Annotated in this window: 44 protein-coding genes, 1 tRNA gene and 1 riboswitch (1 of these 46 running past the window's edge); of the genes, 10 read left to right on the top strand and 35 right to left on the bottom strand. The window is 73.1% G+C overall.

Going from position 1 to position 41990, the window contains the following annotated elements; translation table 11 throughout:
* The 12 genes from ABD249_RS10530 to prmC all read right to left on the bottom strand — a co-directional run.
* Nucleotides 1-240: F0F1 ATP synthase subunit epsilon (locus ABD249_RS10530; RefSeq protein WP_344343297.1), on the bottom strand; the 240-nt coding region annotated here is incomplete at its 3' end.
* Nucleotides 240-1691, bottom strand: a complete 1452-nt coding sequence (atpD, locus tag ABD249_RS10525) for a F0F1 ATP synthase subunit beta (protein WP_344343295.1) — start codon at nucleotides 1689-1691, stop codon at nucleotides 240-242. The genes ABD249_RS10530 and atpD, both read right to left, overlap by 1 nt.
* Nucleotides 1692-1713: 22 nt before the next feature.
* Nucleotides 1714-2613 (bottom strand): F0F1 ATP synthase subunit gamma, encoded by a 900-nt coding sequence (locus ABD249_RS10520; RefSeq protein WP_344343293.1) that lies wholly within the window; start codon nucleotides 2611-2613, stop codon nucleotides 1714-1716.
* 5 nt (nucleotides 2614-2618) lie between these two features.
* A complete protein-coding gene (gene atpA, locus ABD249_RS10515) occupies nucleotides 2619-4247 on the bottom strand; it encodes a F0F1 ATP synthase subunit alpha (protein ID WP_344343291.1) in 1629 nt (542 codons plus the stop codon).
* Nucleotides 4248-4265: 18 nt separating this feature from the next.
* Nucleotides 4266-5048 (bottom strand): F0F1 ATP synthase subunit delta, encoded by a 783-nt coding sequence (locus ABD249_RS10510; RefSeq protein WP_344343289.1) that lies wholly within the window; start codon nucleotides 5046-5048, stop codon nucleotides 4266-4268.
* The gene (locus ABD249_RS10505; RefSeq protein WP_344343287.1) at nucleotides 5045-5602 is read right to left on the bottom strand and encodes a F0F1 ATP synthase subunit B; all 558 of its coding nucleotides are present in this window, start codon (nucleotides 5600-5602) and stop codon (nucleotides 5045-5047) included. Before ABD249_RS10505 ends, ABD249_RS10510 begins: the two co-directional genes overlap by 4 nt.
* Nucleotides 5603-5641: 39 nt before the next feature.
* Nucleotides 5642-5866 carry an ATP synthase F0 subunit C gene (gene atpE, locus ABD249_RS10500; RefSeq protein WP_344343285.1) on the bottom strand — a complete coding sequence of 75 codons (225 nt, stop codon included), beginning with the start codon at nucleotides 5864-5866 and terminating at the stop codon, nucleotides 5642-5644.
* A 52-nt stretch (nucleotides 5867-5918) separates the two neighbouring features.
* Nucleotides 5919-6656 carry a F0F1 ATP synthase subunit A gene (gene atpB / locus ABD249_RS10495; protein WP_344343283.1) on the bottom strand — a complete coding sequence of 246 codons (738 nt, stop codon included), beginning with the start codon at nucleotides 6654-6656 and terminating at the stop codon, nucleotides 5919-5921.
* Nucleotides 6657-6926: 270 nt separating this feature from the next.
* A complete protein-coding gene (locus ABD249_RS10490) occupies nucleotides 6927-7379 on the bottom strand; it encodes a Cg1360 family ATP-synthase-associated protein (protein ID WP_344343281.1) in 453 nt (150 codons plus the stop codon).
* Entirely contained in the window at nucleotides 7376-8569 is a 1194-nt protein-coding gene (locus ABD249_RS10485) for an MraY family glycosyltransferase (protein WP_344343279.1), read from the bottom strand. The genes ABD249_RS10490 and ABD249_RS10485 overlap by 4 nt, the downstream gene beginning before the upstream one ends.
* A complete protein-coding gene (locus ABD249_RS10480; protein ID WP_344343277.1) occupies nucleotides 8566-9243 on the bottom strand; it encodes an L-threonylcarbamoyladenylate synthase in 678 nt (225 codons plus the stop codon). The genes ABD249_RS10485 and ABD249_RS10480 overlap by 4 nt, the downstream gene beginning before the upstream one ends.
* Before the next feature lie 43 nt (nucleotides 9244-9286).
* On the bottom strand, nucleotides 9287-10183 hold the full coding sequence (prmC, locus tag ABD249_RS10475) for a peptide chain release factor N(5)-glutamine methyltransferase (protein ID WP_425546319.1): 897 nt from the start codon (nucleotides 10181-10183) through the stop codon (nucleotides 9287-9289).
* 69 nt (nucleotides 10184-10252) lie between these two features.
* On the opposite strand from prmC, the gene cysK reads away from it, so the two are divergent.
* Both cysK and cysE read left to right on the top strand, forming a co-directional pair.
* The gene (gene cysK, locus ABD249_RS10470) at nucleotides 10253-11182 is read left to right on the top strand and encodes a cysteine synthase A (protein WP_344343273.1); all 930 of its coding nucleotides are present in this window, start codon (nucleotides 10253-10255) and stop codon (nucleotides 11180-11182) included.
* Between the two features lie 7 nt (nucleotides 11183-11189).
* The gene (cysE, locus tag ABD249_RS10465) at nucleotides 11190-11720 is read left to right on the top strand and encodes a serine O-acetyltransferase (protein WP_344343271.1); all 531 of its coding nucleotides are present in this window, start codon (nucleotides 11190-11192) and stop codon (nucleotides 11718-11720) included.
* Between the two features lie 4 nt (nucleotides 11721-11724).
* Here the strand turns inward: cysE and ABD249_RS10460 are convergent, their stop codons facing one another.
* On the bottom strand, nucleotides 11725-12192 hold the full coding sequence (locus ABD249_RS10460; protein ID WP_344343269.1) for a P-loop nucleotide/nucleoside kinase family protein: 468 nt from the start codon (nucleotides 12190-12192) through the stop codon (nucleotides 11725-11727).
* A gap of 34 nt (nucleotides 12193-12226) precedes the next feature.
* On the opposite strand from ABD249_RS10460, the gene ABD249_RS10455 reads away from it, so the two are divergent.
* Entirely contained in the window at nucleotides 12227-12682 is a 456-nt protein-coding gene (locus ABD249_RS10455) for an SRPBCC family protein (RefSeq protein ID WP_344343267.1), read from the top strand.
* A gap of 43 nt (nucleotides 12683-12725) precedes the next feature.
* Here the strand turns inward: ABD249_RS10455 and ABD249_RS10450 are convergent, their stop codons facing one another.
* The 4 genes from ABD249_RS10450 to ABD249_RS10435 form a co-directional block, all read right to left on the bottom strand.
* Nucleotides 12726-13493 carry an SCO1664 family protein gene (locus ABD249_RS10450; protein WP_425546318.1) on the bottom strand — a complete coding sequence of 256 codons (768 nt, stop codon included), beginning with the start codon at nucleotides 13491-13493 and terminating at the stop codon, nucleotides 12726-12728.
* A complete protein-coding gene (locus ABD249_RS10445) occupies nucleotides 13490-14047 on the bottom strand; it encodes a DUF3090 domain-containing protein (protein WP_344343265.1) in 558 nt (185 codons plus the stop codon). Before ABD249_RS10445 ends, ABD249_RS10450 begins: the two co-directional genes overlap by 4 nt.
* Before the next feature lie 10 nt (nucleotides 14048-14057).
* Nucleotides 14058-14774, bottom strand: coding sequence for an MSMEG_4193 family putative phosphomutase (locus ABD249_RS10440; RefSeq protein WP_344343263.1), 717 nt, complete (start codon nucleotides 14772-14774; stop codon nucleotides 14058-14060).
* A 64-nt stretch (nucleotides 14775-14838) separates the two neighbouring features.
* Complete coding sequence (locus tag ABD249_RS10435; RefSeq protein ID WP_344343261.1) at nucleotides 14839-15597, bottom strand: IclR family transcriptional regulator; 759 nt, start codon at nucleotides 15595-15597, stop codon at nucleotides 14839-14841.
* A 118-nt stretch (nucleotides 15598-15715) separates the two neighbouring features.
* Here ABD249_RS10435 and ABD249_RS10430 point away from each other — a divergent pair, with 118 nt between their 5' ends.
* The 3 genes from ABD249_RS10430 to ABD249_RS10420 are packed head-to-tail and all read left to right on the top strand — an operon-like array spanning nucleotide 15716 to nucleotide 19345.
* Nucleotides 15716-17164: a GntP family permease gene (locus tag ABD249_RS10430; RefSeq protein ID WP_344343259.1), complete on the top strand. Its 1449-nt coding sequence runs from the start codon at nucleotides 15716-15718 to the stop codon at nucleotides 17162-17164.
* A 5-nt stretch (nucleotides 17165-17169) separates the two neighbouring features.
* Entirely contained in the window at nucleotides 17170-18405 is a 1236-nt protein-coding gene (locus ABD249_RS10425; RefSeq protein WP_344343257.1) for a CaiB/BaiF CoA transferase family protein, read from the top strand.
* A gap of 28 nt (nucleotides 18406-18433) precedes the next feature.
* Nucleotides 18434-19345, top strand: coding sequence for a beta/alpha barrel domain-containing protein (locus ABD249_RS10420; RefSeq protein ID WP_344343255.1), 912 nt, complete (start codon nucleotides 18434-18436; stop codon nucleotides 19343-19345).
* Nucleotides 19346-19711: 366 nt separating this feature from the next.
* Here ABD249_RS10420 and ABD249_RS10415 read toward each other — a convergent pair whose 3' ends face one another.
* The 16 genes from ABD249_RS10415 to argS form a co-directional block, all read right to left on the bottom strand.
* Complete coding sequence (locus ABD249_RS10415; RefSeq protein WP_344343253.1) at nucleotides 19712-20611, bottom strand: metallophosphoesterase; 900 nt, start codon at nucleotides 20609-20611, stop codon at nucleotides 19712-19714.
* Entirely contained in the window at nucleotides 20608-21603 is a 996-nt protein-coding gene (locus tag ABD249_RS10410) for a LacI family DNA-binding transcriptional regulator (protein ID WP_344343251.1), read from the bottom strand. The genes ABD249_RS10415 and ABD249_RS10410 overlap by 4 nt, the downstream gene beginning before the upstream one ends.
* A complete protein-coding gene (locus ABD249_RS10405) occupies nucleotides 21596-23383 on the bottom strand; it encodes an ABC transporter permease (protein ID WP_344343249.1) in 1788 nt (595 codons plus the stop codon). Before ABD249_RS10405 ends, ABD249_RS10410 begins: the two co-directional genes overlap by 8 nt.
* Nucleotides 23380-24378, bottom strand: a complete 999-nt coding sequence (locus ABD249_RS10400) for an ABC transporter ATP-binding protein (RefSeq protein ID WP_344343247.1) — start codon at nucleotides 24376-24378, stop codon at nucleotides 23380-23382. Before ABD249_RS10400 ends, ABD249_RS10405 begins: the two co-directional genes overlap by 4 nt.
* Nucleotides 24379-24486: 108 nt before the next feature.
* Nucleotides 24487-25539 (bottom strand): extracellular solute-binding protein, encoded by a 1053-nt coding sequence (locus ABD249_RS10395; protein WP_344343245.1) that lies wholly within the window; start codon nucleotides 25537-25539, stop codon nucleotides 24487-24489.
* A 210-nt stretch (nucleotides 25540-25749) separates the two neighbouring features.
* Nucleotides 25750-26097 (bottom strand): DMT family transporter, encoded by a 348-nt coding sequence (locus tag ABD249_RS10390; protein ID WP_344343243.1) that lies wholly within the window; start codon nucleotides 26095-26097, stop codon nucleotides 25750-25752.
* 2 nt (nucleotides 26098-26099) lie between these two features.
* Complete coding sequence (locus tag ABD249_RS10385; RefSeq protein WP_344343241.1) at nucleotides 26100-26414, bottom strand: DMT family transporter; 315 nt, start codon at nucleotides 26412-26414, stop codon at nucleotides 26100-26102.
* A 13-nt stretch (nucleotides 26415-26427) separates the two neighbouring features.
* A riboswitch (guanidine-III (ykkC-III) riboswitch) is annotated at nucleotides 26428-26491 on the bottom strand.
* Nucleotides 26492-26562: 71 nt separating this feature from the next.
* Complete coding sequence (locus ABD249_RS10380) at nucleotides 26563-27156, bottom strand: carboxymuconolactone decarboxylase family protein (protein ID WP_344343239.1); 594 nt, start codon at nucleotides 27154-27156, stop codon at nucleotides 26563-26565.
* A gap of 58 nt (nucleotides 27157-27214) precedes the next feature.
* Nucleotides 27215-28294 (bottom strand): peptide chain release factor 1, encoded by a 1080-nt coding sequence (gene prfA / locus ABD249_RS10375; protein WP_344343237.1) that lies wholly within the window; start codon nucleotides 28292-28294, stop codon nucleotides 27215-27217.
* A gap of 4 nt (nucleotides 28295-28298) precedes the next feature.
* A complete protein-coding gene (gene rho / locus ABD249_RS10370) occupies nucleotides 28299-30422 on the bottom strand; it encodes a transcription termination factor Rho (RefSeq protein ID WP_425546317.1) in 2124 nt (707 codons plus the stop codon).
* Between the two features lie 69 nt (nucleotides 30423-30491).
* Entirely contained in the window at nucleotides 30492-31412 is a 921-nt protein-coding gene (thrB, locus tag ABD249_RS10365) for a homoserine kinase (protein ID WP_344343233.1), read from the bottom strand.
* Nucleotides 31409-32479 carry a threonine synthase gene (gene thrC, locus ABD249_RS10360; RefSeq protein ID WP_344343231.1) on the bottom strand — a complete coding sequence of 357 codons (1071 nt, stop codon included), beginning with the start codon at nucleotides 32477-32479 and terminating at the stop codon, nucleotides 31409-31411. The genes thrB and thrC overlap by 4 nt, the downstream gene beginning before the upstream one ends.
* 17 nt (nucleotides 32480-32496) lie before the next feature.
* Complete coding sequence (locus ABD249_RS10355; RefSeq protein WP_344343229.1) at nucleotides 32497-33798, bottom strand: homoserine dehydrogenase; 1302 nt, start codon at nucleotides 33796-33798, stop codon at nucleotides 32497-32499.
* On the bottom strand, nucleotides 33795-35141 hold the full coding sequence (gene lysA, locus ABD249_RS10350; RefSeq protein WP_344343227.1) for a diaminopimelate decarboxylase: 1347 nt from the start codon (nucleotides 35139-35141) through the stop codon (nucleotides 33795-33797). The genes ABD249_RS10355 and lysA overlap by 4 nt, the downstream gene beginning before the upstream one ends.
* 168 nt (nucleotides 35142-35309) lie before the next feature.
* Entirely contained in the window at nucleotides 35310-36062 is a 753-nt protein-coding gene (locus ABD249_RS10345; protein ID WP_344343225.1) for an LmeA family phospholipid-binding protein, read from the bottom strand.
* 5 nt (nucleotides 36063-36067) lie between these two features.
* Complete coding sequence (argS, locus tag ABD249_RS10340) at nucleotides 36068-37717, bottom strand: arginine--tRNA ligase (RefSeq protein WP_344343223.1); 1650 nt, start codon at nucleotides 37715-37717, stop codon at nucleotides 36068-36070.
* A 22-nt stretch (nucleotides 37718-37739) separates the two neighbouring features.
* On the opposite strand from argS, the gene ABD249_RS10335 reads away from it, so the two are divergent.
* The gene (locus ABD249_RS10335; protein ID WP_344343221.1) at nucleotides 37740-38300 is read left to right on the top strand and encodes a hypothetical protein; all 561 of its coding nucleotides are present in this window, start codon (nucleotides 37740-37742) and stop codon (nucleotides 38298-38300) included.
* A 69-nt stretch (nucleotides 38301-38369) separates the two neighbouring features.
* Here the strand turns inward: ABD249_RS10335 and ABD249_RS10330 are convergent, their stop codons facing one another.
* Nucleotides 38370-39158 (bottom strand): transglutaminase-like domain-containing protein, encoded by a 789-nt coding sequence (locus ABD249_RS10330; protein ID WP_344343219.1) that lies wholly within the window; start codon nucleotides 39156-39158, stop codon nucleotides 38370-38372.
* A 76-nt stretch (nucleotides 39159-39234) separates the two neighbouring features.
* Here ABD249_RS10330 and ABD249_RS10325 point away from each other — a divergent pair.
* Nucleotides 39235-39310, top strand: a tRNA-Arg gene (locus tag ABD249_RS10325).
* A 59-nt stretch (nucleotides 39311-39369) separates the two neighbouring features.
* Here the strand turns inward: ABD249_RS10325 and ABD249_RS10320 are convergent.
* Nucleotides 39370-40617: an MFS transporter gene (locus tag ABD249_RS10320; RefSeq protein WP_344343217.1), complete on the bottom strand. Its 1248-nt coding sequence runs from the start codon at nucleotides 40615-40617 to the stop codon at nucleotides 39370-39372.
* Nucleotides 40618-40745: 128 nt separating this feature from the next.
* Here ABD249_RS10320 and ABD249_RS10315 point away from each other — a divergent pair, with 128 nt between their 5' ends.
* Nucleotides 40746-41450: a TetR/AcrR family transcriptional regulator gene (locus ABD249_RS10315; RefSeq protein WP_344343215.1), complete on the top strand. Its 705-nt coding sequence runs from the start codon at nucleotides 40746-40748 to the stop codon at nucleotides 41448-41450.
* A 2-nt stretch (nucleotides 41451-41452) separates the two neighbouring features.
* Nucleotides 41453-41990, top strand: the 5' portion of a protein-coding gene (locus ABD249_RS10310) for a DNA-3-methyladenine glycosylase (RefSeq protein WP_344343213.1). Its footprint extends 107 nt past the window's final position; only the first 538 of its 645 coding nucleotides appear in the window; the start codon lies at nucleotides 41453-41455; its stop codon lies off the right edge, out of view.

The raw sequence follows: 41990 nt of genomic DNA, 5'->3' as shown, positions 1-41990 counted from the left end.
CCTGGCGACGATCTCGACCCGGTCGTGGTCGACCGACAGGAAGCCGTCCTCGGCGTCGACGGCGATGACCGAGCCGTCGACGGGGGTGACGCGCACCTGGCCGGCGCCGAGCACCGCGAGCACGGGCTCATGCCCCGAGAGGATGCCGATCTCGCCCTCGACGGTGCGGGCGATGACCTGGCTCGCCTCGCCGGACCACACCTCGGCCTCGGCGGAGACGATGCTGACGGCGAGTGCCATCAGCCGTTCTCCTTCTGGATCTGCGCCCACTTCTCCTCGACGTCCGTGATGGGGCCGACGTTGAAGAACGCCTGCTCCGACACGTGGTCGAACTCGCCCTTGGCGATGGCGTCGAAGGACTCGATCGTGTCCTTCAGCGGCACCGTGGAGCCCTCGACGCCCGTGAACTTCTTCGCCATGTACGTGTTCTGCGAGAGGAACTGCTCGATGCGACGTGCACGCGACACGACGATCTTGTCCTCCTCGGAGAGCTCGTCGACGCCGAGGATCGCGATGATCTCCTGCAGCTCCTTGTTCTTCTGCAGGATCTGCTTGACCGTCGTCGCCACGCGGTAGTGGTCGTCGCCGATGTAGCGCGGGTCGAGGATGCGGCTCGTCGACGTGAGCGGGTCGACGGCCGGGTACAGGCCCTTCGACGCGATCGCGCGGCTCAGCTCCGTCGTCGCGTCGAGGTGCGCGAACGTCGTGGCCGGGGCCGGGTCGGTGTAGTCGTCGGCCGGCACGTAGATCGCCTGCAGCGAGGTGATCGAGTGGCCGCGCGTCGAGGTGATGCGCTCCTGGAGGAGACCCATCTCGTCGGCGAGGTTCGGCTGGTAGCCCACGGCGGAGGGCATGCGGCCCAGCAGCGTGGACACCTCGGAGCCGGCCTGCGTGAAGCGGAAGATGTTGTCGATGAAGAGCAGCACGTCCTGCTTCTGCACGTCGCGGAAGTACTCCGCCATCGTCAGCGCCGAGAGGGCCACGCGCAGACGCGTCCCCGGGGGCTCGTCCATCTGGCCGAAGACGAGGGCGGTCTTGTCGAAGACGCCCGCCTCCTCCATCTCGTGGATGAGGTCGTTGCCCTCGCGCGTGCGCTCGCCGACGCCGGCGAACACGGACACGCCACCGTGGTCCTGCGCGACGCGCTGGATCATCTCCTGGATGAGGACGGTCTTGCCGACGCCCGCACCGCCGAACAGGCCGATCTTGCCGCCCTGCACGTAGGGGGTGAGGAGGTCGATGACCTTGATGCCGGTCTCGAACAGCTGCGTCTTCGACTCGAGCTGGTCGAACGCGGGGGCCTTGCGGTGGATGGGCCACCGCTCGCTGACCTCGAGCGTCTCGCCGTCGGGCAGGTTGAGCGCCTCGCCGATGACGTTGAAGACCTTGCCCTTGGTGATGTCGCCGACGGGCACCGTGATCGGCTCGCCGGTGTCGCGCACCTCCTGGCCGCGGACGAGGCCGTCCGTCGGCTTGAGGGCGATGGCGCGCACGAGGTCGTCGCCGAGGTGCTGCGCGACCTCGAGCGTGATGGTCGTCGTCTCGGTGCCCTCGCCGAACGAGACGTCGGTCTTGAGCGCGCTGTAGATGCCGGGGATGGCGTCGTGGGGGAACTCGATGTCGACGACCGGGCCCGTGACGCGGGCGATGCGGCCGACGGCTGCCTGCGTGGCTGCTTCCGTGATGGTCATGCTCTCAGTTGCCTTTCGTGGCTTACTTCGCCGAGCCGAGGGCGTCCGCGCCGCCCACGATCTCGGAGATCTGCTGCGTGATCTCGGCCTGACGCGCGTTGTTGCGGAGGCGCGTGTAGTCGGTGATGAGCGTGTCCGCGTTGTCGGACGCCGACTTCATCGCCTTCTGCGTCGCTGCCTGCTTCGAGGCGGCGGACTGCAGGAGGGCGTTGAAGATGCGGCTCTCGACGTAGACGGGCAGGAGCGCGTCGAGCACGCGGCCCGGCTCGGGCTCGAACTCGTAGAGCGGCAGGTGCTCGCCGTCCGTCGCGTCCTCGGCTGCGTCGACGATCTCGAGGGGCAGCAGACGGACGGTCTGCGGCTCCTGCGTCATCATGCTGACGAAGCGGTTGTAGACGACGTGGATCTCGTCGACGCCACCGTCTGCCGAGCCCGTGACGTAGGACGCGATGACGGCGTCCGCGATCTCCTTGGCGAGGCTCGCCGAGGGCACGTCGGTGTCGCCCGTCCAGTCGCGCACCGCTGCACGGCGACGGAACTGGAAGTACTGCACCGCCTTGCGCCCGACGAGGTAGTGGTCGACCTCCTTGCCCTGGCCCTCGAGCTGCGCACGCAGCTCGCCGGCCTCGCGGAGGATCTGCGAGTTGAACGCACCGGCGAGGCCGCGGTCGCTCGTGAGGACCACGATCGCGCTGCGGCGGATCTCGTCGCGCTCGAGCGTGAGGTCGTGGACCTCGTTCGAGTGCGTCGCGACCGCGCTCACGGCACGCGTGATCGCGCGTGCGTACGGCGAGGAGGACTCGACCCGCGCCAGCGCCTTCTGGATGCGCGACGCGGCGATGAGCTCCATCGCCTTCGTGATCTTCTTGGTCGTCTGCGCAGACTTGATCTTCTGCGTGTAGACCCTGAGCTGGGCTCCCATGAGGCTTAGCGCTTGCCCTTCACGATCTGCGCCTGGTTGACGTCGTCGAGCGGCATCTCCTCAGGCGAGTCCGCGACGATCGAGTCCGACTCGTCGGCGACGAAGCCGGCGGCGAACGCGTCGACCTCGCTCTCGAGGGTCTGCAGCGTCGCGTCGTCGAGGACGTTGGTGTCGCGCAGCGTGTCGAGCACGGTCGAGTTGCGACGCAGGTGGTCGAGCAGCTCGGACTCGAAGCGCAGCACCTCGCTGACGGGGACCGAGTCCATCTTGCCGTTCGTGCCCGCCCAGATCGAGACGACCTGCTCCTCGACCGGGTAGGGCGAGTACTGCGGCTGCTTCAGCAGCTCGGTGAGGCGAGCGCCTCGCGCGAGCTGACGACGCGACGCGGCGTCGAGGTCGGACGCGAACATCGCAAAGGCCTCGAGCGAGCGGTACTGCGCGAGCTCGAGCTTCAGCGTGCCGGAGACCTTCTTGATCGACTTCACCTGCGCGTCGCCACCGACGCGCGACACCGAGATGCCCACGTCGACCGCGGGACGCTGGTTGGCGTTGAAGAGGTCGGACTGCAGGAAGATCTGGCCGTCGGTGATCGAGATCACGTTGGTCGGGATGTACGCCGAGACGTCGTTGGCCTTCGTCTCGATGATGGGCAGGCCCGTCATCGAGCCGGCGCCGAGGGCGTCGGAGAGCTTGGCGCAACGCTCGAGCAGACGGGAGTGCAGGTAGAACACGTCGCCCGGGTAGGCCTCGCGACCCGGCGGGCGGCGCAGCAGCAGCGACACGGCGCGGTAGGCCTCCGCCTGCTTCGACAGGTCGTCGAAGATGATCAGGACGTGCTTGCCCTCGTACATCCAGTGCTGGCCGATGGCCGAGCCCGTGTACGGCGCGAGGTACTTGAAGCCTGCGGGGTCGGATGCCGGAGCGGCGACGATCGTCGTGTACTCCATGGCGCCGGCGTCCTCGAGGGCGCCCTTGACCGATGCGATCGTCGAGCCCTTCTGGCCGACGGCGACGTAGATGCAGCGGACCTGCTTCGAGACGTCGCCCGACTCCCAGTTGGCCTTCTGGTTGATGATCGTGTCGATCGCGATGGCCGTCTTGCCGGTCTGGCGGTCGCCGATGATGAGCTGACGCTGGCCGCGGCCGACGGGGATCATGGCGTCGATCGCCTTGATGCCGGTCTGCATGGGCTCGTGGACCGACTTGCGGTCCATGACGCCCGCCGCCTGCAGCTCGAGCGCACGACGACCGGTCGAGGCGATGTCGCCCAGGCCGTCGATCGGGGCGCCCAGCGGGTCGACGACGCGACCGAGGTAGCCGTCGCCGATGGGGACCGAGAGGACCTCGCCGGTGCGGGTGACCTCGAGGCCCTCGACGATGCCGCCGAACTCGCCGAGCACGACGACGCCGATCTCGGTCTCGTCGAGGTTCTGCGCGAGGCCCAGCGTGCCGTCCGCGAAGCGGACGAGCTCGTTGGCCATGACGCCCGGGAGGCCCTCGACGTGCGCGATGCCGTCGGCGGCGTCCGTGACGCGACCGACCTCGCTCGTCGACGAGGCCTTGGCCTCGTACGAGGCCACGAAGTCGCTCAGCGCACCCTTGATTGCTTCGGGGCTGATGGTGATCTCTGCCATTGCTTCTCCTCGTGTGACCTAGGCCAGCCGGAGCCGGAGGTCGGTGAACTTCGAGCGGATCGTGCCGTCGATGACGTCGTCCGCGACCGCGACCCGGAGGCCGCCGATGATCTGGGGGTCGATGACCTGCTGGACCTGCAGGCGTCGTCCGTAGCGCTGCGCGAGCCCTGCCTCGAGCCTGCGCAGCTGGGCCTCGGGGAGGGCGACGGCCGTCGTGACCGTCGCGATGCCGGAGCCGGCCGCGTCGGCCACGATGTCGGCGGCCTGTCGCAGCAGCGCGCCGATGCGTCGGCCGCGCGGGCTGCGCACGAGGTGGTCGAGGATCACGAGCGTCGCGTCCGAGACCTTGCCGGCGAGCAGTCGCTCGACGACGACGGCCTTGTCGCCCGACTCGCCCAGCAGGCCGCCGAGCGCGAGCTCGAGGCCCGCGTCGTGCTCGACGATCTCGCCGAAGCCGTGGATCTCGCTCGCGACGTCGGCATCGGTGGCGCCGGCGGCGATGCGGATGCCCGCCTCCTCGAGGCCTGCGAGCAGGTCGCGGCCCGACGACCAGCGCTGGCTCGCCGCGACGACGAGCAGGCGCTGCGCCTCCGGGCCGAGCTGCGCGAAGACGCTGCGCAGCAGCGTCGCGCGGTCGTCGCCCGAGCCGTTGGGGTCGACGAGCGCCGCGAGCAGCTGCGGCGAGCGCTCGATGGCGCGCGCCGCCTGCAGCAGCTCGCGGGCGTCGGAGACGCCGACGCCCGACGACGCCTGCGCGGCGGCCGTCAGGGCGCCGAGCGCCTCACGCGTGGCAGACCTCACCGTCGACCAGCCTCCTCGGCCTCGAGGTCCGCGAGGAAGCGGTCCACGATGCCGGCGGCGCGCTGCTCGTCGAGCGTCTCGCCGACGACCTTCTCCGAGAGGTCGAGCGCGAGCACGCCGACCTCCTGGCGCAGCGACTGCACGGCGGCCTGGCGCTCGGCCTCGATCTGCGCACGTGCGGTGACGCCCACGCGGTCCGCCTCGTCCTGCGCCGACGCCTTGAGCTCGGCGAGGATCTGCGCGCCCTCGGCGCGTGCCTTCTCGCGGATCTGCGACGCCTCGGCGCGAGCCTCGGCGAGGATCGCCGCGTTCTCCTCGACGGACGCCTTGGCCTTGGCCTCGGCGGCCTCGGCGCGCTCGAGCGCGCCTTCGATCGCATCGCGACGCGCATCGAGGGCCGCGTTCAGCTTCGGGACGAGCCAGAAGAAGAACGCCAGGACGATCGCGAAGACGACCGCGCTCCAGACGATGTCGTAGATCGCGGGGATCAGCGGGTTCGGCGGACTGGCCTCACCGTGTTCATCCGCCATCACGACGGGGAATGCGAGCTGCATCCCGACTCCTTTACTCGAGTACCGCTAGGCGGTGGGCGATCAGGCCGGGGCGACGAACGGGATGAAGCCCGTTGCGATGGCGATGAACGCCAGTGCCTCGGTGAAGGCGATGCCGAGGAACATGAGGCCCGTCAGGCGGCCCTGGAGCTCGGGCTGGCGGGCGACCGACTCGATCGTCTTGCCGACGATGATGCCCACGCCGATGGCCGAGCCGATCGAGGCGAGGCCGAATGCGATCGGGGCGAGGTAGCCGACGATGTTCACGGGTGATTCCTTTCGTGGGGGTGTGCTGTACGACCTGGGGAGGTCGGACGGATCAGTGCTCGTCCGCCAGCGCGAGCTGGATGTAGACGGCAGCGAGGTAGGTGAAGACGTACGCCTGCAGGACCGCGACCAGGATCTCGAACAGCGTGAACGCGAGGCCGAAGGCCAGCGTGCCGATGCCGAGGAGTCCGAGCAGGTCGCCGTAGGCGAGGAGGGAGAAGAAGAAGAAGTGCGTCGCCGCGAAGCACAGCACCAGCAGCAGGTGGCCGGCGACCATGTTCATGAGGAGTCGCAGGGCGAGCGTCACCGGGCGCAGGATGAACGTCGAGAGGAACTCGATCGGCGTCACGATGATGTAGATCGGGATCGGCACGCCCGGCGGGAAGAGCGAGTTCTTGAGGAACGCGCCCGGGTGCTTCTTGAGCCCCGCGTAGATGAAGAGCACGAACGCCACGAGCGCGAGCACGAGCGGCATGCCGATCACGGAGGTGCCCGCGATGTTCAACCCAGGGACGATGCCCGTGATGTTCATCGCGAGGATGCCGAAGAACATGGCCATGAGCACCGGCATGAACCGGCGGCCGTCCTTCTCGCCGAGGGTGTCGACGATGACGTTCTGGCGGACGAATCCGAGCAGGAACTCGGCACCGGCCTGGAACCGCGTCGGCACGACGCGCATGTTGCGCACCGCGAGCCAGAGGATGAGCATCATGACCGCGACCGCGAGGAAGCGGATGAGCATGATGCGGTTGAGGCCGAAGATCGGCTCCTCCGCGCCGGACAGCCCCACGGCCGTCGGGTCCGTCAGGAGGAAGACCTCCGGGAAGAACTCGGTCAGGCTCGGGGGATGGAACGGCTCAGGCTCCGGAGCGGCGGCGGAAAGGGCCAGCAGGGGAAGCGCGCTCAGCGGTGTCTCCGTCGGTCACGGCGCAACACGGCGCCAAGGTCGTCGTCGTATGATCCGATCCCTGACCGGTCCCTCTGCGCTTCGCGACCTCGCGGGCGCAGAGCATGGGGGATCAACCTGGGGGATCGCTTGAAGCCTAGCAGAGGGTGCGGCTCAGCGTCGCGCGGGGCGCCCCTGGGTCTCCTCCTCGGCGGGCTCGTCGACCGTCGGCTGCTTGGAGCGGCCGATGACGAGCACGTCGACGACGAGGGATCCGAGGACCGCCGCGAGCATCGTGCCGAAGACGACCCCGCCCGAGAGCCAGGTCTGGTCGCGCAGCACCATGATGAGCACGAAGAAGACGAGGAACTTCAGGAGCATGCCGCCCAGCAGCACGCCGAAGAAGCCCGGGTGCAGCAGCTCGCCCTTCGAGACGGCGAAGCCGACGATGACGCTCACCGCCGTGAGGGAGCAGAAGGCGATGGCGATCGCGCAGCCGACGAGGGCGCTCACGACGCCCGTCCAGCCGGCGACGGCGAACCCTACGATCCCGCCGACGAGCGCGACGCCGAGGGCCAGCAGCCCGCCGTACGCGAGCACGCGGCGCATGACGTCCTGGATGGTCATCGTCGCTCCTCTGCATCGGTCAACTCCGGGGCACTCCTGCGAGCACGGCGCTCCGCGGCGCGCAGCCCCGCGAGGCGACGCGCGGAGTGCCAGACCCGCCGGCTCACCGGCAGCGCGGTCAGGATCGCGCACACCAGGAAGCCGATCCCGATGATACCGGCCGCGACCCACTCGTCGAGGACGAGGAAGAGGAGGCAGCCGACCGAGACGACGATCGTCCACGAGTAGAAGATCAGGACCGCGCCGAGGTGGGTGTGCCCCATGTCGAGCAGGCGGTGGTGCAGGTGCTTGCGGTCGGCGGCGAACGGGCTCTGGCCGTTGAGCAGCCTGCGCACGACCGCGAGCACGAAGTCGAGCAGTGGGAGCGCGAGGATCGCGAACGGCAGGAGCACGGGGATGAAGGCGGGCAGCAGCTGCGAGCGGCCGCCGACGACCGTGAGGTCGATCTGGCCCGTGACCGAGATGGCCGCCGTCGCGGTGAGCAGGCCGATCATGAGGGCGCCGGCGTCGCCCATGAACATCTTCGCCGGGTGCCAGTTGAGCGGCAGGAAGCCCACGCAGGCGCCGACGACGATGGCCGTGAGGATGCTCGCGAGCGAGAAGTACGTGTCGAGCTGGCCGAGCGAGCGCGTCATGAACGCGATGTAGACGAAGAAGGCGGCCGATCCGATGATCGTCGTGCCGGCGACGAGCGCGTCGAGGCCGTCGATGAAGTTCACGGCGTTCATGACGAGCACGATCGTGATGACGGTGAGCACGACCGACATCTGCGACGACCCCACGGCGATGCCGCCGAACGGGTTCGGGGTGCTCGTGATGCGCACGACGAAGAAGGCGATGACGCCCGCGGCGACGAGCTGCGCGCCGAGCTTCACCATCCAGTCGAGGTCGAGCAGGTCGTCGAGCACGCCGACCACGACGATGAAGCCCGTGGCGCCCAGCAGCGCGACGATCTTGAGCGGCATGTCGTAGGCCGCCTGGAACTGCGGCACGAACGATCCGGCGATCACGGCCGCGAGCACGCCCGCGAACATCGCGACGCCGCCGAGGCGAGGCGTCGGCGTCGCGTGGACGTCGCGCTCGCGCACGGGTGGGTGGATGCCGTGGGCGAGCGCGAACCGCAGCGTCCCGAGGCTCACGAGCCACGTGACGACCGCCGCGAGCAGCGCGACCCCGACGAAGAGGATCATGGCGCGAGCGCCTCGCCCACGACCTCCGCGATGCGCTCGCGCGCCAGCACGCCCTGGCGGACGATGCGGATGCGCTCGCCCGTCGCGTCGACGATCGTCGAGCCGTTCTGCGCGCGATCGCCCTCGGCGTGGGGCGCGTAGCCCTCCCCCACCTCGCCGGCGTCGAGCACGACGGCGACGCTGTCGGCCAGCGCCGCCGCGGGGCCTGCCGCCGTGGTCGAGGCGGGCTCGCCGTGCAGGTTGGCGCTCGAGACCGCGAGGGGGCCGGTCTCGGCGAGCAGCCCGAGCGCGACGTCGTTCGCGGGCATGCGCAGCGCGACGGTGCCGCGCGTCTCGCCGAGATCCCACGAGAGGCTCGGACGGGCGCGGACGATGATCGTGAGCGGACCGGGCCAGAAGGCCTCCGCGAGCGCCGTCACGTCGCTCGAGACCTCCTCGGCGAGCGCGGTGAGCGTCGCGAGGTCGGGCACGAGCACGGGCGGCGGCGACTGGCGCCCGCGACCCTTCGCCGCGAGGAGCGCCGTGACGGCGTCCGCGCTGAAGGCGTCGGCCGCGATGCCGTAGACCGTGTCGGTCGGCATGATCACGAGCCCGCCGGTCTGCAGCGCCTGCCGCGCGGCGCGCACGCCCGCGAGGAGCGTCACGGGCACGCTGCAGTCGAAGGTCTCGGGCACGCGTCCATCGTACGGTCGAGGCGCCGCACGCGCGGTCGACGCGTCAGCGCAGCGCGGTGGTGACGCGGTCGCGGCCCGTGAGGTCCGGGTGCGTCGCCGCGTGCGACCAGCCGGCGTCGCCCAGGACGTCGCGCACCGCGGCGCCCTGCTCCTCGCCGTGCTCGAGCGCGATCGCCCCGCCCGCCCGCACCATCCGCAGCCCGACGACGGCGAGCGCGCGCACGACGTCGAGCCCGTCGTCGCCGGAGTACAGCGCGAGCGCCGGGTCGTGCAGCCGGACCTCGGCGTCGCGCGGCACGGCGGCCGCCGGCACGTACGGCGGGTTCGCCACGAGCACGTCGACGGTGCCGACGAGCTCGGGCAGCAGCGACGCGAGCGAGCCGACGTCGCCCTCCACGACGCGGATGCCCGGTGCGAGCGCGGCGACGTTGCGGCGCGTCCACGCGAGGGCGTCGGGCGAGAGCTCGACCGCGTGGACCTCGGCGGCGGGTCGCTCGGTCGCGATCGCGACGGCGACGGCGCCCGAGCCCGAGCAGGCGTCGACGACGACGGGCGCGCGGCCCGCGCCGAGCGCCGCGGCGTCGGCGAGGCGCAGGGCGTGGTCGACGAGCACCTCGGTCTCGGGTCGCGGCACGAAGACGCCCGGACCCACCGCGAGGGTCACGTGCCGGAAGTGCGCCTCGCCCGTGAGGTGCTGCAGCGGCTCGCGGGCGCCGCGGCGGGCGACGAGCGCGCCGAGCGCGCGCGCCGCATCGTCGGTGAGGACGTCGCCGCGCGCCGCGCGCATGCGGAGGTCGCCGAGCGACGTGCCGAGCACGTGCGCGGCGAGGAGCTCGGCGTCCGGGCCGACGACGTCGACGCGGGCGAGGGCGTCGCGGGCAGCGACGAGGGTCGCTCGCAGATCTGGCACCCCGGCACCGTACCCTGCAGGGGCGCCCATCCGATCTCGCGCTGGGGTGCGAACGGATAGCATCATCACGCCTGCTTCTCACCCGTGAAAGGTCCACCTATGGCTCGCATCTACGACGACGTCACCGGGACGATCGGCGGCACGCCGCTCGTCCGCCTCCAGCGCGTCGACGACACCCACGCGACGATCCTCGCCAAGCTCGAGTTCTTCAACCCGGGCGCGAGCGTCAAGGACCGCATCGGCAAGGCGATCGTCGACGCCGCCGAGGCATCGGGCGAGCTGCAGCCCGGCGGCACGATCGTCGAGGGCACGAGCGGCAACACCGGCATCGCGCTCGCGCTCGTCGGCGCCGCCCGCGGCTACCGCGTCATCCTGTCGATGCCCGAGACGATGTCGGTCGAGCGCCGCGCCGTGCTCAAGGGCCTCGGTGCCGAGCTCGTGCTCACCCCTGGCTCCGAGGGCATGCGCGGCGCCGTCGAGCGCGCCGCCCAGATCGTCGAGGAGACGCCCGGCGCCGTCCTTGCCCGCCAGTTCGACAACCCCGCGAACCCCCAGGTGCACCGCGACACGACGGCCGAGGAGATCTGGGCCGACACCGACGGCGAGGTCGACATCTTCGTCGCCGGCATCGGCACGGGCGGCACCATCACGGGCGCCGGCGGTCGGCTCAAGGAGCTGAAGCCCGGCGTGCAGGTCGTCGCCGTCGAGCCCATCGACTCCCCCCTCCTCACGCAGGGCACCGCGGGTCCGCACAAGATCCAGGGCATCGGCGCGAACTTCGTGCCCTCGATCCTCGACCGCGAGGTCTACGACGAGGTCGTCGACGTCGCGCTCGACGACGCCGTGCGCGTCGCGCGCGAGCTCTCGGCGAGGGAGGGCATCTTCTCGGGCATCTCCTCCGGCGCGATCATCTGGGCCGCGCTCGAGGTCGCCCGTCGCCCCGAGAACGCGGGCAAGACGATCGTCGCCATCATCTGCGACACGGGCGAGCGCTACCTCTCGAACCCGATCTACGCCGACCTCGTCTGACGCCTCGGTGCTGGGGATCCGCGAGGACGTCCGGAACGCGCGACTGCGCGATCCGGCGGCTCGCGGCGCCCTCGAGGTGGGGCTGACGTACTCGACGCTCCACGCCGTGTGGGCCCACCGGTGGCACCACTGGCTCTGGCGGCACGGGCTGCGACTCGCAGCCCGTGCCGGCAGCCAGTGGATGCGCTTCCTCACGGGCGTCGAGATCCATCCCGGCGCGACGATCGGCAGGCGGCTGCTCATCGACCACGGCATGGGCGTCGTCATCGGCGAGACGGCCGTCGTCGGCGACGACTGCCTCGTCTACCACCAGGTGACGCTCGGCGGCACGGGCCCGGGCGTCGGCCGCAGGCACCCGATGCTCGGCGACCGTGTCGTCGTGGGCGCGGGCGCCAAGGTCCTCGGACCCATCACGCTCGGCGACGACGTCAAGGTCGGCGCGAACGCCGTCGTCGTGCGCGACGCGCGCGACGGCGTGACGCTCGTGGGCGTGCCCGCCTCCGTCGCCCGATCCGGCTCGATCGAGTATCAGATCTGACGCGTCAGCCCGTCGCGACGATGCGCGCGCGCTCGTCGGGATGCGGCGGCTCGACCGTCGCGACGTACGCCTCGAGCGCCGCTCGGTCGAGCGTGAACGCGTTCGGATCCTCGAGCCCCTCGCGCGCCCTGACGCGCTCCCACAGCACGTCGACCGGGGCGGTGAGCACGACGAGCTCGACGCTCGCGCCCGCCGCCTCCGCGGCACGACGCCACGCGTCGCGCACCGCGCGCGTCGTGAGCGACATGTCGACGACGACCGGCCTGCCCACGGCGATCGCCTCGACCATCCGCGCCTGCAGCGCTCGCTCGAGCGCCGCGACGACCTCGACGGGCGGGAAGGCGCCGCGGTACCCCGCCTCCCACTGCGCCTCGTCCATCGACAGGCGCAGCGCCCCGGCCGCCTCGAGCGCGCGCGCCGTCGTCGTCTTGCCCACGGCGACCGGGCCGCTCAGGATCGTGACGACGGGCATGCGCGAAGCCTAGGCGGCACGCCATGCTGAGAGCATGCGCATCGTCCTCGACCTCATCCTCGACTGCGACGTCGAGCACGCCTGGTCCCTGCTGCACTCCCCCGCCGCCATGCGCTTCGCGATGTCGCCCGTGCTCGAGCCGACGCCCGTCGACGGTGCGTGGCCCGAGCGCTGGCCGGCCGCGACGCCCGTGGCGCTGTCGACGCGCATGGCCGGGGTGCCGTCGGGGCGCATGACCGTCGAGCTGCACGACGAGCTGCGCGGCGACGTGCGCATCGTCCACGACCGCGGCGGTCCCGTCTCCGGCCCGCTCGCCGCGCTCTCGTCGTGGCGGCACCGCATGGCCGTCTCGCCGCTGCCCGACGGCCGCACGCGCTTCCGCGACCGCCTCGACGTCCGCGGCGTCGCCGCACCCGCCGTCTGGCCGACGCTCTGGGCGCTCTGGCAGTGGCGCGGCCATCGCCTGCAGGTGCTCGCCCGGCGCGCCTAGCCGAGCCGGGGCGGGCGCGACGTCCGCGGCAGGCGCCGAGCGGTCAGAACGGCGGCCATGGCACCGCAGGCAGGCCCGCGGCCGGCTCGGGGAAGGTGCCGCGGGCGAGCAGCGCGTCGCAGCGCATCGCGAGCGCGTCGACCTCGCTCGGGTCGAGGAGCGCGTGCAGCACCGTCGCGAGGTCGCCATCGAGCGCGGCGCGGATGCGGGCGACGCCTGCGACCTCCTCGGCGTCGAGCCGCCGGCCCATCCATCCCCACAGCACCGTCCGCAGCTTGTGGTCGACGTGCATCGTGAGGCCGTGGTCGATGCCGTGGCGGTGGCCGTCGGCGCGCTCGAGCACGTGCCCGCCCTTGCGGTCGGCGTTGTTCGTCACGAGGTCGAGCACCGCGACGCGGCGCAGCGCGGCGGTGTCCTCGTGCACGAGCGACACCGGCAGGTCGTCGGCCCCGACGCCGTCGAGCACGTGCAGCATGTCGTCCGGCACGCGGTCCGCCGCGACGAGGGCGACGGCCTCCTGCTCGAGGTCCGTCTCGACCCAGCGCTGCAGCATCCCGACGCCGTACGGGCCGTCGACGAGCCGCGTGTGCGGCACGACGTCCCAGCCGCTCGCCTCCGACACCGCGTACGTCGCGACCTCGCGACTCGCGAGCGTGCCGTCCGGGAAGTCGCGCAGCGGACGCTCGCCGAGGACGGGCTTGTACACGACCTCGACGCCGTCGAGCTCGCCGACGAGCACGGCGTTCGACGCCGAGACGATGCGGCCGGTGAGGACGAGCCGATCGCCGACGGCCTCGGGATCGGCGATCACGGCAGGTCGTCGGGCAGCCCGCACACGTGCGGGCGGTCCGGGTGCGTCGGCTCGCCGCACAGCGGGCACAGCGGCCGACCGGCTGCGACGATGCCGCGCGTGCGGAGCGCGAACGCCCTCGCCGACCCGACCGGGATGCGGACGACGAGCAGCTCGTCGGGCTCGGTCGGCTCGTCGAGCGGGTCGTCCTCGTCGGCCTCCGTCGCGAGCGGGAGCGCCTCGATGACGATCTGCGCCGTCGAGGGATCCCAGCCGAGCGTCATCCTGCCCACGCGGAACCGCTCGACCACGGGCGCGTCGAGCGGATCGTCGTCGAGCAGCTCGTCCGGCGTGCCCTCGGGCACGTGGAACGGGTTGCCCGACTGCGTGCGCAGCTCGTCGAGGATGTGGTCGATCCCCGCCGCGAGCTGGGCCGACTGCTGCTTCTCGAGCGCGACGCTCACGACGTCGCCGCCGCTGCGCGCCTGCAGGTAGAACGTGCGAGCGCCGGGCTCGCCGACGGTGCCGACGACGAATCGGTCTGGCCAGTCGAATCCGTGGACCACCGGGGACATGCCCTCCATGCTACGAGCGCCCTCCGTGCGGTCCTGCACCGCCGCCGACGACGGCATCGCCTGAGCCGACGCCGTCCGCGTCCTCGGTGCGCGGGCGCAGCCACGCGAGGTCGCCTGCGAGCGTGTTGCAGCCGAGGACCTGGGGGCGGCTCGTGCCGTACCGCACGATCGAGACCGAGGCAGGGTCGACGTGGAGGCGCTGGAAGAGGTCGAGGTGCATGCCGAGCGCATCGGCGAGGATCGCCTTGAGCACGTCGCCGTGGCTCACCGCGGCCCAGACGGCGTCCGGTCCATGCTCGGCGAGCACGTCGGCGTCGATGCGGCGCACGGCCTCGACGGCGCGGGCGTGCATCGCGAGCATCGACTCCCCCGCGGGGAACGTCGCCGAGGAGGGCGTCGCCTGGACGACGCGCCACAGGTCCTCGCGCGCGAGCTCGGCGAGCGGGCGTCCCTGCCAGTCGCCGTAGTCGCACTCGCTGAGGCCGGGCTCGAGGGTCGCGGGCGGCGAGGCCTCCTGCCGGGCACGGATGGCGTCGGCCGTCTCGAGGCAGCGCTCGAGCGGGCTGCTGACGACGCGCGCGAGCGGGACGGCCGCGATGCGGGCTGCGGCGTCGGCGGCCTGCTGGAGGCCGACGTCGTCGAGGCGCACGCCCGGGGTGCGGCCGGCGAGGATGCCCGACGCGTTCGCGGTGGTGCGGCCGTGGCGGACGAGCAGCACGGTGGGCATGCGTCGAGCCTACGCTCCGACGCGCCGACGGCACCGCGGCCGCGCGTCGGGCGACCCGCGCGCGTCACGCGGGCGCGCGGCCCCCGAGCGACGCCGTGACGCCCTCCGCCGCCGCGACCACCGCATCCACCATCGCCGTGCACGCCTCGAGCGGCATGCGCAGCGTCGGCCCCATGACGGTGAGTGCCCCGACGACGCGCGCATGGGCGTCGAAGACGGGCGCGGAGACGCCGGAGGCCTCCTCCACCCGCTCGCCGATCGTGATGGCGTAGCCCTGCGCCCGCGTCTGCGCCGCGACCTCGCGCAGGGCGTCCGCGTCGGTGATCGTCGCATCCGTGAGCGCGGGCAGCGGCCCGGCCGCGACCGCGTCGAGCAGGGCGGCATCCCATGCGAGGAGCACGCGGCCCGCGCTGCCGACGTGGAGGGGCTGGATGCGGCCCACGTACATCGCGCGGCGCAGGCCGTGGTGCGTCTCGGCGACGCCGACGCACACGCGCGCCCCCTGCTCGGCGCGGAAGCAGCACGCCGTCTCCCCCGTCGCGTCGCGCAGCGCCTCGAGCTGCGGCGCCAGGAGGTCGACGAGGTCGCGCGCTCGCGTCGCCGGCCCCGCCCAGTACGCCATGCGCGCGCCGATGCGGAACGCCTCGCCCTCGCGGTCGAGGAAGCCGTGCTCGACGAGGTTGGCGAGCAGCCGGTGGGCGGTCGAGGACGGCAGCCCCGTCGCCTGACGGATCTGCGCCGCGGTGCGCACGGGCGCGACGAGCGTGAACGCGTCGAGGATGCTGCGGATCTTCTCGAGCACGAGGAGCGGCTGCTCTGCCATGGTCGCGAGCGTAGCCGCCGACACGCCGATCTCGCTCCGCTGGGCGGGAATGGTCCTACGATGTGGGAATCGCTGCGCGCTCGACGACGAGCCGCGACCCTCGACGAGGAGGACCGACGTGCCCGACTGGTACACGCTGACGGTGGTCGGCATCGTGATCCTGGCGGTGGTCGTCGTGATCGTCCGCTTCCGCATCAACCCCGTGATCGCGCTCGCGCTCGGCGCCGCCGCGATCGGCCTCCTCACGGGCCTCGGGCCCGTCGACACCGTCACGACCATGACGCGCGGCTTCGGCGACGTGATGATGGAGGCGGGCCTCCTCATCGCCTGGGGCGTGCTCATCGGCGCGATGCTCAACGAGATGGGCGCCATCACGCGCCTCGTCGAGTCGCTGCTGCGCGTGTTCGGCAGGCGCGGCGTGCCGTACGCCCTCGGCCTGTCGTTCGCGACGTACCTGCAGACGATCTTCGTCGACGCCATGATCGTCATCGCCGCACCGCTCGCCCGTCGCATCGCACCGCGCCTGGGCAAGGCCGGCACGGGCATCATGGCCGCGACCTTCGCCATCAGCCTCGAGGTCGGCATCGTCATGATGGTGCCGGGCTTCGCAGCCGTCGCGCTCGCGGGCCTCCTCGGCGTGCCGCTCGGCATCATGCTGCTCGGCGGGCTCGCGGTCGTCGTGCCCACGGTCATCCTCTCGATCCTCGTCGTGAGCACCGTCTTCCGCCTGGGCTTCTGGAAGCCCGAGAGCGACGAGCAGCGGCTCATCAGCGACGGCGGCGAGGAGGGCGCCGCGCAGGAGGCCGCCCAGGGCGTCGGCAGCGCACGCTCCGTCGGCGGCGACCATGGCGATCGGTCGACGACGTCGGTCGCGACGGTCGCCGGCGCGACGACGCCGCAGGGCACGCGCGACCCCGCGACGGTGCCGCTCATCGTGCTCTTCGGGCCCATGCTCGCCGCGCTCGCGCTCATCGCGGCGCAGGCCGTGCTGACGGTGCTCGAGGTCGAGGTGCCCGCGATGCAGTTCCTCGGCAACCCCGTCATCGCGCTGCTGCTCGCGGTCATCGCGACGGGCCTCGTCGGTCGTGCCACGATCGGCACGCCGCGCGTCGAGCGCTCGCTCGTGCGCGGCTTCCAGGACGGCGGGCAGATCTTCGTGCTCACGGGCGTCGGCGGTGCGCTCGCCGCCGTGATCGCCGAGGGCGACCTCGGCACGATCCTGCAGGGGTACTTCCAGGCGACCACCGTCGCGCCGCTGCTCGTCGTGTGGGTCATGGCGGCCGTGCTGCACATCGCCGTCGGCTCGGTGACCCTGTCGGCGATCACGGCAGCCGGCATCCTCGGCCCCGTCGCCGCCACGATCGGGCTCGACCCGCTGCTCATCGCCCTCGCCGCCGGCGCTGGAGCGCTGTTCTGCATCCACGTGACGTCGAACACGTTCTGGCTGCTGCAGTCGTTCCTCGGGCAGTCGGTGCGCGGCGCGCTGAAGTCGGTGACGTTCGGCGTCTCGGTCGCGTCGGTCATCGCGCTCGGCATGACCCTCGTCCTGTCGCTCTTCGTCGGATGATCGAGGTGGATGCGGCCTCGGGTCCGCTCGCGGGCGTGCGGGTCGTCGAGCTCGGCAACTACATCGCGGCCCCGACGACCGGCAGGCTCCTGGCGGACTTCGGCGCGGACGTCGTGAAGGTCGAGCGCCCGCGCACGGGCGACGAGCTGCGGCGCTGGCGCCTGCGCTCCGGCACGACCTCGATGCTGCACCGCACGATCAACCGCTCGAAGCGCTCGATCGTCGCCGACCTGCGCACCGACGAGGGCCGCGACGTCGTGCTGGACCTCGTCCGCCGCAGCGACGTGCTGCTCGAGAACTTCCGACCGGGCACGCTCGAGCGCTGGGGCCTCGACGCCGCAGCGCTCGAGGCCGCGAACCCGGACCTCGTCGTCGTGCGCATCTCGGCCTTCGGGCAGACGGGCCCGCTCGCGCCGCGCCCCGGGTTCGCGGCGGTCGCGGAGGCCGCGGGCGGGTTCCGCGAGCTCGTCGGCGAGCCGGGGCGGGCGCCGAGCCGCACGGGCGTGTCGATCGGCGACACCATCGCGGGCCTCTACGGCGCGTTCGGCGCCGTCATGGCGCTGCTCGAGCGCGAGACCACGCGGGCGGCGCGCGGCGAGCGGCACCTGGCGATCGACCGGCGCACGATCGACGTCGCGCTCAACGAGGCCATGCTCTCGGTGACCGAGTCCCTCGTGCCCGAGTGGTCGGCGTACGGCGTGCGTCGGGAGCGCACCGGCGGTCGCATGGAGGGCATCGCGCCGTCGAACGCGTACCTGTGCGCCGACGGTCGCAGCATCGTGGTCGCGGGCAACGGCGACGGCATCTACCAGCGCTACATGCGTGCCATCGGCCGCCCCGACCTCGCGGACGACCCCGCGCTGCAGACGAACGACGGCCGCTGGGCCGCTCGCGACGCGCTCGACGACGCCATCGGCGCGTGGACCCGCGCGCGCTCGAGCGAGGACGCGCTCGCGGCGCTCGACGACGCCGGCGTGCCCTCCGGGCCCATCGCGACGGCCGAGGACCTGTGCGCCGACGAGCAGCTCGCCGCGCGCGGCATGATCCAGCGGCTCGACGTCACCGACGGCGAGCGCGACCTGCCCGCGACGGCCTTCCCGGGCGTCGTGCCCGTGCTCGGCGGGCGCTCGCTGCCCATCCGGCACGTCGGCCCCGACCTCGGTGCGCACACGGCCGAGGTGCTCGCCGAGCTGGGCTGGAGCGACGCGCGCGTCGCCGACTACGAGGAGCGGATGCGATGACCGCCCAGGCGATGGAGGAGGGACGACCATGACCGTGCAGATCCGCGACGTCACGTTGCGCGACGGGCTGCAGCTCGTCGGACGACCGCTGCCGACCGAGCGCAAGGTGCGCCTCGTGCGCGAGCTGCTCGCCCTCGGCGTCGAGCACGTCGAGGTCGGCTCGATGGCACGGCCGGACCTCGTGCCGACGCTCGCCGACACCCTCGACGTCGTCGCCGCGCTCACCGACGAGGAGCGCGATCGCGCGTGGGTGTGGGTCGCGACGCCGCGGCACGTCGAGCGGGCGGCCGCCGCGGGCGTGCGCCGCTTCCAGTACTGCCTCTCGGCATCCGACGCCCACAACCGGGCGAACGTGGGCCGTGACGCCGAGGCGTCGGTCGCGGCGTTCCCCGACGCGCTCGCCGCAGCGCGAGCGGTGGGCGGCACGGTGCAGCTGTGCATCGCGACGGCGTTCACGTGCCCGTTCGACGGCGAGGTGCCGCTCGAGCGCGTGCTGTCGATCGCGAGCGACCCCCGCACCGACGGCGCCGTCGACGTCGTCGTCGCGGACACGCTCGGCCAGGCGCACCCCGGCGAGGTGCGCCGGCGGATGGAGGAGGTCGCCCGCGTGCGCCCGGGCGTGGGGCTCGTCTTCCACGGCCACGACACGTGGGGCAACGGCGTCGCGAACGCGCTCGCCGCCGTCGACGGCGGCGCGACCGTCGTCGACGGCGCGCTCGGCGGGCTCGGCGGCTGCCCGTTCGCGCCCGGCGCCTCGGGCAACACCGCGACGGAGGACCTCGTCTTCGGGCTGCGCCCGTCGTGGGCGAGCCCCGCGTCGTTCGGCGAGCTCGTGCGCCTGGGCGAGGAGGTCACGACGACGCTCGCCGAGCCCGACCGCGCCCGCTCGCAGGCCGGCGCCCGATCGGGTGCCGAGGCGTTCGGGTGGGTGGTGGGCTGAGCACGGGCGGCGTCGCGACGCGGCCCTGACCGGTCGCCTCCTGCGCTCGATCGGTCGCCTCCTGCGCCGATCGGTCACGTCCAGCGCCGACCGGTCACGATCTGCGCCGACCGGTCACGATCTGCGCCGACCGGTCACGTCCTGCGGTCGAGCGGTCCAGATCTGGACCAGTCGCCCGTCGAACGGTCCAGATCTGGACCAGTCGAGGTGCGAGGCCTCAGGGGGGTCACGTCTTGCGGTCGAACGGTCCAGATCTGGACCAGTCGACGCGCGGGAACCCACGGGAGGTCACGTCCTGCGGTCGAACGGTCCAGATCTGGACCAGTCGCCCGTCGAACGGTCCAGATCGGGACCGGTCACGCCCCGTCAGGACGAGCGAGACCCACCCGCCGGACGCACGATGCCCGCCGCCGCGAGCCTGCGCACGACCTCGTCCGGCTCGACGCGCTCTCCGACGGCCGCGTGCTCGCCGACGGGCGCGACCGCGCTGACGATCGTCGAGGGCAGCACGTGCACGATGCCGAGCGCCTGCTCGCCGTCCTGCCCCCGCGTGCCGCCGCCGCGGGCGAGGAGGTCCTGCGTGTAGGCGAGGCCGCTCGCGGCGTGCACGGGGATGCCGGCGAACGTCGACGACACGGCGTGGTGCACGTGCCCGCCGAGGATCGCCCGCACGTCGCTGCCCGCGAGCACCGCCGCCAGCCGGTCCTGCCCGCGCAGCTCGACCGTGAGGGCGAGGTCGAGCAGCGTCGGCGTCGGCGGGTGATGCAGCACGAGGATCGTGCCGAGCGGCGCGGACGTCCGCAGCTCGTCGGCGAGCCAGGCGAGCTGCTCGTCGTCGACGGCGCCCCAGTGCGCTCCGGGCACGCTCGAGTCGAGCACGACGATGCGGAGGTCGCCGATGCGATGCACGGCGGTGACGGGGCGGTCGGCGGGCTCGGACGCGTCGCCCAGCAGATGGCGGCGCAGCGCGGCGCGGTCGTCGTGGTTGCCGGTCGCGATCACGAGCCGCGCGCCCATCCGCTCGGCGGCGGGCTCGACGAGCGCTCGGATGCGGTCGTACGCGCCCGGCTCGCCGCGATCGGCGAGGTCGCCGGAGAGGACGAGGGCGTCGGGCGCGACGTCCGAGGCCTCGAGGCGCTCGAGGGCGCGCGCGAGGGACGCCGTCGAGTCGACGATGCCGTAGAGCGGCGCGCCCTCGCCCGTGACGTGCAGGTCCGTGAGGTGCGCGAGGACGACGCTCGGTGCGGGGTGCTCGGTCGTGGTCATGCGTGCTCCACGGGTCTCAGGGTGCGGCCGGGCAGCAGCTCGCCGCGCCAGCGTCGATGGATGGGGAGGTCGACGTCGCCGTCCAGCAGCGCGGCGAGCCGCTCGACCGCGGCGTCGGCAGCGGACTCGACCGGCACGCGCACCGTCGAGAGGCCGAGGAGGTCGAGCCCGGGCAGGATGCCGTCCCAGCCGGACGTCGAGCAGTCGACGCCGCGCTCGGCGAGGGCGCGCAGCACCGCGAGCTGGCGGGTGTCGGAGGCGCACAGCACCGCGGTCGCCCCGGCGTCGACGGCCGCGAGGGCGTCGCGCACGCCGTCGTCGGGGGCCGCGCCCGTCGCGACGCGGTCGACGCGCGTCGCACCGAGGCTCGCGACGAGGGCCTCCGCGCGCTCGTGCTCGCCGAACGACGTCGCCGCCTCCGCGCCCAGCACGACGACGCGTGCATGGCCGAGCTCGTGCGCGCGCGCCGCGAGCAGCCCGCCGTGCCACGCCTCGTCGTAGGACTCGGCATGGATGGCCGCGCTCGGCTCGTCGCGGCCGACGCGCACGATCGGCACCTCGCTCGCGAACGGCTCGAGACGGTGCGAGTCGACGCCGCCCGTCGCCACGAGCAGGCCCGCGACGCGCATCCCCAGCAGCCTGCCGAGCGCCTGCACCTGCTGCTCGCCGCCGGGGTCCGCGCCGATCGTGACGGTCACGAGCTCGAGGCCCGCGTCGCGCGCGGCGACCTCGATGCGCGAGAAGAGCGCGCCGTAGACGGGGTTCGCCGCGTCGCGGAGCATGAGGCCCACGACGCCCGTGCCGCCGGCGGCGAGGTCGCTCGCGGCGAGGTTCGGCACGTAGCCGAGCCTGCCCGCGACCGACTCGACGCGCGTGCGCGTCGCCTCGGCGATGCGTCCGTGCCCGCGCAGCGCACGCGTGGCCGTCGACCGGGAGACGCCGGCCTCGCGTGCGACGTCCTCGACCGTGACCTGCAGCGGTCGATCAGCCACGGCGCCTGCGCAGCCCGCGCCCGTACACGAGCCAGAGCACGAAGCCCTGCACGATCATGAGCAGCACCGTGTACACGAAGGTCACCGACATGGCCTGCACGTTCGAGTCCCCCTCGGTCGCGCGGCGGATCGCGATGCCGAGCGGCTCCGCGAGCGGGTGGTACAGGAACACCGCCGCGTCGTAGTCGTCGACGAGGCTCGTGAAGTTGAGCGCGGCGACGGCCGCCATCGTGGGCGCGATGATCGGCACGACGACGCGCCGGATGGTCGTGAGCTGCCCCGCGCCGAGGATGCGCGCGGCGTCCTCGAGCTCGTCGGGCACCGCCGCGAACGCCGCCTTCAGCAGACGCAGCGTGAACGGGATCTTCACGATGACGTACGCGAGGCCGAGGATGATCACCGTGCCCTGCAGCACCTGGCCGCCCACGAGCCACTGCGGCCGGTCGAACGTGATGACGAGACCGAGCGCGATGAGGATCGTCGGCAGGATCCACGGGATGTGGAGCACGTACTCGATGACGCTCGACAGCCGCCCGCGCCACGTCGTGAGCGCGCGCGACACGAGGACGAGCGCCGCGACCACCGCGACCGACGCGAGCGCCGAGTACACGATGGAGACGATGAACGGCGACAGCGCGTCGGGCTGCGTCAGCACCGTCACCCAGTGCTCGATCGTCAGGTCGCCCAGCCCGATCGAGCCGCCCTGCACCGCACGGGAGTCGGCGAACGAGAAGAGCACGGCGCACAGCACCGGGAAGACGTACACGGCCCACAGCGCCCAGGCGAGGACGTGCATGACGATCGAGCCCCAGCGCGTGCGGAACGCCTGCGGCTCGAGGGGGGATGCGACCTTCGCGACGGCGAAGTAGGTGCCGCCGCGCTCGACGCGGTTGAGGATCGCGAGGAGCACGATCGTCGCGAGCCCGAGGAGGATCGCGAGCAGCGCCGCGACGTCGCGCGACGTCGTCGTCCGCGAGAACGACAGGATCATCGGCGCGACGGTCTGGAAGTCCTGGCCGCCGAGCACGAGCGGCGCCGTGAGCGCTCCGAGGCCCGTGAGGAACACGAGCACCGTCACCGCGAAGATCATGGGCCGCAGCGTCGGCAGCACGATGCGCCGCAGGATGGTCCAGTTCGACGCGCCCATGAGGCGCGCGGCCTCGATCGACTGGTGGTCGATCTTCGCGAGCGCCGACGACAGGAAGAGCATGTGGTTCGTCGTGGTCGCGAACGTCATGACGAGCACGACGGCCATGAAGCCCGAGAACCAGTCGCGATCCATCTCCGGCCAGACGTTCGCGATGGCGTTCGTGAGGAAGCCGTAGCGGCCGTAGATGAAGGCGTAGCCGGTGGCGAGCACGATGCCGCCGTAGATGAACGTCGTCGCGTACCCGAGCCACAGCACGCGACGCGCGCGCATCTTGAACCAGCCGGTCACGAGGACGATGAAGATGCCGACGACGTTGACCGTCACCGCGAGGGTCGCCGCGAGCAGGACGCTGTTGCCGAGCGAGCGCAGCGCCCGCTCGCTCGAGAGGAGCCGCTCGAACGCCGAGAGCGAGAGCTCGCCGTCGGGCGCGAACGTCGCCTGCAGCAGCGTGACGTTCGGCATGACGAGGAACGCGACCGAGAACCAGAGCGTGCCGATGACGACGCCGATGCCGAGCGGCGAGCGCAGCATGCGCGCCGTCGCGCCGCGAGGCTTGCGCGTCGGCGGCTGCGGCGTGACGCCGGCCTCGTCGGGGGTGCGCGGCTCGGCGGCGCGCTGCGCGGTGCTCATGCCGCGACCGGGAAGCGGTGCACGCGCTCGGCGTCGAGCTCGACGCGCACGACGTCGCCGAGCGACACCTGGGCAGCGGCGCCGCTCGTCGACTCGACCCGCAGGACGTCGCCTGCGAGCTCGAGCTCGAGCAGCGTCGCGGCGCCGCGGTACGCGTGCTCGCGCACGATGCCCTCGACGCCGCCCGTCTCGACGAGGGCGACGTGCTCGGGTCGCACCCAGGCGTCGAGGTCGCCCGCGAGCGTCCCGGGCGCGAGCGCCTCGCGCTGCGCGGCCGTGAGCCGCGTCGCCTCGCCGACGAAGTCGCACACGAACGCGCTCGCGGGCTGCTCGTAGATCTCGCGCGGCGTGCCGAGCTGCTCGAGCCGCCCCTCCGACAGCACGGCGATCCGGTCGGACAGCGCGAGCGCCTCCTCCTGGTCGTGCGTGACGTAGACGGTCGTGATGCCGACCTCGCGCTGCAGGCGCTGCAGCTCGCCGCGCAGCTGCACGCGCAGCTTGGCGTCGAGGTTCGACAGCGGCTCGTCGAGCAGCAGGATGCTGGGCTCGAGCACGAGCGCTCGCGCGATGGCGACGCGCTGCTGCTGCCCGCCCGAGAGCTCGGAGACGCCGCGGCCGAGCTGCTCGGGCCTCAGCCCCACCTGCTCGGCGGCACGGTCGACGCGCTCGCGCTGCTCGGCCTTCGCGACGCGTTGCACCGAGAGGCCGAACGCGATGTTGTCGCGGACGGTCATGCTCGGGAAGAGCGCGTAGCTCTGGAACACCATCCCGACGCCGCGCTGCTCGCTCGGCACGCGCGTGACGTCGCGGCCGGCGACGTGCACGCTGCCGGACGTCGGCTCGACGAATCCGGCGAGCGCGCGCAGCGCGGTGGTCTTGCCGCAGCCGGACGGCCCCAGCAGGGTGCAGAACTCCCCCTCCGCGATCTCGAGGTCGAGACCGTGGAGCGCGACGTGGTCGCCGAACGCGACCCTGACGCCTTCGAAGCGGATCATGTGGTGCTCCTCATGGCCGGCGGTGCCGACCGTCGCCGCGCAGCCCGCGCACCCGACCGGCGCCCGCGAGGGCTGGCGGTCGGATGCGCGAGGCCCGGGTCCTCGGTGTCAGGGAAGGTACTCGAGCTCGATGCGCTCGACCCACTCGCCGATGTGCTCGCGCACGAGGGCGTAGTCGATGTCCGCGCGCTCGACGGAGGCGATGAGCTCGACGATCTCGGGGTTCGCCTGCTCGAGCGCGACCTCGTTGACGGGCACGGCGTTGAACTCCTGCGCGAAGGCGCCCTGCACCTCGGCGCTGCCGAACCAGTCGATGAAGTCCTGCGCCTGCTGCTCGCGCTGCGTGCCGGCGATGACGCCGATCTGCTCGGTCACGAACGGCACGCCGTCCTCGTTCGGCACGATGGCCGTCTCGGTGCCGTACTCGGCGTCGCGGGCGACGATGCCGCCGGAGGGCAGCACGCCGTACGAGACGTCGCCCTGCTCGAAGCGGGCGTAGAGGTCGGTGCCCTCGACGGCCGGGCTGCCGTTCGAGAAGTACGCGTCGATGGCCTCCCAGCCCTCGTCGGAGACCTCGCCGTCCTCGTCGGCGTAGGGCGCGAGGATGCCGGCCACGACGAGCTGCGGGGTCGCCTCGCCGAGCGCGGTGTTGACCTCGTACTCGCCCTCGAAGTCCGAGCTCCAGAGCTCGCTCGTGTCGGCGGGCGGGTCGCTGACGGCGCTCGCGTCGTAGACGGTGACGATGGCCTGGTCGACGAGCGGCCAGTACGCGCCGTCCACGGGGTCGCCGGCGTCCTCGGGCACCTCGTCGGACCACGACGGCTCGTAGGCCGTGATGACCTCCTCGGCCTTCAGCGTCTCGAAGAACATCGTGTTGAGGCCGAACACCACGTCGCCGACGGGGTTGTTCGCCTCGGCGACGATGCGGTTCGTGAGGTCGGCGCCGCCGAGGCCCACGATCTCGATCTCGAAGCCGTTCTCGGCCGCCTGCTCCGTCAGCCACTCGCCGCGGCCGTCGCCGTTGGAGTTCGTGTAGACGATGAGCGGTCCGCCCTCGTCGCCCGACCCGCCGTCGCCGCCGCTCGCGCATCCTGCGAGCGCGACGCCCGCCAGTGCCAGTCCTGCCGTCGCGCGCAGTGCGCGCCTGCTCGTTGCCTGCATTGGTCTCTCCTCGTCGAACGACCTCTCACGTGGAGAGTATCTACAACAGAACGCGAAATCCATGGGTGCGGTCGCGCGTCCGCACATACGGTATGGGGCGCGCATGAACGGCAGCCGAGGCCGAGGTGAACGCGTGGGGGCAGGGCGGTGCGCCCGAGGGCGATCGCGACGGCCGCCCGCGAGCGGGCAGCGCGCCGCGGATCCCCGGCGTCAGCTCGCGCCGGATGCCTCGTTCGCGTCCTTCCCGGCGGTGACCTTGAGCCCGATGACGCTGCCGACGATGCCGACGACGAAGAGCACGGTCCACCACGAGAACGCCTGCGACCCCGTGGCGATGGCCCAGCCGACGGTCAGCGCGGCGCCGAGGCCGACCCACACCGCGTAGGCGGTCGCGATCGGGATGGAGCGCGAGGCGCGCTCGAGGCCGATCATCGACAGGATGCAGCCGACGACGAAGACCGTCGCCTCCGCGGGGCGCGTGAGGCCCTCGGAGGCGCCGAGCGCCGTGGCCCACACGGCCTCGAGGACGGCGGAGACGACGAGCAGGATCCACGCCATGGCTACGCCACCACCTTGAGGCCGACGACGCAGCCGACGAGCACCGCGAGCAGCACGACGCGCGTCACGGTCGCCCGCTCGGCGCGCGTGACCATCGCCCAGCCGGCGGTCGTCACCGCGCCGATGCCCACCCACACCGCGTACGCGGTGCCCGTGGGGATCGTGAGCATGGCGACCGCGAGGCCGAGCATGCTGCCGAGGATGGCGACGCCGAAGACGACGGTCGGTCGCCAGCGCGTGAAGCCCTTCGTGCGCGAGAGCGCCGTGGCCCAGACGGCCTCCAGCAGCCCCGAGACGACGAGGATGACCCAGTCCATGACGGACCTCCGATGTGGTCAGTCTTGTCGCTGTGCGGGTACTGCGCCCTCGTCCGCACGCCTGCGTCGGCGTTGGCACCAGGATAGCAAGTCGCCGCGATCCTGGCAGAGGGCCGTGCGCGCCCGACGGCGCATGCGGCGAGCGGCGTCAGGCAGGCGGCCGGCCCCAGCGCACGGCGTCGCGCACGACGGCAGGTGCGTCCTCGGCGAGCCGCAGGTCGGGCGCGGCGCCCAGGGCGTCGTTCACGGCGGAGAACGCCTGCCTCAGCGCGACGTAGACGGTCGCGGCGAGGATCTGGCGATCGTCGAGCCCGACGGTGCGCAGCGCGGCCACGTCGTCGGCGGTCGTCGCGCTCGGGTCGCGGACGACGCGACGCGCCCATGCCGCGAGCGCGCGATCGCGATCGTCGAGGGCCCCCTCGTCGCCCTCGAGGACCGCGACGGCGACGTCGTCGCCCGCCGCCGAGGCGAGCCGCGCACCCCACGCGAGCGCGCAGTACGCGTCGCCCATCTCGCTCGCGGTCGCCGACACGAGCACGCCCTTGTCGCGGAGGTCGAGCCCGCCGGCCGAGGACGCGGCCGCGACGGCGTCGAACCAGCGCGCGTGCAGCTCGGGCGCGTGCGCCCAGACGCGCGTCAGCCGCATGACGTAGCCGAGGTCGTCGACGTCCTCCGCGACGAGCGCCGCCGCGGCCTCCGAGTCCGGGGCCGCACCGAGGTGACCCGCATCCTGCTCGTGCATGCCGACTCCTTCGCCGTCGCCAGGATGGCAGCGGGCGCCGCGAAGCGGAAGCGCGTCGTCAGGACTCGTCGGCGAGCGCCGCGAGCCTGGCCTCCTCGTCGGCCGTGATGCACGAGTCGATGACGGCCTGCAGGGCGCCGTCCATCACGGTGTCGAGGTTGTACGCCTTGAAGCCCGTGCGGTGGTCGGCGATGCGGTTCTCGGGGAAGTTGTACGTGCGGATGCGCTCGGAGCGATCCATGCCGCGGATCTGCGAGCGACGCGCGTCGGAGGCGGCGGCGTCGATCTCCTCCTGCTGCTTCGCGAGGATGCGCGCACGCAGCACGCGCATGCCCGCCTCGCGGTTCTGCAGCTGCGACTTCTCGTTCTGCATCGACACGACGATGCCGGTCGGCAAGTGCGTGATGCGCACGGCGGAGTCGGTGGTGTTGACCGACTGGCCGCCGGGGCCCGACGAGCGGAAGACGTCGATCTTCAGATCGTTCGGGTCGATCTGGACCTCCTCGGGCTCGTCGACCTCGGGGAAGACGAGCACGCCGGTCGTCGACGTGTGGATGCGTCCCTGCGACTCGGTCGCCGGCACGCGCTGCACGCGGTGCACGCCGCCCTCGTACTTCAGCGACGCCCACACGCCCTGCGCGGGATCGTTCGACGACCCCTTGATCGCGACCTGGACGTCCTTGAAGCCGCCCATGTCGCTCGCGGTCGACTCGAGCATCTCGGTCTTCCAGCCGCGCGCGGCCGCGTAGTGCTCGTACATGCGCAGGAGGTCGGCGGCGAACAGCGCCGACTCCTCGCCGCCCTCGCCACCCTTGATCTCCATGATGACGTCGCGACCGTCGTCGGGGTCGCGCGGGATGAGGAGGCGGCGCAGCCGCTCCTCCGCCTCGTAGGCGACCTGCTCGAGCGCGGGCACCTCGTCGGCGAACGCCTCGTCCTCGCGCGCGAGCTCGCGGGCGGCGGCGAGGTCGTCCTTCGCCGCCGTCCACCGCTCGTGCACGGACTTGACCTGGCTGAGCTCCGCATAGCGGCGGTTCACGCGCTTGGCGCGACCGGCATCCGCATGCAGCGCGGGATCCGCGAGCTGGTGCTCGAGGTCCGCATGCTCGGCCAGCAGCGATGCGACCGACTCGAACACGGGGTCAGACCTGCTCGCCGCCCGGCGTCGACTTCGAGACCTTCATGAGGAACTCGACGTTCGACTGGGTGTCCTTGAGGTTCTTGAGCACGAGCTCCGTGGCCTGCTGCGGGTCGAGGCCCGCGAGCGCCCGACGCAGCTTCCACATGACCTTCGTCTCCTCGGTGCCGAGCAGCATCTCCTCGCGGCGCGTGCCGGAGGCGTTGACGTCGACCGCGGGGAAGATGCGCTTGTCGGCGAGCTGGCGCGAGAGGCGCAGCTCCATGTTGCCGGTGCCCTTGAACTCCTCGAAGATCACCTCGTCCATCTTCGAGCCCGTCTCGACGAGGGCCGTGGCGAGGATCGTGAGGGAGCCGCCGTGCTCGATGTTGCGCGCGGCGCCGAAGAAGCGCTTCGGCGGGTAGAGCGCGCTCGAGTCGACGCCGCCGGAGAGGATGCGGCCCGACGCGGGCGTCGAGAGGTTGTACGCACGGCCGAGGCGCGTGATGCCGTCGAGCAGCACCACGACGTCCTTGCCGAGCTCGACGAGGCGCTTCGCGCGCTCGATCGCGAGCTCCGCGAGGGTCGTGTGGTCCTCGGCGGGACGGTCGAACGTCGAGGCGATGACCTCGCCCTTGACGGTGCGCTGGAAGTCGGTGACCTCCTCGGGACGCTCGTCGACGAGGACGATCATGAGGTGGACCTCGGGATTGTTCTCCGCGATCGCGTTCGCGATGGCCTGCATCACGAGCGTCTTGCCGGCCTTGGGCGGCGAGACGATGAGGCCGCGCTGGCCCTTGCCGATCGGCGACACGAGGTCGATGACGCGCGTGGAGAGCTTGCCGGGCACCGTCTCGAGGCGCAGGCGGTCCTGCGCGTAGAGCGGCGTGAGCTTCGAGAACTCGGCGCGGTTCGCCGCCTCCTCGACCGGGCGGCCGTTGATCGAGTCGACGCGCACGAGCGCGTTGAACTTCTGGCGGTTCTGCGCCGTGGGCTGCTCGCCCTCGCGCGGCTGCTTGATCGCGCCGACGACGGCGTCGCCCTTGCGCAGGTTGTGCTTGCGCACCTGGCCGAGCGAGACGTAGACGTCGGTCGGCCCCGGGAGGTAGCCCGAGGTGCGCACGAACGCGTAGTTCTCGAGCACGTCGAGGATGCCCGCGACGGGGAGGAGGACGTCGTCCTCGAGGATCTCGGGCTCGAGGTCGTCGCGACCCGGGCCTGCGCCGGTGCCGCGGCGGCGGTCGCGCGAGCGGCTGCGACGCGACTCGGTCTCGACGTCGGCGGCGCCGCGGCCGCCCTGACGGCCGTTGCCGTTCGCGGAGCCGGCGTCGCCGTTGCCATTGCCGTTGCCGTTGGCGCCACGACCGCGACGGCGGCCGCCGCCCTCGGTCTCGTCGTCGTCGGACTGCTGCTGCTGTCGTCCACCCTGCGGGGCGTCCTTCTGCTGCTGCTGCTGCTGCGACTCCTGGCGAGCGTCCTGGCGGCCGTTCTGCCGACCGTCCTGCTGCCCGCCCTGCTGCTCGTCCTGGCGATCGGTCGACTTGCCACGGCCGCGGCGACGTCGGCTCGGGCGCTGCTCGGACTGCTCGGCGTCGTCCGACGACTCCGTCGACTCCGACGCGTCCGCCTGCTCCGCGGCAGCGGGCGCCTCGGCCTGCTCGGGCTGCTCGGCAGCCTCGGCGGCGGGCTCCTCGGCCTGCGCGGGCTCGGCGGGAGCCTCGGGCTCCTCGGCGACCACGGGCTCGGCCGGCGTCTCCTCGGGGGCGGCCTCGACGGGCGCCTCCTCCTTCTTCTTGCGCGGGGCGCGCTTGCGCTTGGGCGCCTCGACCGGAGCGTCCTCGCTCGCGGCAGGCGCCTCGGCGGCGGGCGCCTCGGCAGCGGGCGCCTCGGCAGCAGGTGCCTCGGCGGCAGGCGCCTCCGTCGGCAGCGGCTCCGGCGCGGCGGCGGCGCTCTGCGCACGGCGCGAGCGGCGGGCGCGCGGCGGGGCGGCCTCGGCTGCTGCGTCGGGCTGGGCGGGCGTCGTCGCGGCTGCGGCGGCAGCGTCGGCGTCGATGGTCTCGTTGGTCATCGGTCTCCCTTTCCGGGGGAAAGGCCGTGCAGACACGGCCTGGGGATGCGCGGCACCATCGCGCGGCGTTCGAGAGGACATCGCCGAAGGATGGGCGGTGCTGCGACTGGAGTCTCGGATCCTCCCGCGCGCTGCCACAGAACGTGGACGCTAGGAGCGGGAGTCGGGCTCCACTGTACCACCCTTGATGTCGACGGCGAGCAGCATGGGCTCCCAGCCGTCGGGCTGCCGCTGCACGATCTCGGCCGCCGCGAGCCGCTGCTCGGGGTCGCTCGAGAGCACGAGCACGCTCGGACCGGCGCCCGAGACGACGGCGGCGTGGCCGGCCTCGCGGAGCGCCTCGACGAGCCTGCTCGTCGAGGGCATCGCCGAGGCGCGGTAGCGCTGGTGCAGCCGATCCTCGGTCGCCGCGAGCAGCAGGCCGGGGGTCTGCGTGAGCGCCGCGATGAGCAGCGCGGCACGCGAGAGGTTGAAGACCGCGTCGCCGTGCGGCACGTCGGTGGGCTGCAGGCTGCGGGCGAGCGACGTCGACATGCGCTCCTGCGGCACCGCCACGAGCAGCGAGACGCCGCGGTGCACCGCGAGCTCGGTGTGATGGGGGCCGTCGTCGTCGACCCACGCGATCGTGAGGCCGCCGAAGATCGCGGGCGCGACGTTGTCGGGGTGGCCCTCGAGCTCGGTCGCGAGGCGCAGCACCTCGGCGTCGTCGACGTCGACCACGCCCTCGAGGAGCCCGACGGCCGCGAGGACGCCCGAGACGATCGCGGCACCCGACGACCCCATGCCCCGCGAGTGCGGGATGGCGTTGCGGGCGTGGATGCGCAGGCCCGGGGCGTCGACGCCGAGGCGCTCGAACGTGTGCAGGGCGGCGCGCGCCACGAGGTGCGTGGCGTCGGTGGGCACCTCGCCGGCGCCCACGCCCTCGACGTCGATCTCGACGCCGGCGTCCGTCGCCTCGACCACGAGCTCGTCGTGGACGTTGAGGGCGAGGCCGAGCGTGTCGAAGCCCGGCCCGAGGTTGGCGCTCGTCGCGGGCACGCGGACGCGCACGCGACGACCGACGAGGCTCACGCGAGCCCCAGCAGGCTCGCGACCTCGCTCGTCTCGGCGCGCACGACCTGCGGCGAGGCATCGGAGCCGTCGTCGAGCCTCAGGCCCCACTGCGCGTCCTTGAGGCCGTGGCCCGTGACGGTGAGCACGACGGTGCAGCCCTTGGGGATCTCGCCGGCCGCGTGGCGCTCGAGGAGCCCGGCGAGGCTGATGGCCGAGGCGGGCTCGACGAAGATGCCCTCCTCGCGGGCCAGCAGCCGCTGCGCCGCGAGGATGCGCTCGTCGTCGATCGCCCAGAAGCCGCCGCGCGACTCGTCGCGCACGGCGAGCGCCTGCTCCCACGAGGCCGGGTTGCCGATGCGGATCGCCGTGGCGACCGTGTCGGGCTCGCGCACGACCTCGCCGCGCACGATGGGGGCGGCGCCGAGCGCCTGGAAGCCGAGCATGCGCGGCGTGCGCGTCGTGTCGCCGTGCCGCGCCGCCTCGGTGTAGCCGCGCCAGTACGCCGTGATGTTGCCGGCGTTGCCCACGGGGATGCAGTGGATGTCCGGGGCGTCGCCGAGCACGTCGACGATCTCGAAGGCGGCGGTCTTCTGCCCCTCGATGCGGTCGTCGTTCACGGAGTTCACGAGGTGCACGGGGTAGTGCTCCGAGAGCTCCTTCGTGATCTCGAGGCAGTCGTCGAAGTTGCCCTGCACCTGCAGCAGGCGCGCGCCGTGCACGACCGACTGGGCGAGCTTGCCCATCGCGATCTTGCCGTCGGGCACGAGCACGGCGGCCGTGATGCCCGCGTGCGCCGCGTAGGCGGCCGCCGAGGCGGACGTGTTGCCGGTCGAGGCGCACGCGATGGCCTTCGCGCCCTGCTCGACGGCCTTCGTCACCGCCATCGTCATGCCGCGGTCCTTGAAGGAGCCCGTGGGGTTCATGCCCTCGAACTTCACGAGGACGCGCGCGTCGATGCGCGCCGACAGGTGCGTCGCCTCGACGAGGGGCGTCCCGCCCTCGCCGAGGGTCACGATCGGCGTCGTCTCCGTGACGTCGAGTCGGTGTGCGTACTCGCGGATGACTCCGCGCCACTGCTGTGCCATGCGTCCCTCTCCCCCGCTCAGGCCTGCGCCTCGATGCGGATGACGTGCTCGACGTCGACGACGTCCTCGTGCGTTCGCAGCGCGTCCACCACCTGCCGCAGCCTGCCTTCGAGGGCGGCGTGCGTGCCGACGACCAGGCTAGCGGTCGCACCCTGCGCGACCTGCTGCTCGATCGACTCGATCGACACCTCGTGCGTGCCGAGGATCGTGGCGACCGCGGCGAGGACGCCGGGACGGTCGGCGACCGACAGCCGCAGCTGGTAGCGCGTCAGGACCTCGTCGAACGAGGCGATCGGCAGGTTGGCGTGGCTCGAGACCGCGACGCCCGGGCCGCCGATGACGTGCCTGCGCGCGATCGAGATGAGGTCGCCGAGCACGGCGCTCGCCGTCTCGGGGCCGCCGGCGCCCGCACCGTAGAACATGAGGTCGCCCGCGGCCTCGGCCGTGACGAAGATGGCGTTCTTCGCCTCGTGCACGGCGGCGAGCGGGTGGTCGCCCGGGATGAGCGCCGGGTGCACGCGTGCGGAGACGCGGTCGCCGTCGGGGCCCGAGATGCGCTCGCAGATCGCGAGGAGCTTCACGACGCGGCCGTCGCGCTCGGCCTGCTGCACGACGGCGTCCGTGATGCCCGTGATGCCCTCGCGGTGCACCTGGTCGACGGGGACGACCGTGTGGAAGGCGAGCGACGCGAGGATCGTCGCCTTCGAGGCGGCGTCGAACCCCTCGACGTCGGCGGTGGGGTCGGCCTCGGCGTAGCCGAGCCGCGTCGCCTCGGCGAGCGCCGACTCCATCGTCGCGCCCTCGCGGTGCATGAGGTCGAGGATGTAGTTCGTCGTGCCGTTGACGATGCCCATGACGCGCGTGATGCGGTCGCCGGCGAGGCTCGCCTCGAGCGGGCGGATGATGGGGATCGCTCCGCCGACCGCGGCCTCGAACGCGAGCTGGCCGCCGACGCGCTCCGCGGCGTCGAAGAGCTCGGGTCCGTGGGCGGCGACGAGCGCCTTGTTGGCGGTGACGACGTCCGCGCCCGCGTTCAGCGCGTCGAGCACGAGCGTGCGGGCGGGCTCGATGCCGCCGAGCAGCTCGACGACGACGTCGGCGGAGGCCGCGAGCCTCGCGAGGTCGGTCGTGAGGAGCTCGCGCGGCAGGGGCACGTCGCGCGGCGCGTCGAGGTCGCGGACCCCGATGCCCACGAGCTCGATGCCCGCGCCGGCGCGGGCGGCGAGCTCGTCGCCGTGCTCGAGCAGCAGGCGCGCGACCTGCGAGCCGACGCTGCCGGCTCCGAGCAGCGCGACCTTGAGGCTGCGGTAGGCGGTCATGGGGTCCCTCCCAGGCCCGCGTCTCGCGCGAGCAGGTCGTCGATGGTCTCTCGGCGCACGAGCACGCGCGATGCGCCGTCGAGGACGGCGACGATCGGCGGGCGGGGCGTCATGTTGTAGGTGCTCGCGAGGCTCGCGCAGTACGCGCCGGTCGCGGGCACGGCGAGCAGGTCGCCGGGGGCGACGTCGCCGGGCAGCGCGACCTCGTCGACGACGATGTCGCCCGACTCGCAGTGCAGCCCGACGACGCGCGAGCGCACGCCGGGCACGTCGGAGGAGCGGCTCGCGATGCGCGCCGTGTAGCGCGCGCCGTAGAGCACGTGGCGCGGGTTGTCGCTCATGCCGCCGTCGATCGAGACGTAGACGCGCTCGCCGTCGGCGAGCTCCATGCGCTTGACGGTGCCGACGCGGTAGACCGTGACCCCGGCGGGGCCCGCGATCCAGCGTCCCGGCTCGATCGCGATGCGCGGCACGGCGATGCCTGCGCGCTCGCATGCGGCATGCAGCGACGCGGCGAAGGCCGCCGCGATGCCCTCGATCGGCTGCGGGTCGTCGGCCTCGGTGTAGGCGATGCCGAAGCCACCGCCGACGTTGAGCTCGGGCAGCGGGCCGCCGGCGAGGAGCGACGCGTGCAGCGCGACCATCCGGTCGATGGCCGCGGCGAAGCCGTCGCCGTCGAAGATCTGGGAGCCGATGTGGGTGTGGAGCCCGCGCAGCTCGAGCACGTCGTCGGCGCGGACGCGTGCGACGAGCGCGGCGGCGTCGACGATGGGCACGCCGAACTTCTGGTCCTCGTGGCTCGTCGCGAGGAACTCGTGCGTCGAGGCGTGGACGCCGACGTTGATGCGCATGCGGATGCCCTGCCGCACGCCGGCCTCGGCCGCGATGCGCGTGAGGCGGTCGAGCTCGAGCGCGGAGTCGACCACGATCGTGCCGACGCCCGCGGCGACGGCGGTGCGGAGGTCGTGCTCGGACTTGTTGTTGCCGTGATACCCGACGAGCGAGAGGTCGAGGCCCGCGGCGCGCACGAGCGCGAGCTCGCCGCCCGAGCAGACGTCGACGCCGAGGCCCTCCTGCACGACCCAGCGCGCGACGTCGCCCGTGAGCAGCGCCTTGCTGGCGTAGTAGACGATCGGATCGTCGAGCACGGCGTGGAAGGCCGCGCGGATGCGCGCGGCCCGGCCGCGCAGCTCGGCCTCGTCGAGGAGCATGAGGGGCGTGCCGTGCTCGGCGGCGAGCGCGTCGAGTCTCGCGCCGCCGATGGCGACGGTGCCGTCGACGCGCGTCGCGCTCGCCGGCCAGATGGCGGGCTGGAGCGCGTCTGCGCTGGGTGCGTCGATCATGTGAGGGTCCGTGGGGGTCGAATCATCGCCTGCGGCGCCTGCACGCGCATCGCGTGCCTGCCTCTGCAGGCGAGCGGACCTGGATTGGCCCCTGAAGCCTGACGCGGCAAGCCTAGCGGGCGCGGGATGGACCACGTCGCCGCGCACGTCGCCGCGCGACTCGGTACGTCAGCCCGTGCAGCTGCCGTGCGGCGCCTGCAGCTGGAGCACGGACCGCTGCTCGATGCCGAACACGAGCAGCACGGCGCCGCCGGAGACGCGCACGTCGGTGACCGCCATCGACGAGGGCACGGAGTCGGCGATGCAGAAGCCGGTCTGGTCGAAGAGCGTCGTCGTCGCGATGCCGTAGCGCTGCTCGAACTCCGCCGGGGCGAGCTCGGCCTGCCCCACCTCGACCCGCTGGGGCACGAGCACGATGCGCGGACCGCGGGTCACGGGCTCGACGACGACCGTCACCGGCACGGCGAGCCCGTGCACGTCGGCGTCGAGCGAGACGCGCAGGCTCGGCGGCTGCAGCACGACGTCCGTCACGACGCCGTCGACGAACTCGTCCGTGAGACGCGCGACCGCGTCGTGGTCGATCGAGATGTACGAGTAGACGCGCGGGATCGGCTGCACCGGGTTCGTCGGCAGGTCGTAGATCTCGGCGTGGAAGGTGCCGGTCGCGACGCCGACGTCGAGGTCGGGCACCGTGATCGCGACGTGGTCGACCGATCCGAGCAGCAGCTGCAGGATGGCGCTGCCGCCCGTGACCTCCGCGTCGACCCGCTCGGGGTCGTCGAGCTGCAGCGCGACGGCGATCTCCTCGCGGGCGACGCCCTCCATGCCGCCGCGGACGAGCATGTCGGCGACGACGGTCGCGCCGAGGAGCGCCGCGATGCCCGCGAGGCCGAGCCCCACGCGTCGCAGCCGCCGCGGCACGCCGGTCACATCCGTTCGGGCGCGCTCACGCCGAGGTGGCCGAGCGCCGTGCGCAGCACCTGCCCCGTCGCGTCGTTGAGCCACAGGCGCGAGCGGTTGCGGTCGCCGATGGCGTCGTCGCCGACGGGCACGACGCGGCACGCGTCGTACCAGCGGTGGTAGAGGCCCGCGAGCTCCTCGGCGAAGCGCGCGATGCGGTGCGGCTCGCGCAGCTGCGCGGCCTGAGCGAGCACGCGCGGGAAGTCGGCGAGGGCGCCGAGCAGCGCCGCCTCGGTGGGGTGGTCGAGCGTCGCGGCGTCGAACGCCGAGCGGTCGACGCCCGCGGCGGCGGCGTTGCGCGCCACGGCGCTCGTGCGCGCGTGGGCGTACTGCACGTAGAAGACGGGGTTGTCGTTCGAGCGCTTCTGCAGCAGCGCGAGGTCGATGTCGAGCGGCGAGTCGACGCTCGAGCGCGCGAGCGCGTACCTCGCGGCGTCGACGCCGACGGCCTCGACGAGGTCCTCCATCGTCACGATGGTGCCGGCGCGCTTCGACATCCGCACGGGCTTGCCGTCGCGCACGAGGTTGACGAGCTGCCCGATGAGCACCTGCAGGTTGACGCCCGGCTCGTCGCCGAAGGCCTCGCACATCGCCATGAGGCGGCCGACGTAGCCGTGGTGGTCGGCGCCGAGCAGGATGAGGCACTGGTCGAAGCCGCGGTCGCGCTTGTTGAGGTAGTAGGCGAGGTCGCCCGAGAAGTACGCGGGCTCGCCGTTCGAGCGCACGACGACGCGGTCGCGGTCGTCGCCGAAGTCGGTGGTGCGCAGCCAGATCGCACCCTCCTGCTCGAAGACGTGGCCGCGCTCGCGCAGCCGCTCGATCGCCCGCTCGACGTCGCCGTTGGCCTGCACGTCGTGCTCGTGGAAGTAGACGTCGAAGACGACGCCGAAGTCGGCGAGCTCCTGCTTGATCTCGCCGAACATCATCTGCACGCCCGCGGCGCGGAAGTGCTCCTGCAGGGCGTCGTCGTCGAGGTCGAGCATGTCGATCTCGCTCTCGGCCTCGACGCGCCGGGCGATGTCGGCGATGTACGCCCCGCCGTAGCCGTCCTCGGGCGTCGGCTGCCCGCGCCAGGCGGCGACGAGGCTGCGCGCGAAGCGGTCGATCTGGGCGCCGTGGTCGTTGAAGTAGTACTCCCGCGTGACGCGGGCGCCCTGCGACTCGAGGATGCGCGCGAGCGAGTCGCCCACGGCGGCCCAGCGCGCGCCGCCCAGGTGCATGGGGCCGGTGGGGTTCGCCGAGACGAACTCGAGGTTCATCGCGACGCCCTGCAGCGCGTCGCCACGGCCGTACGCGCCGCCGGCCTCGACCACGGTGCGGGCGAGCTCGCCCGCGGCCGCGGCGTCGAGCCGCAGGTTCAGGAAGCCGGGGCCCGCGACCTCGACGCCGGACACGCCGGGGATCGTCGCGATGCGCTCCTGCAGCTGCGCCGCGAGGTCGCGGGGTGCGACGCCGACGCGCTTCGCGAGTCGCATGGCGGCGTTCGTCGTCCAGTCGCCGTGCTCGCGGCTGCGCGGTCGCTCGAGCACGATGTCGGCCGCCGAGACCTCCGCGCGCTCGCCCACGACGTCCTGGACGCAGGTGAGCAGGGCGTCGGCGAGCGCGGCAGGATGCATCCCTCGATCCTATGCTGGCCGCATGCCCCGCCCCCGCGCCCTCCTCGCCGCCCTCGCCCTCGTGGGCGCGCTCGCGTTGGCCGCGTGCGCCCCCGGCTCCCTCGACCCGACGCCGACGTCCGACGCGACGCCGACGCAGGCGCCGCCGCCCTCCGACGCCCCCGAGGACCCGAACCCCTCGGCCTTCGAGCCCGCTCCGTCGGTCGCCCCGAGCGTCGGCCCGGCCGCCGGGGACCTCGACCTCGCGTGCGACGCGCTGCTCACGCCGCAGCAGGTCTACGACTTCAACCCGCAGATGCTCGCGACGGCCTCCCCCACGAGCGCGCTGCCCGAGGCCTTCGCGGCCATCGTCGACGCCGGGGGCGTCGTGTGCGCCTGGGAGCACGTCACGAGCGCCGACGTGCTGCTCGTCGGCGTCGCGCCTGCCGACGGGCCGTCGGTCGACGGGAGCGGCTGCGCGCCGCTCACGTGCATCGACGACGCGGCGGACGACCTGCTCGTCCGCGTCGGATCGCGCTACTTCGAGGGTGCGGAGGACCAGGGCGCCGACGTCGCCGCGCTCGTCGTCGCCAACCTCGCCTGAGCGATCCGGAGCGCCCGCGCTCGGGCGCACCGGCGCTCGGACGCACCGGCGCTCAGGCGCGCCGACCGCTCAGGAGAGTCGGACCCGCGCCCTGCGATCGTCGACGGCGTCCGCGTCGAGCACGTCGTCGCTCGCCGAGACCTCGAGCTGCTCGAGCGTCGCCCAGCCGGTGTTCGTCGCCCACGCCGTCTCCTCGGCGTCGATGCCCGTCGCGATGCGCACCATGCTGGCGCGCGGTGCGAGGTGCGTCGCGTCGACGACCCACCACGCGCCGTCGAGGTGCACCTCGGCGACGGCATGGAAGTCCGGCGGCTGCAGCGCGGGCGCGTAGACCGACGCGTAGCGCGCGGGGATGCCGAGCGCTCGGCACAGCCCGATGACGACGTGCGCGTAGTCGCGGCACATGCCGCCGCCCTTGCGCAGCGTCGCGACGGCGCCGTCGTCGAGCTCCGAGCGGTACATGTCGTACTCGAGGCTGCGGCCGACGTGACGCACGACGGCGTCGACGGCGTCCCACCCGGTCGCGCGGCCGAAGCGCTCGGACGCGAAGTCGCGCAGCGCGTCGACCTCGGCGTAGCGCGAGGCCGGGAGGTAGCGCGAGGGATCGTCGTCGACGACCGTCGGCGCGTGGCCGGCGATGCGGGCGTCGAGCGAGCACGTCAGGCGCCCGGGGCCGGCCGTGAGGTGCAGCTCGCGCGTGCCGTGCCTGCCCGCGACCTCCGTCCAGGCCACGGGCTCGCCGTCGAGCTCGACCACGAGCTCCTCGCCCGCGTCGTGGCCGGTGGACGGCAGCACGAGCAGCACGAACTCGGCCTCGGCGTCGAGGACCATCGCGAACGATGCGTGCACGGTGCGCATGGGCGGCTCCAGGCGTTCGGGTGGGTGGCGGGTGGACGACGGATGCCGGGCCGGATGCTAGCCTCGACTCGCCCCTGCCCTCGTAGCTCAGGGGATAGAGCGTCTGCCTCCGGAGCAGAAGGTCGTAGGTTCGAATCCTATCGAGGGCACCACCTCCCGCGGACCACGCGCCGCTGCATCGCCCGAGCGCCGAGCCGGCGCGCGACGGGCGTCAGGCCGCAGCCCGCTCCCCCAGCAGGGTCGGCTGCTGCGCGGGCCGGAAGGCCGGATGCGCGAAGGCCACGACCGACGCGGCCGCGAGCACCGCGGCGCAGGCGACGAACGGCGCGGCCGACGAGATGCCGAGCAGCAGCGTGCCGGCCGGCGGGCCGACGACGACGCCCACGACGGTCGCGACGCTCACGAGCAGCTGCGCGGGCGCGCGTCCGCCGGCGGCCGTCGCCGCGCTCCCGGCGACGCCGGACATCGCGAGGCCGACGCCCGCGCCCGCGACGACGATCGCGCCGAGCACGGCCATGAGGCTCGCGGCGGGCACGAGCGCGGCGACGCCCGCGGTGGCGAGCACGACGCCCACGCGCGCGACGACCGCGGGGCGGCGCACCGCCCGTGCGACGCGGGTCTGCGTCACGACGGCGGCGAGCCCGCCGACGAAGAGGGCCGAGCCCGTGGCGAAGCCCGTCGTCGCGGCGTCGAGGCCGAGGCGCTCGCGGAGCACGAAGCCCAGCACGACCTGCACGCAGGCGACGCTCGCGAGCACGCCGAGCGCGACGGCCGCGAACGGCCACGTGGCGGCGTCGACGAGCCGACGCCGGGGCGGCTCGACCCCGGCCGCCGGGGCGACCGCCTGCGAGGGCGGGCCGCTCGCGACGCCGACGAGCACGGCGACGGCCGCGGCCGCGAGCAGCGCGGGGGCGACGACGAGCGGCACGAGCGCGCCGAAGGACGAGGCCGCGCCGCCGAGGGCGACGCCCATGACGACCGCCGCACCCTGCACCGTCGCGATGGCCGCGATGCAGCGCACTCGCAGCGCGTCGTCGTCGATCGCCGAGATGACGAGCCGCGCGGCGGGGACGACGGCCGCGAGGGAGGCGCCGAGCGCGAGCCCGCGCAGCGCGACGATCGCGACGACGAGCGCGCCCGGGTCGACGAGGCCGCGCGCGCCGAGCATCGCGAGCGCCGCGAAGGCCGCGAGCGCGACGGTGGCGAGCAGCAGGGCCCCGGCGAGCGGACCGCGTGGGCCGTGACGCGCGACGAGCCGCATCCAGGGCCGCACGGCCAGCAGCATCATCGCCGCCGACGCCGCGATCGAGACGCCCACGTGCCACGGCTCGAGGCCGAGCTCGAGCGCGAGCGGCGCCGAGGTCGGCTGCAGCGTCATCTGCGCGAAGGCCGCGAGCAGCACGGCCGCGAGGGCGACGACGCTCTGCGTCCGGGCTCGCACGGCACTCTCGGCGGTCATGGAGCCTGCGTCTCTCGAATGGTGCTAGAACGTCGTTCGATTCTACGGTAGCCGACGTCGGCGCCGGCGCGCGAGGCGCGATCGGCCGCGCTCGGATGGGTCAGACTGAGGGCGAGAGACGGAGGACCATGCCCGACGACGCCCCGTTCCACGTCGGCCTCACGCCCGAGCGCGTCGTCGAGGAGGCCGCCGCGATGACGCGCGAGACGCACCTGCTCGGCTGGACGGTGCGCGACCTCGCGCGCAGGCTCGACGTCGCCGCCTCCGTGCTCTACCACCACGTCGGGGGCAAGGACGCGATCGTGCGACGCGTCGTCGAGCGCGTGCTCGACGCGATCCCGGTGCCCGACGCCGCCCTGCCGTGGCAGGACTGGTTCCGGGCGATCATCCTCCCCTCGCGCGAGATCATCGGCGCGCACCCCGGCGTCGCGAAGTGGCTGCTCATGCACGGCCCGACGCTCACGCTCCTCGTGCCCACCGTCGAGCACGGCGTCGCGACGCTGCAGCGCGCGGGCTTCGGCGATCGCGCGGCGCTCGCCTACGCGGCGCTGCTCAACAACACGCTCGCAGCCGTCGCGATGGGCGACGATCGCCGCCTCGTCGAGGACGACGGACCGCGCGACCACGCGGCGATGCTCGCGCAGCTCGACGAGAGCGACAGCCCGGCGATCACGCTCATCGCCGCGACGCTCGTGCAGCCGTTCGTCGGCGAGACCGAGCAGGTGCGCGCCGCCGACGCGGCCTACTTCTCCTTCATCCTCGAGACGACGATCGCCGGCCTCGAGGCGCTGCTGGCCTCCCTGCCCGCCGAGGCCGTGCCCGCCGAGCGCTGAGCATGCGCGTCCCCGACCGCGCGTGGCTCGCGCGCGACCCCGTCGTCGTCGCACCGCTGCTGCTCGGCGCCACGCTCGCGCACGACGGCGAGGACGGCCGCGTCGCCATCCGCATCACCGAGGTCGAGGCCTATCGCGGCGCCGACGATCCCGGCGCGCACTCGTTCCGCGGGCGCACGGCACGCAACGCGACGATGTTCGGCGAGGCCGGCCACCTGTACGCGTACTTCACCTACGGCATGCACCATGCGATCAACGTCGTCGCTGGCGCCGTCGGCGACGGCCACGGCATCCTCGTGCGCGCAGGCGCCGTCGTCGAGGGCGAGCCGATCGCCCGTGCGCGGCGGGAGGCGCGGCCGCGTCGCTCCGCGATCGTCGAGCTCGCGCGCGGGCCGGGCAACCTCGCGCAGGCCCTCGGGGCGACGCTCGCCGACGACGGCGCCGACCTGCTGGGCGACGGCCCGTGGCGGCTGCTGCTGGACGACGCGCATCCCGACGGCGGGCTGCCGCATCGCACGGGCCCGCGCGTGGGGGTCTCGG

Origin of the sequence: Agrococcus versicolor, from assembly GCF_039531815.1 — a bacterium.
Classification (GTDB): domain Bacteria; phylum Actinomycetota; class Actinomycetes; order Actinomycetales; family Microbacteriaceae; genus Agrococcus; species Agrococcus versicolor.
The sequence above is the reverse complement of the archived record's forward strand: the minus strand, read 5'-3'. Positions and strand labels throughout refer to the sequence as shown.

Excerpts from the sequence above, each read along its gene's own strand:
- ABD249_RS10415 (WP_344343253.1), bottom strand. The coding sequence starts at position 20,611 with ATGACCACGACCGAGCACCCCGCACCGAGCGTCGTCCTCGCGCACCTC.
- ABD249_RS10380 (WP_344343239.1), bottom strand. The coding sequence starts at position 27,156 with ATGCACGAGCAGGATGCGGGTCACCTCGGTGCGGCCCCGGACTCGGAG.
- atpD (WP_344343295.1), bottom strand. The coding sequence starts at position 1,691 with ATGACCATCACGGAAGCAGCCACGCAGGCAGCCGTCGGCCGCATCGCC.
- ABD249_RS10505 (WP_344343287.1), bottom strand. The coding sequence starts at position 5,602 with ATGCAGCTCGCATTCCCCGTCGTGATGGCGGATGAACACGGTGAGGCC.
- prmC (WP_425546319.1), bottom strand. The coding sequence starts at position 10,183 with ATGGGCGCCCCTGCAGGGTACGGTGCCGGGGTGCCAGATCTGCGAGCG.
- ABD249_RS10400 (WP_344343247.1), bottom strand. The coding sequence starts at position 24,378 with ATGATCCGCTTCGAAGGCGTCAGGGTCGCGTTCGGCGACCACGTCGCG.
- ABD249_RS10455 (WP_344343267.1), top strand. The coding sequence starts at position 12,227 with ATGCGCATCGTCCTCGACCTCATCCTCGACTGCGACGTCGAGCACGCC.
- ABD249_RS10335 (WP_344343221.1), top strand. The coding sequence starts at position 37,740 with ATGCCCCGCCCCCGCGCCCTCCTCGCCGCCCTCGCCCTCGTGGGCGCG.
- ABD249_RS10490 (WP_344343281.1), bottom strand. The coding sequence starts at position 7,379 with ATGACCATCCAGGACGTCATGCGCCGCGTGCTCGCGTACGGCGGGCTG.
- ABD249_RS10315 (WP_344343215.1), top strand. The coding sequence starts at position 40,746 with ATGCCCGACGACGCCCCGTTCCACGTCGGCCTCACGCCCGAGCGCGTC.
- ABD249_RS10390 (WP_344343243.1), bottom strand. The coding sequence starts at position 26,097 with ATGGCGTGGATCCTGCTCGTCGTCTCCGCCGTCCTCGAGGCCGTGTGG.
- ABD249_RS10460 (WP_344343269.1), bottom strand. The coding sequence starts at position 12,192 with ATGCCCGTCGTCACGATCCTGAGCGGCCCGGTCGCCGTGGGCAAGACG.
- thrC (WP_344343231.1), bottom strand. The coding sequence starts at position 32,479 with ATGGCACAGCAGTGGCGCGGAGTCATCCGCGAGTACGCACACCGACTC.
- ABD249_RS10445 (WP_344343265.1), bottom strand. The coding sequence starts at position 14,047 with ATGTCCCCGGTGGTCCACGGATTCGACTGGCCAGACCGATTCGTCGTC.
- ABD249_RS10435 (WP_344343261.1), bottom strand. The coding sequence starts at position 15,597 with ATGGCAGAGCAGCCGCTCCTCGTGCTCGAGAAGATCCGCAGCATCCTC.
- ABD249_RS10405 (WP_344343249.1), bottom strand. The coding sequence starts at position 23,383 with ATGAGCACCGCGCAGCGCGCCGCCGAGCCGCGCACCCCCGACGAGGCC.
- atpA (WP_344343291.1), bottom strand. The coding sequence starts at position 4,247 with ATGGCAGAGATCACCATCAGCCCCGAAGCAATCAAGGGTGCGCTGAGC.
- ABD249_RS10485 (WP_344343279.1), bottom strand. The coding sequence starts at position 8,569 with ATGATCCTCTTCGTCGGGGTCGCGCTGCTCGCGGCGGTCGTCACGTGG.
- ABD249_RS10440 (WP_344343263.1), bottom strand. The coding sequence starts at position 14,774 with ATGCCCACCGTGCTGCTCGTCCGCCACGGCCGCACCACCGCGAACGCG.
- lysA (WP_344343227.1), bottom strand. The coding sequence starts at position 35,141 with ATGATCGACGCACCCAGCGCAGACGCGCTCCAGCCCGCCATCTGGCCG.
- ABD249_RS10420 (WP_344343255.1), top strand. The coding sequence starts at position 18,434 with ATGACCGTGCAGATCCGCGACGTCACGTTGCGCGACGGGCTGCAGCTC.
- ABD249_RS10395 (WP_344343245.1), bottom strand. The coding sequence starts at position 25,539 with ATGCAGGCAACGAGCAGGCGCGCACTGCGCGCGACGGCAGGACTGGCA.
- ABD249_RS10385 (WP_344343241.1), bottom strand. The coding sequence starts at position 26,414 with ATGGACTGGGTCATCCTCGTCGTCTCGGGGCTGCTGGAGGCCGTCTGG.
- ABD249_RS10320 (WP_344343217.1), bottom strand. The coding sequence starts at position 40,617 with ATGACCGCCGAGAGTGCCGTGCGAGCCCGGACGCAGAGCGTCGTCGCC.
- ABD249_RS10330 (WP_344343219.1), bottom strand. The coding sequence starts at position 39,158 with ATGCGCACCGTGCACGCATCGTTCGCGATGGTCCTCGACGCCGAGGCC.
- cysK (WP_344343273.1), top strand. The coding sequence starts at position 10,253 with ATGGCTCGCATCTACGACGACGTCACCGGGACGATCGGCGGCACGCCG.
- ABD249_RS10355 (WP_344343229.1), bottom strand. The coding sequence starts at position 33,798 with ATGACCGCCTACCGCAGCCTCAAGGTCGCGCTGCTCGGAGCCGGCAGC.
- ABD249_RS10520 (WP_344343293.1), bottom strand. The coding sequence starts at position 2,613 with ATGGGAGCCCAGCTCAGGGTCTACACGCAGAAGATCAAGTCTGCGCAG.
- argS (WP_344343223.1), bottom strand. The coding sequence starts at position 37,717 with ATGCATCCTGCCGCGCTCGCCGACGCCCTGCTCACCTGCGTCCAGGAC.
- rho (WP_425546317.1), bottom strand. The coding sequence starts at position 30,422 with ATGTCCTCTCGAACGCCGCGCGATGGTGCCGCGCATCCCCAGGCCGTG.